61 protein-coding genes and 1 tRNA gene (2 of these 62 running past the window's edge) are annotated in these 56,765 nt (G+C 45.0%); 47 read left to right on the top strand and 15 right to left on the bottom strand.

From position 1 onward, the window contains the following. The 10 genes from ACUJFK_RS13390 to ACUJFK_RS13345 form a co-directional block, all read left to right on the top strand. Positions 1-831: the 3' portion of a phage portal protein gene (locus ACUJFK_RS13390; protein WP_445425182.1), read on the top strand. It extends 624 nt beyond the left edge of the window; 831 of the gene's 1,455 nt are visible here — the last part of the coding sequence; its start codon lies off the left edge, out of view; it ends in the stop codon at positions 829-831. Continuing rightward, positions 824-2,197, top strand: a complete 1,374-nt coding sequence (locus tag ACUJFK_RS13385; protein ID WP_445425181.1) for a S49 family peptidase — start codon at positions 824-826, stop codon at positions 2,195-2,197. The genes ACUJFK_RS13390 and ACUJFK_RS13385 overlap by 8 nt, the downstream gene beginning before the upstream one ends. Positions 2,198-2,269: 72 nt before the next feature. Next, on the top strand, positions 2,270-2,629 hold the full coding sequence (locus ACUJFK_RS13380; protein WP_306178032.1) for a head decoration protein: 360 nt from the start codon (positions 2,270-2,272) through the stop codon (positions 2,627-2,629). Between the two features lie 78 nt (positions 2,630-2,707). Next, positions 2,708-3,715, top strand: a complete 1,008-nt coding sequence (locus ACUJFK_RS13375; protein WP_445425180.1) for a major capsid protein — start codon at positions 2,708-2,710, stop codon at positions 3,713-3,715. 9 nt (positions 3,716-3,724) lie between these two features. Then, positions 3,725-4,060, top strand: a complete 336-nt coding sequence (locus ACUJFK_RS13370) for a hypothetical protein (RefSeq protein ID WP_445425179.1) — start codon at positions 3,725-3,727, stop codon at positions 4,058-4,060. Next, positions 4,057-4,605 carry a hypothetical protein gene (locus ACUJFK_RS13365; protein ID WP_445425178.1) on the top strand — a complete coding sequence of 183 codons (549 nt, stop codon included), beginning with the start codon at positions 4,057-4,059 and terminating at the stop codon, positions 4,603-4,605. The genes ACUJFK_RS13370 and ACUJFK_RS13365 overlap by 4 nt, the downstream gene beginning before the upstream one ends. Next, complete coding sequence (locus ACUJFK_RS13360; RefSeq protein ID WP_445425177.1) at positions 4,602-5,045, top strand: hypothetical protein; 444 nt, start codon at positions 4,602-4,604, stop codon at positions 5,043-5,045. The genes ACUJFK_RS13365 and ACUJFK_RS13360 overlap by 4 nt, the downstream gene beginning before the upstream one ends. Before the next feature lie 5 nt (positions 5,046-5,050). Then, the gene (locus ACUJFK_RS13355) at positions 5,051-5,785 is read left to right on the top strand and encodes a phage tail tube protein (RefSeq protein ID WP_445425176.1); all 735 of its coding nucleotides are present in this window, start codon (positions 5,051-5,053) and stop codon (positions 5,783-5,785) included. 105 nt (positions 5,786-5,890) lie between these two features. Continuing rightward, complete coding sequence (locus ACUJFK_RS13350; protein WP_445425175.1) at positions 5,891-6,355, top strand: hypothetical protein; 465 nt, start codon at positions 5,891-5,893, stop codon at positions 6,353-6,355. Between the two features lie 71 nt (positions 6,356-6,426). Then, entirely contained in the window at positions 6,427-6,852 is a 426-nt protein-coding gene (locus tag ACUJFK_RS13345) for a PH domain-containing protein (protein ID WP_445425174.1), read from the top strand. Positions 6,853-6,894: 42 nt separating this feature from the next. On the opposite strand, the gene ACUJFK_RS13340 is transcribed toward ACUJFK_RS13345, so the two are convergent. Then, on the bottom strand, positions 6,895-7,170 hold the full coding sequence (locus tag ACUJFK_RS13340) for an Arc family DNA-binding protein (protein WP_445425173.1): 276 nt from the start codon (positions 7,168-7,170) through the stop codon (positions 6,895-6,897). A 65-nt stretch (positions 7,171-7,235) separates the two neighbouring features. On the opposite strand from ACUJFK_RS13340, the gene ACUJFK_RS13335 reads away from it, so the two are divergent. From ACUJFK_RS13335 to ACUJFK_RS13265, 15 genes are all read left to right on the top strand, one after another. After that, complete coding sequence (locus ACUJFK_RS13335) at positions 7,236-7,400, top strand: Arc family DNA-binding protein (RefSeq protein WP_445425172.1); 165 nt, start codon at positions 7,236-7,238, stop codon at positions 7,398-7,400. A gap of 70 nt (positions 7,401-7,470) precedes the next feature. Continuing rightward, entirely contained in the window at positions 7,471-7,722 is a 252-nt protein-coding gene (locus tag ACUJFK_RS13330; protein ID WP_445425171.1) for a hypothetical protein, read from the top strand. Next, entirely contained in the window at positions 7,719-8,489 is a 771-nt protein-coding gene (locus ACUJFK_RS13325) for a phage antirepressor KilAC domain-containing protein (protein ID WP_445425170.1), read from the top strand. Before ACUJFK_RS13330 ends, ACUJFK_RS13325 begins: the two co-directional genes overlap by 4 nt. 55 nt (positions 8,490-8,544) lie before the next feature. Then, entirely contained in the window at positions 8,545-11,928 is a 3,384-nt protein-coding gene (locus ACUJFK_RS13320) for a tape measure protein (RefSeq protein ID WP_445425169.1), read from the top strand. After that, on the top strand, positions 11,925-12,299 hold the full coding sequence (locus ACUJFK_RS13315) for a hypothetical protein (RefSeq protein WP_445425168.1): 375 nt from the start codon (positions 11,925-11,927) through the stop codon (positions 12,297-12,299). The genes ACUJFK_RS13320 and ACUJFK_RS13315 overlap by 4 nt, the downstream gene beginning before the upstream one ends. A 12-nt stretch (positions 12,300-12,311) precedes the next feature. After that, complete coding sequence (locus tag ACUJFK_RS13310; protein ID WP_445425167.1) at positions 12,312-14,729, top strand: hypothetical protein; 2,418 nt, start codon at positions 12,312-12,314, stop codon at positions 14,727-14,729. Between the two features lie 10 nt (positions 14,730-14,739). Continuing rightward, complete coding sequence (locus ACUJFK_RS13305) at positions 14,740-15,759, top strand: hypothetical protein (RefSeq protein WP_445425166.1); 1,020 nt, start codon at positions 14,740-14,742, stop codon at positions 15,757-15,759. Further along, the gene (locus tag ACUJFK_RS13300; RefSeq protein WP_445425165.1) at positions 15,743-16,051 is read left to right on the top strand and encodes a hypothetical protein; all 309 of its coding nucleotides are present in this window, start codon (positions 15,743-15,745) and stop codon (positions 16,049-16,051) included. Before ACUJFK_RS13305 ends, ACUJFK_RS13300 begins: the two co-directional genes overlap by 17 nt. A gap of 115 nt (positions 16,052-16,166) precedes the next feature. Further along, positions 16,167-17,840: a hypothetical protein gene (locus ACUJFK_RS13295; RefSeq protein WP_445425164.1), complete on the top strand. Its 1,674-nt coding sequence runs from the start codon at positions 16,167-16,169 to the stop codon at positions 17,838-17,840. After that, positions 17,833-18,060 (top strand): hypothetical protein, encoded by a 228-nt coding sequence (locus ACUJFK_RS13290; protein ID WP_445425163.1) that lies wholly within the window; start codon positions 17,833-17,835, stop codon positions 18,058-18,060. The genes ACUJFK_RS13295 and ACUJFK_RS13290 overlap by 8 nt, the downstream gene beginning before the upstream one ends. 82 nt (positions 18,061-18,142) lie before the next feature. Continuing rightward, positions 18,143-18,517 carry a hypothetical protein gene (locus tag ACUJFK_RS13285; RefSeq protein WP_445425162.1) on the top strand — a complete coding sequence of 125 codons (375 nt, stop codon included), beginning with the start codon at positions 18,143-18,145 and terminating at the stop codon, positions 18,515-18,517. A gap of 68 nt (positions 18,518-18,585) precedes the next feature. Next, positions 18,586-19,017 (top strand): hypothetical protein, encoded by a 432-nt coding sequence (locus ACUJFK_RS13280; RefSeq protein WP_445425161.1) that lies wholly within the window; start codon positions 18,586-18,588, stop codon positions 19,015-19,017. Continuing rightward, positions 19,001-19,666 (top strand): hypothetical protein, encoded by a 666-nt coding sequence (locus ACUJFK_RS13275; RefSeq protein WP_445425160.1) that lies wholly within the window; start codon positions 19,001-19,003, stop codon positions 19,664-19,666. The genes ACUJFK_RS13280 and ACUJFK_RS13275 overlap by 17 nt, the downstream gene beginning before the upstream one ends. A gap of 443 nt (positions 19,667-20,109) precedes the next feature. Further along, a complete protein-coding gene (locus tag ACUJFK_RS13270) occupies positions 20,110-21,189 on the top strand; it encodes a hypothetical protein (RefSeq protein WP_445425159.1) in 1,080 nt (359 codons plus the stop codon). Positions 21,190-21,198: 9 nt separating this feature from the next. Continuing rightward, entirely contained in the window at positions 21,199-21,504 is a 306-nt protein-coding gene (locus ACUJFK_RS13265) for a hypothetical protein (RefSeq protein WP_445425158.1), read from the top strand. A gap of 136 nt (positions 21,505-21,640) precedes the next feature. Here ACUJFK_RS13265 and ACUJFK_RS13260 read toward each other — a convergent pair whose 3' ends face one another. From ACUJFK_RS13260 to ACUJFK_RS13240, 5 genes are all read right to left on the bottom strand, one after another. Continuing rightward, on the bottom strand, positions 21,641-21,910 hold the full coding sequence (locus tag ACUJFK_RS13260; RefSeq protein WP_445425157.1) for a hypothetical protein: 270 nt from the start codon (positions 21,908-21,910) through the stop codon (positions 21,641-21,643). Between the two features lie 326 nt (positions 21,911-22,236). Beyond that, on the bottom strand, positions 22,237-22,827 hold the full coding sequence (locus ACUJFK_RS13255) for a hypothetical protein (RefSeq protein WP_445425156.1): 591 nt from the start codon (positions 22,825-22,827) through the stop codon (positions 22,237-22,239). Positions 22,828-22,844: 17 nt separating this feature from the next. After that, positions 22,845-24,083 (bottom strand): integrase domain-containing protein, encoded by a 1,239-nt coding sequence (locus ACUJFK_RS13250; RefSeq protein ID WP_445425155.1) that lies wholly within the window; start codon positions 24,081-24,083, stop codon positions 22,845-22,847. 186 nt (positions 24,084-24,269) lie between these two features. Further along, positions 24,270-24,344, bottom strand: a tRNA-Arg gene (locus ACUJFK_RS13245). A gap of 100 nt (positions 24,345-24,444) precedes the next feature. Further along, complete coding sequence (locus ACUJFK_RS13240; protein WP_445425154.1) at positions 24,445-25,581, bottom strand: flagellar assembly protein T N-terminal domain-containing protein; 1,137 nt, start codon at positions 25,579-25,581, stop codon at positions 24,445-24,447. 212 nt (positions 25,582-25,793) lie between these two features. Between ACUJFK_RS13240 and ACUJFK_RS13235 the strand changes: the two genes are divergently transcribed. Then, positions 25,794-26,255 carry an LPP20 family lipoprotein gene (locus ACUJFK_RS13235; RefSeq protein WP_226751789.1) on the top strand — a complete coding sequence of 154 codons (462 nt, stop codon included), beginning with the start codon at positions 25,794-25,796 and terminating at the stop codon, positions 26,253-26,255. Between the two features lie 48 nt (positions 26,256-26,303). Here the strand turns inward: ACUJFK_RS13235 and flgN are convergent, their stop codons facing one another. From flgN to flgA, 3 genes are all read right to left on the bottom strand, one after another. Further along, complete coding sequence (gene flgN, locus ACUJFK_RS13230) at positions 26,304-26,738, bottom strand: flagellar export chaperone FlgN (protein ID WP_306019865.1); 435 nt, start codon at positions 26,736-26,738, stop codon at positions 26,304-26,306. Continuing rightward, positions 26,738-27,055 (bottom strand): flagellar biosynthesis anti-sigma factor FlgM, encoded by a 318-nt coding sequence (gene flgM, locus ACUJFK_RS13225; RefSeq protein WP_306019864.1) that lies wholly within the window; start codon positions 27,053-27,055, stop codon positions 26,738-26,740. Before flgM ends, flgN begins: the two co-directional genes overlap by 1 nt. 78 nt (positions 27,056-27,133) lie before the next feature. Further along, the gene (gene flgA / locus ACUJFK_RS13220) at positions 27,134-27,859 is read right to left on the bottom strand and encodes a flagellar basal body P-ring formation chaperone FlgA (RefSeq protein ID WP_306019862.1); all 726 of its coding nucleotides are present in this window, start codon (positions 27,857-27,859) and stop codon (positions 27,134-27,136) included. Positions 27,860-27,985: 126 nt separating this feature from the next. Here flgA and ACUJFK_RS13215 point away from each other — a divergent pair, with 126 nt between their 5' ends. The 21 genes from ACUJFK_RS13215 to ACUJFK_RS13115 all read left to right on the top strand — a co-directional run bounded on the left by ACUJFK_RS13215 (position 27,986) and on the right by ACUJFK_RS13115 (position 48,368). Further along, positions 27,986-28,915 (top strand): chemotaxis protein, encoded by a 930-nt coding sequence (locus tag ACUJFK_RS13215; protein WP_226751793.1) that lies wholly within the window; start codon positions 27,986-27,988, stop codon positions 28,913-28,915. 16 nt (positions 28,916-28,931) lie between these two features. Beyond that, positions 28,932-29,765, top strand: a complete 834-nt coding sequence (locus ACUJFK_RS13210) for a CheR family methyltransferase (protein WP_306019859.1) — start codon at positions 28,932-28,934, stop codon at positions 29,763-29,765. Between the two features lie 63 nt (positions 29,766-29,828). Further along, positions 29,829-30,230, top strand: a complete 402-nt coding sequence (gene flgB, locus ACUJFK_RS13205; protein WP_306178057.1) for a flagellar basal body rod protein FlgB — start codon at positions 29,829-29,831, stop codon at positions 30,228-30,230. Positions 30,231-30,232: 2 nt separating this feature from the next. Then, positions 30,233-30,652 carry a flagellar basal body rod protein FlgC gene (flgC, locus tag ACUJFK_RS13200; RefSeq protein ID WP_226751796.1) on the top strand — a complete coding sequence of 140 codons (420 nt, stop codon included), beginning with the start codon at positions 30,233-30,235 and terminating at the stop codon, positions 30,650-30,652. Between the two features lie 10 nt (positions 30,653-30,662). Continuing rightward, positions 30,663-31,289, top strand: a complete 627-nt coding sequence (locus ACUJFK_RS13195) for a flagellar hook assembly protein FlgD (protein ID WP_445425153.1) — start codon at positions 30,663-30,665, stop codon at positions 31,287-31,289. Continuing rightward, on the top strand, positions 31,259-31,348 hold the full coding sequence (locus ACUJFK_RS13190; RefSeq protein WP_445425152.1) for a hypothetical protein: 90 nt from the start codon (positions 31,259-31,261) through the stop codon (positions 31,346-31,348). The genes ACUJFK_RS13195 and ACUJFK_RS13190 overlap by 31 nt, the downstream gene beginning before the upstream one ends. A gap of 26 nt (positions 31,349-31,374) precedes the next feature. Then, positions 31,375-32,667, top strand: coding sequence for a flagellar hook protein FlgE (gene flgE / locus ACUJFK_RS13185; RefSeq protein WP_306019854.1), 1,293 nt, complete (start codon positions 31,375-31,377; stop codon positions 32,665-32,667). 151 nt (positions 32,668-32,818) lie between these two features. Next, positions 32,819-33,565 carry a flagellar basal body rod protein FlgF gene (locus ACUJFK_RS13180; protein ID WP_226751799.1) on the top strand — a complete coding sequence of 249 codons (747 nt, stop codon included), beginning with the start codon at positions 32,819-32,821 and terminating at the stop codon, positions 33,563-33,565. 85 nt (positions 33,566-33,650) lie between these two features. Next, positions 33,651-34,439, top strand: coding sequence for a flagellar basal-body rod protein FlgG (gene flgG, locus ACUJFK_RS13175; RefSeq protein ID WP_226751800.1), 789 nt, complete (start codon positions 33,651-33,653; stop codon positions 34,437-34,439). 14 nt (positions 34,440-34,453) lie between these two features. Next, a complete protein-coding gene (gene flgH, locus ACUJFK_RS13170) occupies positions 34,454-35,125 on the top strand; it encodes a flagellar basal body L-ring protein FlgH (RefSeq protein WP_226751801.1) in 672 nt (223 codons plus the stop codon). Positions 35,126-35,134: 9 nt separating this feature from the next. Next, complete coding sequence (locus ACUJFK_RS13165; RefSeq protein WP_445425151.1) at positions 35,135-36,229, top strand: flagellar basal body P-ring protein FlgI; 1,095 nt, start codon at positions 35,135-35,137, stop codon at positions 36,227-36,229. Continuing rightward, entirely contained in the window at positions 36,230-37,375 is a 1,146-nt protein-coding gene (flgJ, locus tag ACUJFK_RS13160; protein WP_306178060.1) for a flagellar assembly peptidoglycan hydrolase FlgJ, read from the top strand. A 33-nt stretch (positions 37,376-37,408) separates the two neighbouring features. Further along, positions 37,409-39,472 carry a flagellar hook-associated protein FlgK gene (gene flgK / locus ACUJFK_RS13155; RefSeq protein WP_445425150.1) on the top strand — a complete coding sequence of 688 codons (2,064 nt, stop codon included), beginning with the start codon at positions 37,409-37,411 and terminating at the stop codon, positions 39,470-39,472. A 3-nt stretch (positions 39,473-39,475) separates the two neighbouring features. Further along, the gene (gene flgL / locus ACUJFK_RS13150) at positions 39,476-40,696 is read left to right on the top strand and encodes a flagellar hook-associated protein FlgL (RefSeq protein ID WP_445425149.1); all 1,221 of its coding nucleotides are present in this window, start codon (positions 39,476-39,478) and stop codon (positions 40,694-40,696) included. A gap of 173 nt (positions 40,697-40,869) precedes the next feature. Continuing rightward, complete coding sequence (locus tag ACUJFK_RS13145) at positions 40,870-41,709, top strand: flagellin N-terminal helical domain-containing protein (RefSeq protein ID WP_226751804.1); 840 nt, start codon at positions 40,870-40,872, stop codon at positions 41,707-41,709. A gap of 282 nt (positions 41,710-41,991) precedes the next feature. Beyond that, positions 41,992-42,822 (top strand): flagellin N-terminal helical domain-containing protein, encoded by an 831-nt coding sequence (locus tag ACUJFK_RS13140; protein ID WP_306019850.1) that lies wholly within the window; start codon positions 41,992-41,994, stop codon positions 42,820-42,822. A 65-nt stretch (positions 42,823-42,887) separates the two neighbouring features. Continuing rightward, positions 42,888-43,271 carry a flagellar protein FlaG gene (locus tag ACUJFK_RS13135; protein WP_306019849.1) on the top strand — a complete coding sequence of 128 codons (384 nt, stop codon included), beginning with the start codon at positions 42,888-42,890 and terminating at the stop codon, positions 43,269-43,271. Positions 43,272-43,310: 39 nt separating this feature from the next. Further along, positions 43,311-44,771 (top strand): flagellar filament capping protein FliD, encoded by a 1,461-nt coding sequence (fliD, locus tag ACUJFK_RS13130; protein ID WP_445425148.1) that lies wholly within the window; start codon positions 43,311-43,313, stop codon positions 44,769-44,771. 9 nt (positions 44,772-44,780) lie between these two features. Next, entirely contained in the window at positions 44,781-45,218 is a 438-nt protein-coding gene (gene fliS / locus ACUJFK_RS13125; protein WP_445425147.1) for a flagellar export chaperone FliS, read from the top strand. Next, the gene (locus ACUJFK_RS13120; protein WP_226751809.1) at positions 45,218-45,523 is read left to right on the top strand and encodes a hypothetical protein; all 306 of its coding nucleotides are present in this window, start codon (positions 45,218-45,220) and stop codon (positions 45,521-45,523) included. Before fliS ends, ACUJFK_RS13120 begins: the two co-directional genes overlap by 1 nt. 13 nt (positions 45,524-45,536) lie before the next feature. Then, complete coding sequence (locus tag ACUJFK_RS13115) at positions 45,537-48,368, top strand: motility associated factor glycosyltransferase family protein (RefSeq protein ID WP_445425146.1); 2,832 nt, start codon at positions 45,537-45,539, stop codon at positions 48,366-48,368. Between the two features lie 36 nt (positions 48,369-48,404). On the opposite strand, the gene ACUJFK_RS13110 is transcribed toward ACUJFK_RS13115, so the two are convergent. The 6 genes in view from ACUJFK_RS13110 to ACUJFK_RS13085 are tightly spaced (at most 14 nt apart) and all read right to left on the bottom strand, a layout consistent with a single transcriptional unit that may run on beyond the window. Further along, positions 48,405-50,972 carry a motility associated factor glycosyltransferase family protein gene (locus ACUJFK_RS13110; RefSeq protein ID WP_445425145.1) on the bottom strand — a complete coding sequence of 856 codons (2,568 nt, stop codon included), beginning with the start codon at positions 50,970-50,972 and terminating at the stop codon, positions 48,405-48,407. A 10-nt stretch (positions 50,973-50,982) separates the two neighbouring features. Next, positions 50,983-52,950 (bottom strand): hypothetical protein, encoded by a 1,968-nt coding sequence (locus tag ACUJFK_RS13105; protein ID WP_445425144.1) that lies wholly within the window; start codon positions 52,948-52,950, stop codon positions 50,983-50,985. Beyond that, on the bottom strand, positions 52,947-53,954 hold the full coding sequence (locus tag ACUJFK_RS13100) for a hypothetical protein (RefSeq protein ID WP_445425143.1): 1,008 nt from the start codon (positions 53,952-53,954) through the stop codon (positions 52,947-52,949). Before ACUJFK_RS13100 ends, ACUJFK_RS13105 begins: the two co-directional genes overlap by 4 nt. Further along, positions 53,947-54,813 (bottom strand): N-acetylneuraminate synthase family protein, encoded by an 867-nt coding sequence (locus ACUJFK_RS13095; RefSeq protein ID WP_306178066.1) that lies wholly within the window; start codon positions 54,811-54,813, stop codon positions 53,947-53,949. Before ACUJFK_RS13095 ends, ACUJFK_RS13100 begins: the two co-directional genes overlap by 8 nt. 14 nt (positions 54,814-54,827) lie before the next feature. Next, the gene (locus ACUJFK_RS13090; protein WP_306178067.1) at positions 54,828-56,048 is read right to left on the bottom strand and encodes an ATP-grasp domain-containing protein; all 1,221 of its coding nucleotides are present in this window, start codon (positions 56,046-56,048) and stop codon (positions 54,828-54,830) included. 5 nt (positions 56,049-56,053) lie between these two features. Then, positions 56,054-56,765 carry the 3' portion of a class I SAM-dependent methyltransferase gene (locus tag ACUJFK_RS13085; protein ID WP_445425142.1) on the bottom strand. It continues 128 nt past the right edge of the window, so the window shows 712 of its 840 coding nt (coding positions 129-840); its start codon lies off the right edge, out of view; it ends in the stop codon at positions 56,054-56,056.

Raw genomic sequence — 56,765 nt, 5'->3', positions numbered from 1 at the left:
AACTTGGTGCGTGTTCCGGCCAACGAAGTGGCCCACCACTTTAACCCGTTACACCCTGGGCAAATTCGTGGCGAACCCGACAGTGCCGCCAGTTTAGTAAAAGCACAAACGTTTGACAGTTACGACGATGCCGAACTGGTACGCAAACAAACCCGCGCACCGTATACCGGTGCCATCTATCGCGAAAACATATCCGAAGAAGATTATTTGTTTGACCCGATCACCGGCGAGCCATTAGACGACAACAGCGTAATGAAAGCGGGCCAAGTAGAAGCAGGCACCATGCTCGAACTGCTACCCGGTGAACGTATCGACTTATTCAAAGGCGACGACACCGGCCAAGGCTATGGCGACTTTATGCGCTGGCAATCACTAATGCAAGCCGCTGGCATGGATATGCCTTATGAACTCTTAACCGGCGACTGGGAAAAAGTCAACGATCGCCTAGTGCGCGCCGTGTTAAATGAATTTAGGCGCCGCATCCAAATGGACCAGTGGCACCTAATGATCCCGCAAGTTATGCGCTGGATGCGTTGGCACTGGCTCAACCGCGCCGTATTAGCTGGCCGCATTAACATGCCGGGCTACGCTACACAAATGAACGAATACCACCAACACACCTGGTGCCCGCATGGCTGGCCATACATTAACCCGAATATCGATGTGGAAGCGAAGATCAACGCCATCGATGCCGACTTAGTGGCACATGAGGACGTGGTAGCAGAAAGCGGCGACGACCTCACCGACATTCAAGAACGCAACAAAGTGGCCCGCAATAATCGCGGCGACCGCAGCCAGCAGCAACGGCAAAAGGATAACAACGATGAGTAAATTGCAATTACTAGCGGCCAGCATGATTAATCAGCCGCTGCTGATGGAGATCAGCCACGCCAAAAGCTTTATTGCCGATCTGCGTCAACGCATTATCAGTGGCGACAACGAACCGCAACTGCACGAAAAAGCCAAACAGGTTGCCGACAGCAGCCGTTATCACCCAGTAACGGGCGCTTATCGCTTTTACGAAATTAGCAATGGCGTGGCCGCGCTCAGTGTTCGTGGCGCACTAGCGCATAAGCAAGGTTGGTACAGCTGGATGATGGGTTATAACGTGATCAGCTATGCCATCGAGCAAGCCATTAGCGATCCAGACGTAAAAGGCATTTATTTAGATATGCACACCCCGGGCGGCAGCGTTATGGGTGCCTTTGATTGTGCAGACCTTATTCACCGTGCCAGCAAAATTAAACCCGTGTGGGCCATTGCCAACGACATGAACTGCAGCGCAGGCCAGTTACTGGCGTCAGCCGCCAGCCGTCGCTTAGTAACCCAAACCGGCATTGTTGGCAGCATTGGCGTAGTAGTCGCGCACACCAGTTACGAACAATATTTAAAAGACGCCGGCTTAGAAATCACCCTATTACACGCAGGTGATCGCAAAGTCGATGGCAACCCCTATCAAAACTTACCCAAAGACGTTGCCGACCGTTGGCAAGCAGACTTAAACGACACCCGCAATAAATTTGCCAACAAAGTGGCGAGCTATACCGGCATGCCACTGCAAAGCATTCTCGACACCGAAGCAGCCACCTACGAGGGGCAAAAAGCGGTAGATATTGGATTAGCCGACGAGTTAGTTCACAGCGCCGATGGCGTTGCCATGCTCGCCGAACATTGCAAAACATTCACTCGCACCTTAACTACAGGAACAACCACCATGTCAGTAGCTCAACCAGCAGCAGCAGCTGCAACCCAAAGCGCTGCCCCGGCAGCCACTGCACCAAACCCTGCGGCCACTTCCGAATCGGCCACGCAAGAATCAGCCGTTACCACGCCAGAAGTTGCCGCAATTGCCGCAACTGCCAGTGCCGACATGGTAATTGAGCTGTGCGAACAGGCCAACATGAGCGATCAAATTGGCCGCTTAGTAAAAGCTAAGCTAACCGAAGAAGGTGTAAAAGCCCGATTAACGGCGCTTAGTGGTGTTCGCGATACCTTAGCCGCCGCCAACTTAAGCCACATGTTTGCAGACGTATCAGCCAAGCTCGACGACCCAGCCGCCATGCTGCAAGTCGCGTTAACTGCTGCCACCGCACACGGTGAAGATCGTGAAGTAAACAGCAGCAAGCAAGTGGTTACCGAAGCCGCAGTAAAACAACCGAATGCCAAAACCGCCTACGCTGATCCAGCACGGCTATAAGCAACCCACTTTTTTTAAACCTGCCCATTGGGGCGTTACTAACATGCCCGCAGGGGCGAAGAGGACAACATTATGTCACAAGTTACAACAGAACTGCCCCGCGCCGGGCAGTACATCAAATCAGAAGTCGGTTCAATCAGCCGCGATACCATTTTATTCACTGGCGGTAAATTTTTACCAGGTGAAGCATTTGGCATTGTAGCGTCTAAAGCCGTTAAGCTTGACTTTGCCGCAAACAGCGGCGCAGAACTGGCTAAAGGCATTACCTACGCTTACGTTGATGCCACAGCAGCAGACGTAAAAGGCGTTTACAGCTCACGTTTAACCGAAGTCAACATGAACGGTTTAATCTGGCCTGCTACCGCAACTGCTGGCCAAGTGCTCGGTGCCGTGGCGGAGCTAGCCAAAAATCATATTGTCGTTCGCGGCTAACGTTTAACCCTACCAACTGAACAACCCGCTCTAGCGGGTTTTTTTATTGCAAAAATCCGCTAATTAAGGAAACACAGTATGAACTTACAACAGTTTATGGCCGATCCACACTTTCAGGTATCAAGCCTGACAGCCGGCATTAACGAAGCGCAATCTGCGCCAACCCTGCTGGCCAGCTTAGGCCTGTTTGCCGAATCAGGCATTAACACCACCACGTTTCAACTGGAATACGACGGCGAAGTATTAACGCTGGTTATGCCAGGCGAACGTGGCGAATCAGTGCAAGGTCAGCGTAAAGCCAACCGCAAAAAAATCACGTTAAGCACCGTTCACTTACCCGTACCGCTTAACATTAAAGCCGACGAGATCACCAATACTCGCGCTTTTGGTACGCAAACCGAAGTCGAAGCGGTGCAAACCGTGGTTAACAAGCACTTATTGCATGCCCGTAACCGCTTAGTCGCTACCCGCGAATTAATGCGCGCAGGTGCTGTAACAGGCAAGGTGTTAGACGGTAACGGCGATCTGCTGGTCGACCTAGATGCCGCCTTTGGCATCACCAACACAGCGGTTGAGTACAACCCTGCCACCAAAAACGCCAAAGCGTTATTAACCGCAGGTAAAACCGCCGCGCGCAAAAACCTTGGCCAAGGCATGGTGCAGCGTTGGTTATTAATGTGTGGCCCTGAGTTCTTCGACGCATTCAGCCAAGCAGACGACGTAACCAAAGCGCTGGCCAACAAAAACGGCAACAGCAACGACTTAGTAGACGACATGACAGATGGCTTAAACTTCCACAATGTCACCGTGTTTGCGTATGACGCTGCAGTAAACAACGAAGCTGGCGAAGAAGTGCCCTTTATCGAACCCGATATGGCGTACTTAATCCCCATGTCACCGGGTTTATTCATGGGCCACAACGCCCCAGCCGATTACGTAGAAACTGTGGGCACACTGGGCTTGCCATTCTACGCCAAAACCGAGCTGGCCGACTTGGGCAAAGGCATCCGTGGCGAAGCGCAAAGTAACCCGTTTTACTTCTGCACACGCCCATCAGCCATTCGCCGTTTCAAGTTACCGGCGTAAGGTTAGGCCATGTCGCGCTTTAGCGCAGCCGCCGCCCTGGTAAAAGGGGCGGTGCTTAACCAGTTTGGCGAGCAGATGGAGCTGTACGCGGCTGATCGTGCCACCAAGTTGCGCAGCTTCAACGGTGTGTTTTTAGAACGCACCGAAGAAGCGGCCGACATGGATCTCATGAACATCGATTTAAAAGTGATCAAAATGGATAACACCATGCTGCCGCACTTACGCAGTGGCCTGTTTGTTAAACATAAAGGCAAGTTTTACCGCCTAGATCAGCCCGCCGATTTGCGCAAGTTTAGCCGTGCGGGAATCAACAACGATCACTTTATAAACTGGTATGTCGTATGAACAGCATCGATGATGCTGATCAGTTCTTACGCACACTGGCCGCCGACAGCCAACGCGCCATGGCCGAAACGCTCAACGCGGCCGCCAGCCAGTTACGGCTCGATGCCATAAACGCCATCAGTGGCCGCTATAAGCTAGAGCGCAGCTACGTAACCGAAAACCTAACCGTGCGCACCCGTGCGAACCCGAAAAACCTCGAATCAATCATCAGCGCCCGCATGCGCGGCACTATGTTGGCGCGCTTTGGTGCCACTCAGCAATACAAAGCAGGCAAAACCGTTCCGCAACGCACAGCCGGTGTTAGCGTTAACGTAGTACGCAGCAATCCTAGCAAAACCATCGAACAAGCGTTTTTTATCCGCTTAAAACGAGGCGACAGCGAGGGCGGCAATATGGGCATCGCCATACGTAACAGCAAAAACCGTGATGATTACCGCATTTTGTACGGTATGTCAGTGCATCAGGCATTTAGCTGGTACCGCGACGAGCTAGAACCCAGCGCCGATGAACTATTCGATGATTTCGTAAGCAGGCTAAACCTATGAACAAAGCGCACCAAGTGCTGCAAACCGCCACCGCCAAACTGCAGCAGGCGTTCCCTAATGCCACTGTTAAAAGCGGCTGGGCCAGCAGTTACTTGCGCAGTGTTGAACACTGGCCACTGATCACCATTGCACCCATCTTTACCAACGCCAACTATTCAGGCAAAGCGGTTAAAGACGATATGCAATTGCACATTCAAGTGGTCGAGCACGAAAACGGCGAGCCCGAAACACTACCCGAACGGTTGTTAACCTATTTAAGCACATTACGCAGCACGCTATTTAGTCAGCAACTGGATGATCGGCACAACAACTGGCACGGCCTATTAAACGGCCAGCCAAACGAGGGCGCAGAAACGCGCTTTATCGAACCGAGCGCAGGCCAACCCTTTGCCGGTTTATCCCTAATTTTAACCACCAGCTATAGCCAAACTATGGAGTAACAACCATGTCACAACCAGTTCAGGTGTCGTTTATCGGCTCCGGCGTTATTTATTACAAAGGCCGTGATATCGGCAACTGCTCTGCCGCTGATATCACTTATGACGTAGACAAACAAACCCTGCCCAACTACCGGGGCGGTGGCGGCAACGCCGACGTATACGAGCGCATCAGCGCAGTAAACTTGGCACTGGGCATTACCAGCTTAAACGCCGCCAACTTAGCGCTGTTAAACAACGCCTCAGTAACCACACTTACCGGGCAAGACGTAACAGACGAAGAAATCGTAGTAAGCGACCTAGACCGCCTGATCCGTGTCGACCACATGATCGACACCACCCAAGCGGTATCGGTAAAAGACGCGCTAGACGCAGCCGTGCCAGCATTGCACAGCGTAAACGGCACACCCAACTACACCGTAACGTCAGCCGGTATTATCGTGCCAACAGGCTCAGAAATTGAAGCCCTAGACGAAATCAAAGTAACGTACAAAGTGCCAGCAGGTTACTTGCTGCAAGCGTTATTAACGTTCGGTGAAGAAGGCGATGTAGTCATTGACGGCCTAAACGACATCAACGGCAAACGCCACGTTATCGACTGTTGGCGCTGGAAGCCAAGCCCAACTGGTATTAGCGCGATCACCACCGAGTTCGCCACCGCAACCGTAACCGGTGAACTGTTATCAGACGAGAACAAACCGGCTGGTACTAGTAAGTTCTTCCGCATCACCGCAGCCAGCTAACCCTGGGCCATTCCCGGCACGTAAAACTGCCGGGCTTTTTCACGTTTACCTAACATTAATAATTGGCTATATTTAAGGTACATTATTCATGTTAAGGAAAACGATATGCTAACAACAACCCTGTTTGTGCTGTTACTAAGCAGCACCAGCCAAGTGTACAAGTGCGACTTTAACGGCTCAGCTATATACAGCCAGCAGCCGTGCGGTGATGATGCCGAACTGGTAGAAATTAAAACCACCAGCGTAGGCGGCAACACCATCAGCACTTTGGCGCCAAGCAAGCCAGCAATGAGCGAGTACGATCAAATATCGCTCAACATTGATAAGCGCAATTTAAACATTGAGCTGGTAAAGCTTAACGCCCAAAAAGAGCGCACCATTAAACGGCGCAATGCCGAACTGGCCGCGTTAAGAGCAAAGCAAAGCCGCGCTAGAAACAATTTAGCGGGAGCAACATTTTTAGAAAGCATTTCAACAGAAATGAATGCCGTAGTTAGCCGTTACGATGCCGACATAGCCGAGCTTAACAGGCAAATCGATCAGCTAACGGCAAGGATAAGAAAGCTTTAAATAAATCTGTATTAAAATTGTTCAATGATTTAAATTACTTGTTCAAATTAATAAGTTAAGGATAACAAAAAATGCCAAGTTATTTAGAAAGCACAATAAGCCAAGGTGAACAAATAATATTTCAAGGCCAAGTTAGCTTGTGGTCTTTGTTTATCCCTATGTTCTTTGGGTTTTTCTTTCTATTCAACCCTGAGACACTGCTTATTTCAATTTTATGTTTTATTTACGTTTTTGTAATTTACAAGACAACCGAGATGGCTTTTACAAACAAGCGTCTTGTAGCCAAAACAGGTTTTATAAGTAGAAAAACAATAGAAATAAATCTGAATAGAATTGAAAGCTTACAGGTTGAACAAGGGATTTTCGGTCGCATTTTTAATTTTGGGTCTTTAGTCCTCAGTGGTGCTGGTGCACCACAAGCGCCAATAAAAGGCATTAAGAACCCATTAGGTTTTCGTAATGAGTTTTTTAAATACTTAGACAGCCAAAAAAGTTAATTAAATTACTTTAACAACCAACCCGCTTCGGCGGGTTTTTTATTAAATGCCATTTGCATTAAGTAGTTCAACAATCTTGTTTATAAGTTCTTCATGAGTTAACTGGCCAGTAGCATTTTTTAGCTTTATGGGTTTTACGTGTTCGCTTCGGCTATGCAGTTCAACGGCATGCTCTATGGCAGCAACCACTTCAGCATTAACAGAGCGTTTGTTTTCGGAAGCCAATCTGTGAATTTTATCTTTTAATTCAGCTGGTAACCGAATGTTTATTTGCGGGTCTCGAATAGTCATAAATAAATTCCAAATATTTATTGACATGATAGCCCATGGCTACCATACTGCAATGGTAGCCACTGGCTACCATTGTTAATAAGGAGCTTAATATGCCACGCAAAATCACTACAGACATGATGTTACGTATGCCGCCAGAAATGCACAAAGTTATTAAAAGTATAGCGAAAGAACAAGGTCGCTCATTAAATGCAGAATTACTGTATCGGTTACGCCAAGCCTATGCGGCTGAAGGCGTAATCATTGAGGCGGCATGAGCCGAAAAAAGAAAGCCCCAACTGCGCGAACAGTTGAGGCCGGATTTACCAACTCAGAAGGAAAGTAAACATGACCAGTATAGCTGAAAATAGTGTTGACGCAACACGTGAAATGAACCACCGCTTTAACATGATTGATAACGTAGACAACTTGTCAAAATTGGTGGTGCAGTCTCGGGCATTAATAACGTCAATGCTTATGCCAGATAATTTGCAATGCATGCACCCTGAAACAATCGCTAACCTGCTGTGGTTATTAGCAGACAGGCTAGATGAAATGGAAAACGTTATCCCTAACTTTAATAGTGGGGTGCTGCAATGAACAAATTACCCGTAATTGCAGGTGTCGAGATCACCACAGACGAGCAAGGCCGCTTTAACTTAAATGCGCTCCATAAAGCTAGTTGTGCAGAAAAGCATAAAGCTCCAAATAAGTGGCTTGAAAATAAATCAGCGCAAGAATTGATATCTGAGCTTGAAAGTCAAACCCCGAATTCGGGGTTAGCTGAAAAAGCAATCAATTCTGTAAAAGGTGGTTCAACCCCCGGCACCTTTGCCCACGAACTGTTAGCGGTGTCTTACGCAGGCTGGATCAGCCCCGCGTTTCAGCTAAAGGTTAACCAGGTGTTTTTAGATTACCGCAATGGCCGCTTACAGCCAGTGCCGCAATTTGATCCCGCCGCCGCCCTTAGCGATCCAGCCACCATGCGCAGTTTGCTGCTGGGTTATACCGAAAAAGTGCTAGCGCTAGAGGATCAGATCAAAGAGATCAAGCCAAAAGCCGAAGCGCTGGATCGGATCGCAACATCAGACGGCAGCATGTGCATTACCGATGTGGCAAAGCTGCTGCAAATAACCAAGCCAAAAGAGTTGTTTGGCATATTGCAACAAAAGCAGTGGATATTTCGCCGCCCAGGTACAACTTGCTGGCTGGGTTACCAAGACAAGGTGCAAAGAGGCTTGCTAGAGCACAAGGTTACAGAGGTTAGCCGCAGCGACGGATCAAACAAAGTGGCGCAGCAAGTTAGAGTTACCCCAAAAGGTATTGCCTTGTTGTCGCAACTGATAAACCAGTCAGCCACTGGTTAAACAAATACAGCCCGCCACGGCGGGTTTTTTTATGCCTGTATTTTAAGGACATCACATGTCAGTTAAACAAAAGTTCATCGACTTAGTATTGCGCGGCAAGGACTTATTCAGCCCAACCGCCAGCAATGCCGCCGCTGAATTAAAGAAGCTACAGGCTGAAAGCAAAGAAACCTCTGATCAATTACGCGCACTTGAAAAAGCGCAAGCAGAACTGTTAAGGGCGCAAGGTATTGAGCTTTACGCCAAAGAGGCAGAACAAAGCCTTGCTTTAGCGCGTGCCGAAGTTACCCGCCTAGCCCGTGAAATGGATGCGGCAGACCGACCAACTAAAGAACAAAGTGAAGCATTAAAGTTAGCCAGCCGTTCGGCCAGCCAACTACAAACCGAATACAACAAGCTGCAAACGCAGTTATCCAGATCAAAAGCTGAATTAAAAGGTGCGGGTGTTGATACCGACAGCCTAGCAGACGAACAAAACCGCTTACAAAATGAAATAAAGCAAACATCTAACGCATTAAGCGAAAACCGGAGCAAACTGCGTGATACCCGCACCGCCCTAAAAGAAACCGAAGTTGCTACAGAAAGCTTTGGCAGCAAAATTGGCGGCGCAACTAAAGCGTTAATTGGTTTTTTTGGGGCTTACATTGGGCTTGGAAAGCTAAAAGATAGCCTAGTTGGCATTTTAAGCACCGCCGACGAATTAGAATCTTACAGTTTTCAGTTTGCTGGTTTGTTTGGCGGTATCGCACAAGGCGAACAAGCCACGGCTTGGGTTGAAGAGTTTGCCAAGAACACTGGTACACGCCTTAGTGGTGTGCGCGATGCGTTCGTACAATTAAAAACGTTCGGCATCGACCCCATGAACGGCAGCCTAGAAGCGCTGGTTGATTACAACGCCAAAATGGGCGGCAGCCAAGAAAAGCTTGAAGGTATTATCCTAGCGGTAGGGCAAGCATGGGGTAAGCAAAAGCTGCAAGGTGAAGAAATCTTGCAGTTAGTTGAGCGTGGTGTGCCTGTTTGGGATTTGTTAGCAGAAGCAACAGGCAAATCAACTGCTGAATTGCAAAAGCTAAGTACCGCTGGCCAGTTAGGCCGCGATGCTATTTCTGGTTTAGTTACCGCAATGGGCAATGCCGCTGAGGGCATGGCAGAGGCTGGGCTTGATCGGCTTGGCGGGCAAATAAATGTTGTATCTAACAACTGGGAAAACTTCCAAAAGCTTATTTCAGATAGCGGCCTTTATCAAGTTGCTGTGCAGTTCCTTAAAGACTTAAACGCCCAGTTTGACGAAATGGCCAATAACGGCCAGCTGCAAAAAGCCGCGCAAGATATTAGTAACTTTTTCTCTGGCCTTATTAAAGGCAGTGGCGAATCAGTTAAAGCCTTTACCGAATCAGTAAGTGGCCTAATTACATTTATTAATATTGTAACTGGTTCGGTTCGAATTTTTGTTAACGGTTTATCTTCTGCGTTATTTCTCACCGCCGCGGCCTTTACAGGCACTGTTTCGCAAATGATTGCAACGCTGGGCAATTTAGCTGATGCGGTGGGCGCTAATGACATTGCAGCAAGGCTAGAAGAACAAGCTGCAGCAATATGGGCAGTGCGTAACGCTTACTGGGAGCAGTTTAACCAAGACAGCGAAGATATATCCGCTGGCTGGGCGCAAATCACCAACGCCATAACAACATCAAGCACCACGGCCACGCAAACCATTGTTAACAATGCGGCCGAACAAAAAGAAGCCATCGAAGAAGTACAAACAGCAGAGCAGCAAAGGGCAAGTAAATCTGCTGAGCTTGCGCAGTTAATGGCAAAGGCCAACATCACTACATTAAGTAGTTTGCAAGAGCTAGAAGCGGCAGCAAAAGCAACTTATGATGCCGTGGCGTTGGGTGCAGAGCAGGGCATAGTTTCAACTTTTGAAGTTGAGCAAGCTTACCAGGCATGGGCAGAATCATCTTTAAAAGTAGCCGCTGCTACTAAAACCATGGTGCCAGAAGCGTTGCGCTTAGAAGCGGCCACGCTTGGTTTAACCGATCAGCTTGAAGAGTTAGCCAAAAAACAGGGTGTATCAGATGAACTAACCCGCCGCCAAGGTAAGAGCTTTGCCGCTATTCAATCAGAAATTAACAAAACCAAAGAATCAATCGACTTTTATAAGCGAGTATTAAAAGACACAACCACATCAACTGAAGAAAAAGCCAAAGCGACCAATAAACTCATTGAGGCTGAAGCGCTTTTAAAAGGGCAGTATCAAACACTAGCAAAGCTTGAGCAGTTACGCAAAGGCAGTTATGCGCAGCTTCGGCGCGAATATGAGTTAGCGACACAGCAGGTTGATGAATTAAACAGGAACTACACTAACGGTTCAATTACAACCGAAGATTACAACAATAAACTAGAACAACAGATTATTTTAATTCAAATACTAAAAGGCTTGATGCCTGAAGTTAATGAAGAAACTGACGATCAAAAAGACGTACAGGAAGATGCTGGCGAGCAAATAGAGCAAACGAACGTTGTTGTTGAAGAACAAGTTGAGGTGCTTGAAGAGCTTAAGAACACCACACAGGGCGCAACTAAGTACACCAGCCTATTAGCCAGCGCCCAAGAAGCATTACGTACAGAATTTGATTTTACTGAAACCACTACAGAAGATCTCAATAAGCGGCTAAACGAGTTAACAGGCTTTATTGTACAAAACAACCGCGTTACCAATATCTGGTGGCGAGATTTAGCGCAGGCCAGCAACGAAGCGTTTGAACGTGAAAAACTGATCATTCGCGAAACAATGGCGATGCGCGGTTACATTGAGCAGCTTGGCAACGCTGCACTCAGCATGAATGACTTAGCGCAAATCAGCCGTGCGGTAGATCGCGGTTTCACTGAACTGGGTGAAAACGACATGGCCGTGCTACGCCAAGCCATTACCGATGCCGAAGCGCGCTTATTGTCGTTCCGCGACGAGTTACAAGGCACCGTTAGCAGTTTGCAAGACGAACTAGACCGCCTAAACAACAACCAAGCCGCCATTGAAAAACGCGCTTACGAGCAAAAAACCGCAGAACTGCGCGCCAAGCTCGAAGCCGCACAGGCCACTGGCGATGCCGCCACCATAACCGCCGCCAAAGAAGCGCTAAAACTGAACGAGCAAATTTACAAAATTAAGCAGCAACAAGCCGCCGACGACATCAAAGCCGCCAGCAGCACCCGCAGCACAACCAGCCCAAGTGCTAGCAGCGCCTTACCCACAGTAAGCCAACTGCCGCAAACCATTGTGCCAGTAACCAGCACCGCGCCAAGCACAAGCAGCGTTACCCGCACCGTGCGGCTGGTGCTAGAGCTACAAGGCCAAAGCTATAACGCCGACATGAGCATCAGCGCCGCCGATCAGTTATTAGCGCAAATCGAACGCGCCCGGAGTACCTCATTATGATTATCGACAGCATTGTGCTTGATGATGACTTTGTGCGCACAGACGCCTACTGGCCAGCCCATCGTAGCAGCAGCCAGTATGCCAGCAGTGGCGCGCTAATTATCGAGCTAGCCGCTATGCAAGCCGGTGAACCTATCACGCTGAACAGTGGCGATCACTGGATCCGAAAAAGCAAAGTAGATGCACTTTTGGCCCACATTAAACAAGGCCTCACCAGTTTTAACGTAACCCTGCCCGACGGCAGCACACACAACTGCATGTGGGATTACAGCAACCAGCCATTAACCGCCGAGCCACTGCGCCGCGAAACCTACCCAACTGCCAACAGTTGGCTGGTAAACGTGCAGCTGCGCTTGATCAAACTAGACTAAAAAGGGCGCCCGATGCTACGCACCGACTTAAAGATATTTAAAAGCCAGCGCATGACGCAAAACGCCAACGCCGGCGGCCAACGCACAAGTAACGAAGTTACCAGCGGCCAGCTAAACGAAGTGTTTGGCAACATCAGCGCCATAGACCACGCCCAAAGCGCGGTAGACATTGTAAAAGTGTACCCGGCAGTAAGCACCGCTAACACCGCACTGCTGCAAGATGGCCACGTGCTGATTAACGAACCGCCCGTGGATCCGCTTGTTGATGTGATCATGGTTGAATCTGCCGCCATTACCGACAGCAGCACCCGCGCTGATATTATTAACGTTATTGAATCAGGCGTAACAGCGGGTTTGTTATTGCGTAGCGGCTTGTCAGAAATGGTGCCCGGGCAAAACCTTATTAATGCGCTAGATCTTAGCAGCGGTAATGCAGGCACCAACGAGCAGTTAGTGGTATCACTCACCCCTGGCACTATCATTGCTATCAGTGTGGAGTATACGGGCACCGAAAGCACAACGTATCCGCGCTTTACGCATTACGCTAAAGTGGTCAGCAGTGGTACGGGTTCAAACGTAGTGTTTTCGCCAGGTATCCCGTTTATTACACCTGGGCGCGACACTCCCGTTAATAGCCAAACCCGTTGCACTAAGTTGCGGGCCACCACGCAAAACGATGCGGTTACTTATCACGGCAGCACCGAACTTACCTCGCCTGTTAGCGCGGGTGGCCAAACGTTGGCCGTAGCCCATACTAATGGCCAGTTACTACCCAAGCTAACCCAAGCGGTTATCCGTTCAGACAATACGCCGTTTGAAAGCACCGATGGCCTAAACCGATCCGAGTTAATCATTCCTGCAACTGGGGTTAACTATGTTGTCGAAATTCCGAGTGTGGCGGATCTCGACGGTAACAACACGGGCAGCACACCCGCGTTTAAAGTAAATTATGTTGTGGGTGGCACACCTAAAAGCCGTAGTTATAGCATTAGTAATTACAGCAATGGCCAGTTTTCGTTTAACTTGTCTGAATTGCCCGACGCCGGATCCGAGGTGTTCATTTATTACTTTGATGGCACTACGTATGAAATGTGGAGCAATCAAAACACCATACCGGTTGGTTATACGGTTGTAAGCACAACCCTGCGCGGCACCATTTCAAACGGCAGTTCGTTGCTTACAGCGCAATGGCGCAATGATGGCGTTTATGCCCAAACGGGCCAATTCACCTGGATGTTAGCCGCATTAATTGATAGCAGCGGGGCCGTAGCGCAGTATGTAAATGGTTACAACAACTTAAGCTACACGGCGGTGATCATCAATGGCGCCGCCTCAGGCCAAACCACCACAACCGTAGATTTTGTATTAGATTACAGCAGCATTCTTACTGACACACTGTACATAACAGCACAGTTGGCAGCAGGTGGCACAGTAAGCGCATCAGCCGATAGCAGCGGCGTGATCTCCGGCGTAGGCGTTACCGGTACTATCAGCAATAGTGTGGTATCACTCACCTTTACTAACGCCATTATTCGTAGCAGTATTAATTACACCGTAACCGAATTACAGCTGCTCACCCCGCCCGCCGCACTGTTTGGCATTAACCAGTTACGTTTAATAAATAATGGCAACGTGCCACTGTTCCGGCAGTACGGTGTGCTGAGCATTAGCCACACCGAATACCAAACGGCAGACTTACCCAATGGCACCGTATTGCAAAAACGGCCAGATGCGTTTGTTGATATAGTAGATAGCACCGGTGCCAGTTTATGGCACCCGTTAGATCAGCATTTCAGTTACGACAAAACAACCGGTGAAATCACCATTATCGACAGCAGCAGCTTTACTGGCCCGTTTGAAATTACCGACACCATCAGCGAGTTGGCACAAGTATCTTCTGTAAATAGCAACACCATTGCACTTACCACGCCACTGGCGGGCAGCTATCCAGCTGGCAGCGTTATTAGCAGCGTACAAGTGCTGGGCAATATGCAAGCCGCCGCCAACGTACTGTTCGACATGACCACCTGGGCCAACGAATGGAGCGATGTTATAACCGGCACTGCTGCCAATGGTAATTACAACGAGCTGAATTACCCGGTAGAAGTAGAGAACCGCAGCGCCATTAACGAGCGCTGGGTAATTATTTTTACCAGCGGCACCGCCTTTCGTTGCATAGGCGAGGGGGTAGGGCAAATCGCCACCGGCGACACGCTAAACGACTTTGCCCCCATCAACCCCAATACCAACCAACCCTATTTTGTTATTCGGCAACAAGGCTGGGGTGGCGGCTGGAACGCAGGCGAATGTGTACGTTTTAACACCGAAGCCGCCGCCAAACCGCTAGTGCTACTGCGCGCCGTAAGCGCCGGCCATAGCCAAATAGAGCAAGATTCAATCAGATTACACTTCCGCGGCAACGCGGATTAACGGAGTAAAAATGGCTTCTTATCCAGTTACAGTTTACCGGTGGGATGATCCGGGCGCGCCGCAATTATCAAATGGTAATATTTCATCGTTCTTTGAAGTATTGCAAAAATGCCTAGTAGATGGATATGGCACAAAAACCCCTTTAGGTTGGACGCGCTCTTATTATGACCCCATAACATTTAAATCAGCATGGCGCAATAATGTAAGTGCTGGTGGTAGTGGTGGCTCAGTGTATTTTTACAGCAATACAGAAACAAATAATAATACAACGGTTATTCGAGCAACTAATTGCAAAAATATTGATGAAACAGGCGCTATATTTGGTCGTGGCAAATTAAGTGCAATGAGCTACGCCACAGGCGTAACCCGCTGGGTAATAATTGGCACTGCTATTGGTTTTTACTTTTATAACTTTGGCACAGACAACTTTACTAATAATGTAGTTTCAATGTCAGCTGGCGGGTTTTCTGGCCAGAGAATTTCATTTTACGCCGGTGATTTATTTTCTACAGTGCCAAATGATGCTGGCAGATTTTTGTTAGTAATGGATCTTTTAAATGCAGGTGATAACGCGACAGGTGGTGGTGCCCAGAACATTGGTCAAATGTCACATTTTCAATTTGATAGCTCTCGGATTTTAGTTTGGGATGCAGATAATAACCAAAGCTCAGTAAGTTATGGTTTCGCTGCAGGCTTAAACACAGGAACAACTAACCCAAGCATTACTAGCACTGTTGCTTTTCAAAGAGTTTTCCCACTTTTATTAACACCTGTCTTAATTAGTTTAAGTACGGCAGCTAATTTAGATAGAAATGGTGATTTTGTAAACGTTAGCCTTTCTCGACCTTATATTAGAGGTATTGTGCCAGGTATATTTTGTGCCCAATTTTATGTGGCAAACACTCAAGAGCTACCATATGTAATTAGTGAAAACACCGATCAATATCATGCCTTACAAACAGCAGGTGTTAACTTGGCATCAAACATGGTAATTAAATCAAGTGGTGATTGGCATGATCCATTTATTTAATGTTATTAATAAAACTACTGCTCAGCTTTTTATTGGTTTTTTAGAGTTAGATTTAGATCCACTTGCTGAGCGTTATTGCGTCGCCAACAGAAAAAATTTAGAGCCAGTTTGGTTAGGGCCTTTGCCAAATACAAGCCCTGTTAAACTTGTTGTGCCTATCGAATATACAAACAAAAACGATTTAATGGTGATCATCTTCGACGATGCTGGCACACCAAGCTACAACATGGCCGGCAACGACAAAGTACAAGCCCAGCTGGTCGACGCCAGAACGGTAACACTGAACCCATGAGCCAAGTGCAGCTGCGTTTTGAATATTTAAACAGCGGCACCCAAAGCCCGATCCAACTGCGCTTTGGCGGCACCCCCCGCCACCCCCATTACCCGAGGGGCTGCCAAACACCATTATGGCACTGGCGGCGCGGTATCGGCGGGCAGCGATAAAACAACAACTGGTTACGGCCAACTGGCAAAGCGGTAACGATATAACCGCCCAAGTGCGCATGCGCTTTAGTAGCGCCCCGGCCATTATATTAAACACCACGGCCAACTGGGCCATAACACCGGTTAAGCAGCAACACTGGCAACTGGGCTGGCAAGTTATCCCACTGCAGCAACAGCAAGTTAAACTGCGCTGGCGGCAACTGCCACTGCAACAGCAACACACGCTAACGCACTGGCGCATGGCAGCACTTAAGCAACAACAAAACGTGGCCACCTGGGGCGTGTCAGCACTGCACACCCAGCAGCTACAAACCGGTTATATTTACCCAGGCATCACCGCCAAACGCTTTGATCTGCTCTGGCGCACCGATGGCGAAGTAACCCGTTATTACCGGCTGCCCTATGGCCCACGGCCACCCAGTTACATTTGCACACAAAACTATGTACCGCCAAGCGGCAAAGTTACCCTGCGCTTTATAGACCCTGCCCAACCACAGCAGGGCAACGTAACACTGCGCTTTAGTAACGCCAACAACCCCATCGTGTGCGTGCTAGATAACGGCGGTGGCCTTATGCCGCCATCGCCAGAAGTGCCAACCATAGACACTAGCCGCCCAATACGGCCAGCGCGCCGCAGGAGCTACATTATGCAGCCACAGCTTCGCTGCTATCGCGTAAGCGACAACTTAGAGATCAACATAATCAGCGCAAGCTGGGCCATTAATCGCAGCAGCTGGGCCGCCAACATTACGCTAAATTGTGGCAGCCGCATCGACCGTGATCGCCTGCTTACCGGCGGCCCCCAACTGTTTAAATTAGTGGTGAACGGTTACGAACTGTTCGGTCTGGCCGAAAACGGCAGCATGAGCCACAGTTTCGGCCAAAGCAGTTGGACTATCACCGGCCGCAGCAGCATAGCCGAACTGGCCAGCCCAAACGCCGCTGCAAGGTCATACACCAACACCACCAGCAAAAGTGTGGCGGCATTAATCACCGACGAACTAGACAACACCGGCTGGTCGCTTAACTTTGACATGCTGCCCTTTAACGTACCGGCTGGCGCCTTTAGCTATCAAAACAAAACACCCATTGAAGCCATCGCGCAAATAGTGGCAGGCATTGGCGGCATGCTGTACCCCGACGGCAGCACCAACACCCTACACGTAAAACCGCAATGGCCAGTCGTGCCGTGGGGCATCACCATCGCCACCGCCGATGTAGCAGTGCACGACGATGTTATTTTAAATTACAGCGAAAGCCCCGCCAGCACCCCAGCTTGTAACGCCGTATTTGTAAGGGGCGAGCAACAAGGCGTAGAGTGCAAAGTAAGGCGCAGCGGTACCGCAGGCGATGTACTGGCCAACGACATAGTGGATCCCATCATTACCGATCAACTGGCCGCCCGCCAACGTGGCACCGCCGAACTGGCCGAGTGTGGCCGTAAAACACAAATCAGCATCACACTGCCCGTAATGCAAGATCTGCCCTTATGCCTACCGGGTACCCTGCTGGGCGTAGCCTGGCAAACCGACATTTACAAAGGCATGGTAGACAGCGTAAACCTAACCGCCAGCCGCAACAACGACGGCAGCATGACAGTACGCCAAACGGTGGGAGTGATCCGCAGCTATGAGTAACCAATACCAGCGCCTGCGCGGCCTAACCCAAAGCCAGCCGCGCACCATTGGCACCGTAGTAAGCCACAACGCAGACGGCACCAGCACCGTGCAGCTGTTATCCAATGCCTTTGTTACCGTACTGGGGCAGGGTGTAGCCGTAAACAGCCGTGCCTACATCGAGGGCGGCCGCATTATCGGCCAAGCCGCCGATTTACCGTTTTTTACTATCGACATATAACGCCGCGCCACCAAGCAACGCGCACCCACAACCACAAGCCCCTTTTTAGGGGCTTTTTTATTGCCAAAAAAAGGATCGAACTATGTTTAACTTAGCCGGCCATGCCGCCACTTTAAATGCTGCAACCCAATTATCGCTGCACTCAAGCAACCCCGGCTTAGGCGTAAGCCCAGCTGCTAGTGAATTGTCTGATGCGCCTTACAGCCGCAAAGCCTGTACTTTTGCCGCACCTGTCATGAACGGCGCAGTAGCCGAATCGGTGTTAAGCGCTAACGTAACCTTTGATTTAAGCCTCACCATTGATCAAACCGTTAACTTCATTGGCCTGTGGGCGGGTTCAACTTATTTGGGCTACATCGTGCCCAATAACACGGGCACTTACAGCGGCAGCAACATTACCACCCGCCAGTTCGTGGTTAATGCCAGCACCACTAAGCTCACTCGCACCAACGTTTAACCCAGCACCACGCAACAAGCGCCCGGCAATAGCCGGTTTTTTTGTGCCTAATTTCCACCGAGGCCACTATGCAAACACTACCAGTTATCTTCGGGCGCAGTTACAAGCCAATCAGCTTAGCCATACAAGTACGCACCAACTGCCGCTGGTCACACGTGGGCGCCATTATGCCCGATGGCCGCATTGTCGAAGCCGTAGGCGGGCAGGGCGTAGTGATTACCAGCATGCGCGATTTTAAAAAGCGCTATCGCGAAACCCTAACGCGCCACGCCAACTGCAAAAACACCGAGCTGGCCTATGCGCTGCTCGATTTGCAAATAGGCAAACCGTATGACAACGACGCATTTTGGGGCGTAGCGTTTGGCACGGGCTGGGATGATCTCTGCGCCTACCAATGCGCCGAGCTTATTGGCTCAGCATTAGGCATTTTTGACACGGCACTACTCGCAACGCTAGTGCCCAAAGACATTATAAAGGTGAGCCATGCAGTTAACATTTAGCGAATTTTTAGCAACGATACCCGAGCTAACGCACGATCAAGCGCGCACCGCCGCACGCGACTACGCCCCGCTGCCATACTTGCACCGAATAGAGGGGCCAGTGCGTAAAACGCAGGTAGAAACCGGCTTTATTATCAACGGCACCGAAGAACGCTTAAAAGCCATGCTGGACGATCCAACGGCCAGCGAAACGCAAAAAATGCTTGCAGCCAAAATACTCAAAGCTATGAGCAAGCTGTACCAAGTTGAATTTTACATTAACCTAGCCGATCCCGAAGTAGCGCAAATGTTTAGCCTGGCGCACACGCTTAACGTGCTAAACAACGACGAAGCCACCCGCATTACCGAAGCAGCCATGTACATACCCGCCAAGCCGTGGCCGAATACCACTTTGTACGAAGTGCGTTACAGCCGTGGTGATATGCCAACTAAAGAGTTAATACCTGATGGGCGCTTTGTAACGGTCACCACCAACGCAGACTGCGAAAAGCACAATGCTAGCATTTATGGTTTTAATCCACGCACCCAGCAATGGCAAAGTATCCAAGCGTTTCGGAATGTCGAAAAAGCAGGGACGTATGATGCGGAGATACCTAGCTTTGCGTTTGGGTGGCAGCTAAGAGTTGATGATGCTTATGGGGTGATGTGATGGCGTACAGGCTAAGATTCACTAACAACACTTATGCAGAGTTCCCAAATGCGTTTACTATTAACGGGGGCATTGAAACTTACGTTATAGAGTTCAAGGGTATAGTAAATGAGTTAATGGCTGGCTCTCTATATCCAATAATGGGCAGGAACGGAACACCATCTGGATTTTATTTAACTCCAACTGGTAGGTTTGCGTTTTACACAACCAACTCACTCAGATATGGTACGCCAGACGGATTTATTATAGTCGGTGAAAGGCACAAGTATCGTTTAGAGCATGATTCTAGTGGCGCTTGGCGTGCTTATCGGGATGATGCGCTTTTAAGTAGCGGTACATTCACCTTTTCTACAATAGCATCACCATTAACCCGTATCGGCTCCCCAACAACCGCCCGTGATTTATTAGCTGATATTGAATATATAGAGCTAACACATGCTGGATTGACAACTAAGTGGGATGCTGATTTATCTAACGGCTCAGGTAATACACTATTTACTATAGGCGGCACTAATAACGCCAACATGTTCAACTTCTCAGCAGTAGACGCTGATAAGTGGATTTTTTACAGCGATGCGGGCGGTGTTGAACAAATCACCACCTCTGGCGGCACGGTTGCTGCCACAGCAAGCGCAGTAGCCAGCAGCAGTTTAACTAACAGCCAGCAACTTACCAGCAGTGGAGAAGCCGCCGCAGCGGCCAGTGCGTTAGCCACTAGCACCATCAGCCAATCCCAAAGTATAACCGCAAGTGGTGAGGTTTTAGTGCAAGCCGCTGCGCAGGCCATTAGCAGTGCGGTGAATGAGCAAACCGTTACCGCAAGCGGCACGGCAGCAGCCCAAGCCAGTGCGGTGGCTAGCTCAACCATGGTTAACACCGCTGGCGCGGAGCAAATAGTAAGTACTGGCGGCATTGTGGCAGCGTTGGCCAGTAGCGATGCGCAAAGCAGTTTTGTTAATGATCAGCAGTTAACCACGGGCGGCAATGCTGCAGCCTTAGCCGGTGCAGTAGCAAGCAGCACGGTTATAAACCAAGGCGGTACCGAGCAGGTAATTAGCTCGGGCGGGGTAACCCAAACCGCGGCCACGGGCATTGCCAGCAGCACACTTAGCCAAGAACAGCAGGTGGTAAGCAGCGGCACCGCTACCGCCAGCAGCAGCGCTTTTGCCACCAGCCAACAGGTTAACGAGCAAATCATTGTAACAGGCGCACTGGCCAGCGCAGTAGCCAATGCCATTGCCAGCAGTTCATTAATTAATGAATCGAACAGCGAGCAAGTGATCAGCAGCGGCGGTACCACTGCAGCACAAGCCACTGCACTGTGCGGCACTGCCATAATCAACGAGCAGCACATTAGCAGCAGCGGCGAACTGCTCAGCTATGCGTATGCGTTTGCTGATACGCGCATGGTTAACGGCAATATCATTAAACTAAACCCGTGCGCGATCACGGCAGTGCATTTACAGCCAAGGATCACAGCCACTCATTTAAAACCCAACATCACAGCCACTAAGTGCAACTAAAGGTGCAGCATGGAATTATCAGCATATCGCGGGAAAGATAACATTGAAAAGGTGGCATTTAGCCAAGACGCAGCGCCACTTAATTTTGACATGGCAGGCGTAACCGCCATTAAACTACTGGTAAACGGCGAGCAAGTACCGGGCGACATCACCGGCGATGATCGCAACGTGGTAGCCATTAAAACAGGCCAACTCACACTGCGCCCCGGCTCATACGATGGTTTTATAATCGCCATCAGCCAAGAAGAACCCAGCGGTGTAGTAATAGCCGGCCCAGGGCAAACGGTAGAACTTACCGTTCGGGTTTTGTTGTAGTTACTTGGGGCAAATTTGGGGCAATAGTAAGGCCGCTTCTGTCCGTTTTAGGCCAAGCACCCAACCAAAAGCCCCAGCCAGCAAAGGCCTAGCGCGGCCTGCAAAACCATGTGAGAGGGTTCGAATCCCTCTACTTTTAATTTTTTGTTGTGTTACAAATCTGCTGGTATTGAGCAAATTCTTTTAAAGCAAAATTAATGTAAGCTATAAACGCTTTGGCAGCCATCGTTTCAACATTATTGCCACTGCTTATGGTGAGCATGAGCTTCATTAACACCTGGTTATTATGCAGCTCATCAGTATTAGCTAAAGATGCCATAACCTGTTCAGCAACCACTATCCCAGCTTTAGATGTATTTAATTCTTCCTCTTCAACAATCCATTTAACCATATCAAAGTTAGCCATTTCTCATTCTCCAAAGCTTGCAGTTGCAGCCAAATTAATGGTTAAAAATTGGTTTTGCAAACAGTGAGAACGCAAAAATCAGATGTTTACACTAGGTTTCTTTCTATAATTTCGAAAGTTTTAAGCCGATTGTATAAACAATAAGATATGTTTTGATTTTTGTATTTTATAAATCTTCATATTCCACGTTGCGCACTTTACCCACAGTGCGCCAACTGATGAAAAAAATAAATTTGAAATTTTTTTAAATTTGCTGGATAAATTTATATCAGATGAGTTTTTTTATAAATGGAAATAGGGGCTTTACGTATAACTTAGAAAAGCTATTAATGTGAATCTGGTGATTTAAATTTTATTGTGTAATAGTTACCGTTCAATTTTGCTTTGTGGTGATACTCTAGGGCATCAACTATGAAAAATTCATTTTTATAAATTTCATCTAAACTTTTACCAGCTTTATCAGATTGAAGATCTCTGGTAAAAAATTCGCCAGGTTGTAATGTTACTTTTTTTGATTTGTCATTTTCTCTGACTAAAATATTCTCGTATTCGTAACCTTTGTTTGGCGATCGAATACAAACTGATTCAAGCGTTATTGGTCTTCTGCCAACATTTACTACCCTGATGGTAACTTTAGGTATATTTGAAACACTCTCTGACATTTGCATTCCTTGCAAAGATATTGACTTCGGTTTTTCATTAACTTTACCTGTAACAGTTAATTTGTAAGTATCTCTTCTGTGATTCTCATCAACTGCCCAAAGCGCAACTACTACGGCACCAATTGTGCCTATCGATGTAAGCAAATCAGTTATTTTCAAGTCAATAATTAGACCTGATGAAATTCCAAAAATGTATCCGACTAGAATAAGTAATAAACATACTAGCAATATTACAGGATCTATTAATTTTCTCATTTACCATCCTTGTTTAATTAAACTGCCTTTAATCCTTTCTTGCCGCTCAGCAACATTTTACCCGTTGCTGCTTCCTCAATATGATTACTCCACCACGCCATTAATACGCGCCGACGATCCAAATACGTAGCGCGGTTGTACGCTGCTCGCACTTGGTTTTTTTCTTGGTGTGCTAATGCTGCCTCAATCACATCATGATCAAAGCCCTGTTCGTTTAGCGTGGTACTGGCCAGTGCACGTAAGCCGTGTGATACCAATATGCCTTTATAACCCATGCGCTGCAATGCTCGGTTCGCGGTTTCTGAATGCGTGGCTTTGCCGGGGTTTCTATCGCTTGGAAATATATATTCAGACCGGCCACTGATCGGCTGCATAAAATCAAGCAGCGCCAAAGTTTGATCGGTAAGTGGCACTTTGTGTTCGCGCTTTTGCTTCATGCGTTCAGCCGGTATGCACCACAGCATTTCACTGCGATCTATTTCATCCCAGCGCGCACCGGCTGCTTCGCTTGGCCGCACCATGGTATGCAGTTGCCACTCTATTAAACAGCGCGTTTGTATACGTATTTGCGCAAAGCTAAGGGTTTTCATTAGCTCTGGCAATTGCTCGGGCTTTATGGTGGGCATGTTTGTCGTTTGCGGCGAAGCGAACGCAGCTTTAATACCGGCCAGCGGGTTATGCTGCAAAATGCCGGTGTTAACGCACCAAGTCATTAATTCATTCAGGCGCTGGCAAATGCGCGAAAGGGTTTCGCTTTTGTCGGCCGCTTCAAGCGGTTTCAGTGCATCGATAACAGCAGGGGCAGTCAGTTCGTTAACTGGCCAGTGGCCCAGCTCGTCAAAAACGTGGGAAACAAACGAATTACGAATATTCTGCGCGTGCCGCTCGCTTACCTTAGTAAACTTTACACTGAACCATTTTTCGGCAATGTCTTTTAGCGTGTTGCGCATTTCACGCTGGCGCTTTTCGTTTTGCAGATCCAACCAATTTTGCGGATCGATGTTCTTCGCTAACAGCTCCCGAAATTCAGTACGCATCTTACGCGCTTGATACAAAGAGGTTTCAGGGTAGGTGCCAAGCTTAATCATGTTCGGTTTTTTTAAGTGTGGCCGCTTGTAACGAAACAACCACGACTTACCCCCAGCGGGCGTAATACGCAGCTCTAAACCATCGCCATCATACAGCGAAAAAACCTTGTCTTTTGGCTTCGCTGAGCGTGTTTCTGTATCGCTTAAAGGCCTTGTTTTTATTGCCATTTCACCCCCGAATGATACTACAGCTTTTTCGCCAATTTGGCTGTATTATCATCTGTAGTATCAAAACTGTTTGTTCTTACCGATTTATAATGAACTAAATTGAACGCTAAAATCAAGTAAAAGCCTTATTTTATTGGGGTTTATCGAGCTTTAACGAGACTTCGCGATCTTCCGTGAACGCTGAAATGGCTGCCCCAGCAGGAATCGAACCTGCAACTGCCCCTTAGGAGGGGGCCGTTATATCCATTTAACTATGAGGCAACAGGGCGCAGAGTCTAGCAGAATAAGACCTTGAAGTGAATATTACCTTGCGACCGCTTACGCTGTTGTTTCATAACTCAGAAAGCGGCCTTGATAAAGGCTATCGGCTTTGAAAGCTAACAATATCACCCGGTTGAATATGATTGAGCAATTGTTGGCTCGGCGAGGCGGCCCATGCGCCTTCTGGGGTAATATCGGTAATCGTGAGTTGCACGGGGCTATCAAGTAAACGCCGCAGTTCGGCTTGCTGCGGATCGCGCTGAACTTGAATTAAATTAACCTGATCACCCACTTTTAAACCATGGCTGCTGCCTAAGCCGATCTGAATATGCTGTTGTTTTACTTGGCGGATTTGTGCAAGCAACGGCTGGCATTGGGTTTGTTCTTGAATATCTTGCGCCACGGTACGAAGCACTTGATCAATTTTTTGGCCATAGGGCATGCGCCAAAATGCCACACTGTGGCTATTGGGTGTGGTGTTATCTTGAACTGGCCAAAAACTACTGGTGCGGTATTCTTGTTGGTAATGCACTCGTCGCTCATAGGTATCAAACAAGGTCACTTCTAAAGTAAAGAAGCGTTCTCGTTGGCTGCTTTGCCAAAATTTACTGGTTTTAGCGCCAAGTGATAAATCCTGAATAGTAGCGAATAAAATAAATTGTTGGCCCTCTGCAAAAAACTGATCGGCAACATTGGCGGTTAATTGAGATTGCGCGATGGGTTCGTCACGCACTTGTAATGCTAGGCTTGGGCCAAAGTCACGCAAGTGGCGCGACAGTTGTCGTGTACTGTGTTCACCTAGTTCAAACAACTGGCCATAAATGGCGTCTTGCCGCGCATCTAAATGCACTTGGGTAACCAATAATGGGTTTCGAAAATTAGCCGAACAGCTTTTGGCCATCGGCAAGATATGGGCTTTTAGCGTAATAAACACCTGTTGTTGGCTGTGCGTTTCTGACAGTAGCTGTACTTGTCGCAGCTCCGCGCTAGTGCTAAGCGTAACCGAGTGATGTTGCAAGATCCCTTGCACTACCTGTTGGTGGCTTTCTAATTTTGCCCCTGCAAATAAGGTGGCGCGTTGCAGTGCATCTTCAATGGCCGCTCGACGCGCGCTATCTAAATCGCCACGTTCAATACTGGCTTGCCCGGTGGCTTCATACCAGTTGGCGTAGAGTGAATTACTTTGGCTTAAAGCGGCAAGCCCGAACAAGAGGGTGGATAGAATGCGTATTCTCATAGTCTGCCATCGTCTGAATGTATTGATTAGGTGTAAACGCCTATCGGGTAGTTTGCTTAGCACCGGCGTTACAACGTATCTATTGCTACTGTACAAGCAAATAATGTGCCGAGCTGGTTTTTTGTGATGACTGGCGTGAATTTTGCTTAAGTTTTGATATCAGAAAAGCGTTGGCTTAGGCAGCGCCCGCTGCCGTGACAGGATGGGTTATTATGATTAAGAGCTTAAGCGTAGTTGTGATCCTTACAACATTAACAGCAGCTTGTGGCCAATTGGCTGATAGACATATTGAATATCAACAAGAAACGCCACTGGCTTTCCCGGTGATAACGGCGCTGGGTGCTGCGCCAATATCAGCACAACCGGGTGCGAGTGACAGCCAGCGTATGTTAATGGCGATGCGTGCTTCCAAATTAGAAGCTTATCGAGAATTAGCTGAGCGGGTTTATGGTCAAAGAATTGACAGCAAAAACACCTTAAGTGCCATGGTCGCGCAAAACGATGTGCTAGAAGCGTCAGTGCAAGGTGTGATCCGCGGTGCGCGGGTAGTGAAAACCTATGCGGTTGAAGATACCTATATTACCGAGCTATCGCTGGATTTTGCCGAAGTATATGCAACCTTGCAGCATACCGAGCCGAAGCAAAGTATTCGCAGTGTGCGTTATTTGTGGTGATGGCTAGGCCTATTAAGCGCGGATAATTGCTTAATACGTAAGGTTGGATCAGGCTTTTACGCCACTGCCTTTACTATCTACAGCCGGTTTGCCTTTGTTGGTGTAGGTTAAGCCGGTCTTACCATTCGCCGATAAAATCTCATGCTTTAATCGACCTAGCGTTAACTGGCTGTGTTCTAAAACCTGCTGGTTAACGGCAGTTTGTTGTTTGCACTGCGCCAATAAATCATCCAAAACAGCAATACGCTCATCAAACCAAGATTGTTTGCGTTGCTCAGCCAGGTCTTCAGATTGGCTAAGTGCCTTATCGGTTTGTTCAATTTGTAGCAATAAGGTATTTTTTTGTTCGATGATGTTGTTTAAACGCGGTACATCACGTTCAGTAACCGCTTTAAGTTCATGTTCTAGCAACAACAAAAGCGCAGATAAATGCGCTTGTTGTTGGTTCAGGCAGGTGAGGGTGGCGCTTTGTGCTGTATTCATTAGCGGTCGAATAAATCGCCCTCAAATTGCATGATACGCTTAGCTAACTGCTCAACGTTAATTTTGTATTTGCCTTCAGCAATAGCCTGTTTAATCTTATCGACTTTCTCTTGATCGATACCGCTACTGTTACTGGCCTTTTCTTGCAATTTAGAAAATTGCTGAGCTTGCGGTGTAATAGAAACCGAATCTTGCTTTTGCATTGCCTGACTACCGGCATTTTGCTGCACAGTAGTTTGTTGGCGCTGCACCAGTTGATCGTTTTTATCTGTTTTAACCTGCGGAGTATTTTGCAAGTTATTAATATTAATCGCCATAATAGAACCTCTTCACCTAAACTTTAGTCCTTATGCTTAGGTTAACGGCCGCTACAAAGAAAACTTTAGGTTTATTTTCTAAAATTTCACTTGAACTTGATTAACCCCAACAACCTCTGCTTGAATACTGCGCCCAGATTGCTGGTTTCTCACGGTAACTATAGCACCTAGGGTACCGTCTTGCTGAACCACGCCAGTGGCAGTAACAGATAAACCGCTGTTATTAATTTCTATTGTAACAATATCACCCCGGCATACAAGACAAAGATCTTGAAGGTTGATAATTTGACCAACACTCAGACTGCGTTTATTTTTACTACCAATAATCTCAGCCGGTTGCTGCACAATATTACCCCGAACTAAGCGTCGCTCCCGGCGCTCAATTTCGAGCATATCGGCCGTGATAACCGTTCCTGGAGAAATATTTTGCCGCATCACCACTAAATCAAGATACTCGGTGATCTTAGCTGATATAAACAACTGCCAAGCGACAGGGCTGTCACAGCTTAATTGCACGGTGGTTTGGCGTGGATTGTAGTTTGCCGGTAAACTAAATTGCAGGGCATTAGCACATTCTTTATCACCAATCCGAGTATCCAAAGGGGTCACGCTTATCTCAGTATCTGTTGACAGTTCGCTGGCTAAGGTGTCTTTTAACCAATTTTCTGTCAGGGTCGTTAATTGTTCAGGGTTATAGCTTGCTGAGGTATTTTGCTCGGCAAAAGCCGAAGCATTAAGCGTTAAACTTAAGCACAGTAAGGTAATTAAAGCAGTAATATGACGAAAATTTTCATACTTTTTCATAGGGTTTGTCTATGCTTAACTAACAAAGGGCTATAACATACCTGAATCATGTATTGACGCCGATTTTCTGACAGTTGAACTAGTCATGCAAATATCACGCCTAAAGGCTGAAGTAAGGAAACCCAGATGTCCAGTATTCTAGATTCCGTCAACCAGCGCACCCAACTTGTGGGTCAGAATCGATTAGAGTTGCTGCTGTTTAAGCTTGCTGGACGCCAGCGTTATGGTATTAACGTGTTTAAAGTGCGTGAGGTATTGCAATGTCCGCGTTTAACCAGCATGCCCAAACGCAACAAGTTTGTGCGTGGTATTGCGCACATTCGTGGCCAAACCATATCGGTCATTGATTTAAGCTTGGCTATCGGCGGGCGAGAAATTCAAGATCTTTCCACTGCGTTCATTATTATTTCTGAGTATAACCGCTCGGTGCAGGGCTTTTTAGTTAGTTCAGTTGAGCGCATAGTTAATACCAACTGGGAAACCATCATGCCTCCGCCAAAAGGCACTGGTGGTAAGCAAAGCTATTTAACGGCTGTTACCGAGCTGGATAAAGAATTAATTGAGATCTTGGATGTTGAAAAAATTCTCGAAGAGATTTCACCCTCACCGACAATGATCCACGATGAAACGGTGTCGAAAAGCATTGCAACTGATTTAGGCGATCGAGTCATTTTAATTGCTGATGATTCTACTGTGGCCCGTAATCAGGTGAAACGGGCGCTAGAACCTTTGGGTGTAAAAATGCACTTGGTCAAAAATGGCCGCGAAGCGCTGACCTACCTACAACAATTAAGTGAACAATGCCAACATTCGATCACAGAAAAAGTGGGTTTACTGATCTCTGATATCGAAATGCCGGATATGGATGGCTATACCCTAACAGCGGCGGTGAAAGCTGATGTGAAACTGCGACAGTTACATGTGATTTTACATACCTCGTTAAGTGGCGTGTTTAATCAGCAAATGGTACAAAAAGTGGGGGCTGAGGATTTTATTGCAAAGTTTAATCCCGACGAGTTAGCACAAGCAGTGCAAAAATGGCTCCACGTTGAATAATTGGTAAGGGTTATGCGTGCAGAATAAGCAGTTACAAGAATCGGAATATCGGCAATTTCGGGATTTTCTCGAGCAACAGTGCGGCATCGTGCTGGGTGACAATAAGCAATATTTGGTTAAAAGCCGTTTAACCCCCTTAATGCAACGTTTTAGCCATGGCAGTTTATCTGAACTGGTTGCCAAAACCATGAGTCCGTTTGAACGGCAGTTACGCTCAGCCGTGATTGACGCTATGACCACCAATGAAACCTTATGGTTTCGTGACAACTACCCATACGAGCTACTAAAGAATCAATTATTGCCGGAGCTGGAAAAAACTTGCCGCAGCGTCAAAATTTGGTCAGCGGCTAGCTCATCGGGTCAAGAGCCATATTCTATTTCAATGACCGCGCTAGAGTTTCAGCAAAGTCGGCCAAATGCCTTTCCTGGTGGGGTGAATATTTTAGGTACTGATATATCCAATACAATGCTGGAGCATTGCGCCAGAGCCGAGTACGACGGCTTAGCTTTAGCGCGTGGTTTATCACCTGAGCGACGCACGCGGTTTTTTGAAGATACCTCTAATGGCATGATGCGCGTTAAAGATAACGTGCGTAAAAAAGTGACTTTTCGGCATCTTAACCTGCTAGACAGTTATACTCTGCTAGGGAAATTCGACATCATATTCTGTCGCAACGTATTGATTTACTTTTCTCCTGAAGTGAAAGCGAAAATAATCAAACAGTTTGCTCAGTCATTAAATAGTAAAGGTTACTTAATCCTCGGGGCCTCAGAGTCATTGTCAACCATGAATGAAGACTTTGACATGCTGCGTTGTAATCCGGGCATTATTTACCGCAAGAAATCTTAACTCTGCATCTTGGCCTGCTTTTTGCTTCCTCAAACTAAGGTTACAACATGAGGTGGCAAAAAAATGGCAATCAGTTTAGACAAAGCCTTTGGCATGCACGAACAAGCGTTGCTGGTTCGAGATCGTCGTGCGCAAGTGCTGTCAGAAAACGTCGCTAACGCTGACACTCCTGGCTATAAAGCTAAAGACATCGATTTTCAGCAAGCGCTGGTGAACGCCCAATCTCGGCAAAGCCGTTCCATGCAGCGGACGCATGATGGGCATTTCGCCATTTCTACTGCAACCCGGCACGAAGTGAAGTTTCGTAATCCAGAACAAACTGATACCGGTGATGGTAACAGCGTGGACATGAACCGCGAACGTAATGCCATGATGCAAAATGCCATCGAATACCAGACCAGCCTACAATTTTTGAATAGTCGGATCAGTGGCTTGAAAAAAGCCCTTACAGGCACAGGACAGTAATTATGAGCTTATTTAAAGTGTTTGATATTGCTGGCTCTGGCATGACCGCCCAGTCAGTAAGAATGAATACCACAGCCAGTAACATTGCCAATGCGAACAGCGTGAGCAGTAGTATCGATCAGGTTTACCGTGGTCGTCACCCGGTGTTTGCCACCGAGTTTGCGCAAGCGCAGCGGCAACAAGATGCCGGCTCTGGCGTTAAAGTGCTGGGAATTGTCGAGTCTGACGCACCACCGAATGTGGAATATGCGCCCAATCATCCGTTGGCGGATGAAAATGGCTATGTTTACAAGCCTAATGTCAACATTATGGAAGAAATGGCGAATATGATTTCAGCGTCTCGAGCCTATGAAACCAATGTACAAACCGCAGATGCCGCAAAACAAATGTTAATGCGCACCTTACGGTTAGGTCAGGGTTAAGGAGTAACGCATGACAACCATTAATACAAATTCTGCGCTAGAAGGGATGTACTGGGATACTGAGAAAAAAGTTGCCGATAAAAACAATGGCGCTTTAACGCAGTCAGATTTTTTTGCTTTGTTAACTCAGCAGTTAGCTTATCAAGACCCGACCAAGCCGGTAGAAAATGATCAAATGATCGCACAGATGACTAACTTTACCATGGCCGATGGTATCACCAAGCTTAATGATAATTTCAGTAGCTTGGCGCAAAGCATGTCGTCCAATCAAGCCTTGCAAGCCTCATCACTAGTAGGGCGTAGCGTGCTGACACAATCTGAACAATTGGTTTTCACCGGTGAGTCGCTCTCGCGTGGCCAAATAAACCTTGAACAACCAGCTGATAACATGAAAGTGATTATCACTAAACCCAACGGTGAGTTAGTTTCTACATTTAACGTTGATCAACCGCAATTGGGTAAAAATGAGTTTGCTTGGGATGGTACGAACCAAGCGGGTGAAACCGTTGCCGCTGGGCTTTATAACATCAGTGTTGAAGTTAGCGCCAGAGGCAAAACGGAAAATGCCCCAGTACAAGTGTATATACCCCTGTATCCAGTGTCAGTATGGGCAACAACGGTAACGGCATTACACTGAATTTATTAGGCATCGGGGCAGTGAAATTGGCCGATGTGTTAGAAGTTTCTTATGGTTAATACGACCGCTTAAGGTGAGGTAACATATGAGTTTTAATATTGCATTAAGCGGTATCGCCGCTGCACAAAAAGATTTAGATACCACAGCAAATAACATCGCTAACGTTAATACTACAGGTTTTAAAGAGTCTCGAGCTGAATTTGCCGATGTTTATGCATCTTCGGTATTTCAAGCCGGTAGAACTAAAGTGGGTGATGGGGTCAGAACATCATCAGTTGCACAGCAGTTTCAACAAGGGTCGTTATTGTTCACTAATAACTCATTAGATTTAGCGGTGACGGGAGACGGTTTTTTTGTGACTGCCTCTGAAGTGGGCTCTCGAGATTATGCTTACACCCGGTCCGGTGCGTTTAAGCTCGATGCAAATAACTTTTTAGTGAACAACAATGGTGCCTTTTTGCAAGGTTACCCTGTGGATTCCGATTCAGGTACAACTAGCTCTGTCAGTTTAAGTACAACTGGGCCAATTCAGATCCCCACTACTGCAGGTGCGCCCAGTGCCACACGTGATGTGTTTGTTAGTATGAACTTAGACGCACGTTCATTGCCACCAACCATTACAACGTTTGAGCCAACTGACCGAGCCAGTTATAACAGCACCACCTCAACAACGATTTATGATAGCTTAGGTCAGGCACATATACTCAGTGTGTATTTTGTAAGAACAGCACCTTTGGCGAATAATACCTGGGATGTGTATACCACATTCAATGGAACTCTTGTTCCCTCGGCTACCTCACAATTAGTTTTTAAGTCAGATGGAACACCAGGTGAAAATCCAGGTGACTTTGAAGATATTACCATTTCGCCTCTTGATTTAAATGGCTTGTTAAATAATGGTGCTAATTTTGGAACCGTGGGTGATTTTGGTATCCGTTTTCGCGATGAAGCAGGTACCCGAACGCCAACTCAATATGCATCAGCTTTTGAAGTGGGCTCACTAAGTCAGAATGGTACTACAGTCGGTCGTTTAACTGGGCTGGATATTGATGTTGGCGGCAGAATTATGGCATCTTATTCTAATGGCGATCAACAATTTTTATCGCAAGTATCGATGGTGCGTTTTGCCAATCCGCAAGGCTTAAGCCAAGCGGGAGCAACGTCTTGGAAAGCCAGTTTAGCGTCTGGCGAGCCGTTAGCTGGTGAACCTAACACCGGTACCTTTGGTAGTATTCAAAGCTCCGCGTTAGAGCAGTCAAACGTAAACCTTACAACGGAGCTAGTTGATCTAATCAGCGCGCAGCGTAACTTTCAGGCCAATTCTAGAGCGTTGGAAGTTAACAGCACGCTTCAACAGACCATCTTACAGATCCGGTAAACGCTTTGTCATTCAAATCAAGCCACCTACGGGTGGCTTTTTTTTAATCAAAAAATCCTGTTTTATCAAGCTGGCACTCTTATTGCTTAAATATAATAAGTTGATTAAAAGTTTCGTTAAGTAAAAACAGCAAGTCCCTGCGAGGTTTACTATGGATCGTCTGTTATATATCGCCATGAGCGGTGCCAAAGAGAACATGAATGGCATCAGCGTACGAGCAAATAACTTGGCAAATGCCGGCACAGTGGGTTTTAAAGCCGATTTTGAACAAGCCCGTGCCATGCAGGCCTTCGGTGAGGGGTTGCCTACCCGAGTGTTTTCGTTAACAGAGAGCCCAGGTCAAAACTTTGACAGTGGCGCGATGATTATTACTGAACGTGAATTAGACGTTGCTATTCAAGGTAACGGTTGGTTTGCTGTGCAAGATAAAGAGGGTAAAGAAGCCTACACCCGAGCGGGTAATTTACAGATTAGTGCCAGTGGCATGCTAATGACTGCCAGCGGTTTACCCGTGATGGGGGATGCGGGGCCGCTGCAACTCCCTGTGCCGTTAGCGAAGATGGAAATCGGCGCTGACGGCACCGTGATTGCGAGAGCGCAAGGCGCCCCGGCGAATGCGCTAGAAGAAGTAGGGCGAATTAAGCTAGTACAACCGGAATATGCCGATATTGTGAAAGGTAACGATGGCTTGTTTCGACGTAAAGATGGTCAGGATGCCGAGGCTAGTGCGAATGTCAATTTGCTTAGCGGTGCCTATGAGGGCAGTAATGTCAATGCGGTTGGCGAAATGACCACGATGATCAGCTTACAGCGCCAGTTTGAATTACAAGTGAAAATGATGAAGCAAGCTGAGCAAATGGATCAACAGCAAAATCAATTGCTGCGAATTGTAGGTTAAGGCTTTTTTCTTTTTACCGTTTTACTTCAGCCAGCAGCAGCTTGCTTGGCACTTAGTTAATAGGGCGTAAGCCCAGGAGGTACAAATGCATCCAGCATTGTGGATCAGCAAAACAGGGTTAGACGCGAAACAGCGTGATATCTCGGTTATTTCTAATAACTTGGCGAACGCCAGTACTGTAGGCTTTAAGAAAAGCCGCGCCGTATTTGAAGATTTGCTGTATCAAAACATTAATCAGCCAGGCGGGCGTTCTTCACAAAATTCTGAATTACCTAACGGTTTAATGATAGGTGCCGGTACCAAGGTAGTTGCGACGCAAAAAAGCTTTACTCAAGGCAATATGATCACTACAGAGAACAGTTTGGATCTGATGATCCAAGGCCATGGTTTTTTTGAAGTGTTAATGCCTGATGGCACTATTTCTTATAGTCGTAATGGCCAATTCACGGTTGATGGTGACGGTAATGTTGTGACCTCTGGTGCCGGGTATCAGGTGCAGCCCAATATTGTGGTGCCGCCAGATGCCACTAATATCATGGTGTCTCAAGATGGCGAGATCTCCGCTCGTTTAGCCGGGCAGGTTGAGAATGCGGTATTAGGTCAGTTAACTGTCACTAACTTTATTAATCCGGCCGGTTTAGAGCCGATTGGCCAAAACTTATTCAGCCAAACGCCAGCCAGCGGCGATCCGGTGCAAGGCATTCCAGGATTAGAAGGACTGGGGATTATTGTGCAGGGAGCGCTAGAAACCTCTAATGTCAATGTCACAGAAGAGTTGGTTAGCTTAATTGAAAGTCAACGCGTGTATGAAATGAACTCTAAAGTCATTTCTACCGTGGATCAGATGCTTGGTTTTGTTATTCAACAGTTATAAGGCAGGTACAGCTCATGCGTAATGTCCTATTGATACTGATGGTCAGCAGTTTAACCGCCTGTTCTTCTATGCAAGAAGCGCAGCCAAACGATCCGTATTTTGCTCCCTTGCCGCCAGAGTCGGCGCCGCGGCCAGTGGTAAAAAACGGTTCGTTGTTTATGCAAAGCCATTCTAATAGCTTGTATTCCGATAACAAAGCACGGCATGAAGGTGACATTATTACGGTTGTGCTTCGTGAGAAAACCCAAGCGTCGAAAAAAGCCAAAACAGAAACGGCTAAAGACAGCAACATTGCTTTTGACCCGATTAATTTTGCCGGAAGCAATGTGTCGGTTGGCGGTAATGTGTTGCAGTTTGGCGCGGGCAGTAGCCAAGACTTTAAAGGCGACGCCAAAGCCGATCAGAGCAATAGCTTAGTCGGCGATATCTCGGTCAATGTGTTGCAGGTCATGTCGAACGGTAACTTAGTGATCCGCGGTGAAAAATGGCTGACATTAAATACCGGTAAAGAATATATCCGTTTAACTGGTGTTATTCGGCCACAAGATGTCGATGTGAATAACACGGTAGAGTCGACCAAGATTGCCAATGCACGTATCGAATACAGCGGCACGGGTGCACATCATGGCGGGCAATCACCAGGCTGGTTAACCCAGTTTTTTAATGGTCCATTCTGGCCATTCTAGGAGCAGTATATGCGGTTTCTGATCATGCTCGGCTTATTATCTACGCTAGTTTGTAGCAATCTTGTTCAGGCTGCGCGTATTAAAGATGTCACCGATATTGAAGGGGTGCGTAGTAACCAATTGGTTGGTTATGGGTTGGTGGTCGGCTTACCCGGTACTGGCGAGCAAAGCCCTTTTACCGAACAAAGCTTCCGCACCATGCTGGCTAATTTTGGGATTAACCTACCAGCGGGTTCGCGCACACAAATAAAAAATGTGGCAGCAGTGGCCATTCATGCCGAGTTACCGGCGTTTGCCAAGCCCGGGCAAACTATTGATATTACGGTATCATCCGTAGGTAGCGCGAAAAGTTTGCGTGGCGGTACTTTATTACAAACCTTTTTAACCGGCTTAGATGGCAATGTTTACGCAGTAGCGCAGGGCAGTTTAATTGTCAGTGGCTTAGGTGCTGAAGGTTTAGATGGTTCGCGTATTTTAGTGAACACACCCACCGTGGGCCGCATTCCAAACGGTGCTGTAGTAGAGCGTGAAGTAGAGTCTCCTTTTGCTAAAGGCGATTTTATTACGTTTAACTTAAAGCGCCCAGACTTTACTACTGCAAAAAGATTGGCTGAAGTGATTAATGGTTTTATGGGCCCAGAAACTGCCTTTTCATTAGATGCCTCTTCGGTACAGGTTAGAGCGCCGCGAGATATTAGCCAGCGCGTAAGTTACTTGTCGGTATTAGAAAACTTGACCTTTCAACCTGCAGATCAATCTGCCAAAATTATTATCAATTCTCGCACTGGCACCATCGTCATTGGTAAAGATGTGCGTTTGTTTCCTGCTGCTGTCACTCATGGCGGTCTAACGGTTACCATCGCTGAAAACCCACAGGTGGTTCAACCTAATACGTTAGCCGGTGGTGAAACGGCCGTGGTACAAAACAGCATTATTGATGTGAACCCAGAAAACTCCAGAATGTTTAAATTTGACCCTGGTGTCACACTTGATGATTTGGTGCGCACAGTGAATGCAGTTGGCGCGGCGCCAGGTGATTTAATGGCCATTTTAGAAGCATTAAAAGAGGCTGGCGCCATTCATGGTGAGTTGGTGGTGATCTAAATGGATACGGGTAAACTGCAACATTCTTATCATGATTTAAGCAGCCTGCAGCAAATTCGCAGTGCGGCTAAAGATGATAGCAAAGGTGCGCTGCGCCAAGCGGCTGAGCAGTTTGAAGGGATCTTTTTTAATATGCTGCTAAAAAGTATGCGCCAAGCGAATAAGGCGTTTGAAGCAGAAGGCTTAATGAATAGCCAAACTACAGAGTTTTATCGTGATATGCATGATAACCAGATGGCATCTGATTTAGCGCAAAAAGGTGCCTTGGGTTTAGCCGATTTGTTAGTACAGCAGTTAGACCCACAAGCCGTCAGCCAGCATAAACACTCAGCTTCCGCGTTGCGTTTACCTGGTGATACGCGTGCTGATGAGTTAAATATGCCACAAGTGCAACTGTTTAAAGATGCACCAGAGCTGGGGTTATTAAAAGCCCAATCTATGCAGCAGTTAGCGCAAGTGGAAATGGCTCAGCCGGGGCGGCGCGAATTATCACAACTGAGCCCATTATTAGACAAACTGCAACAACAGCGTGCACAAAAGCAAGAACAAGCTCAAGCCGCGGCAATTGCTGGTAGTAGCAATACCAGCAATGTTGAGCCACAAGCCGTAATAGGCGCGTCAGCGTTTCGAAATGATTCACCGGTGGAGTTTATTCGTAGCTTACTGCCCGCAGCACGCAAAGCTGCCGGTGCTTTAGGGTTAGATCCGTTAGCGCTAATTGCCCAAGCCGCACTTGAAACAGGTTGGGGTAAACGCGTTATTAAAACCGCCAGTGGTGACAATAGTTATAATTTATTTGGTATTAAAGCCAGTCGTAATTGGCAAGGTGAGACCGCCGTTGTTGATACGCTGGAATACCGACAAGGTGTGGCACGAAAAGAGCAAGCCAAGTTCCGGGCGTATGATTCTGCCGAACATAGCTTACAAGATTATGCGGGTTTTATTGCTAATAGCCTGCGCTATCAGCAAGCGGTGGCTGCAGCGCCTGAACCCGCAGCCTACTTTAGTGAATTACAAGCAGCAGGGTATGCCACCGATCCTAATTATGCCCAAAAAATTATGGCGGTATTTAAAAGTACAGCCTTTGAGCAAGTCAGAGCAGAATTAAATAACGCTCAAGATTTTCAAACAACAGCCGAAGAATAGCCTATACCCGTGATCGGGTGCGTGGAGCGATGAATGAGCTTACTTAACATTGGTAGAACAGCGGTATTATCCAGCAACACCTTGCTAAATACCACCGGTAACAATATTGCCAATATCAATACGCCTGGCTATGTGCGGCAACGCACGGAATTTGTGTCGCAGCAATTTGGCTTAGGTGTTGGTCAAGGCACGACTGAAAGGTTAGTAAGTGAGTTTAGTCAGAAGCAACTACGACGGGACACGACCAGTGCCGCTTATAGCTCACAGTATTTATCGGAAGCGAGTCGAGTTGATGCGTTGTTTTCTAATGCCGCCAACAGTATATCAACGGGCATGAATAATTTGTTTCAACAAATTCAAACAGCTAACAATGACCCCACCCAGTTATCAAATCGACAGTTAGTGTTGGGTACCAGTCAATCGCTTATTGATCAGTTTAGCAATATGTCCACGCTTCTTTCAGATCAAGAACAATTCTTAAATCAGCAACTAGATGTGTATGTAAAAGACGTAAATGACTTTGTGAGTCAGATTGCGGCTTATAATGTTGAAATTGTCAATTATGGTTCTAGTGCCGGTAGACCGGTTCCTCTAGATTTACTTGATAAGCGTGACGCGGCTATTTTAAAGTTAGCCGAATTTGTCGATATTCAAACAGTGGATGCTAAATCAGGTGAAAAACTGGTGTTTATGGGTACGGGGCAGTCGCTCGTGGTTGAACGTGGTCAGTTTAATTTACTTTCCATGCGAGGTGACCCCGATCCTAATGATCGTGAAATCTTGCTCACCTTACGTGAAAATGCTGATGCAAAAGTGGCACTGAGTGCCCAAGGCATTGGCGGTAAAATGGGCGCATTGACGGATTATCGGTTGCAGGTTTTAAACCCAACGCAACAACAACTTGGCCAATTAGGGTTAACACTGGCCGACAGTATGAACCAGCAGAATAAATTGGGTTTAACTCTTAACGGCACAATTGGCCAGAATTTATTTACTTTACCAAGCTCAAAAGGTTTAGCGTTTAAAAGCAATAGCGCTAACAGTAGTGTTATTGTAGAAATTGAACCCGGCAAAGCCAACCAACTGCCCCCGAATAATTTCCTTGTTAAGATAGTTGACGCTACTACCGCCACTGTAACGGCGTTAGATGAGATGGGACAGCCTTATCTAGACAGCAATGGCCAACCTGATCTAACGAAAGTGAAAACTTTAACCAGTGCTACGGGTTTTCCCTCAGTAACCCCCTTTACCGCAGATGATGCTAATGGTGATTTATTTGGTTTAAAGTTAACTATTAGTGGTGTTGCAGGTGATGAATTTATCTTAAAACCATTAAGTTCTGCGGCGCGTGAACTCCAAATGGCAACATCAAGGGCAGAAGATGTAGCACTTTCTGGACCAATACGTGGCGAGTACCTTATCAGTAACTTAGGAAATGGTCGAGTTGAAGGCGTGACGGTTTTCAATACCAATCCAGCAGACTCTGCTTTTTTGAGCAATGGCCTTCGGGATGGGCCTTATACTGTAACGTATCAAGGGTTTAATAGTGTTGCTGGTGAGCATATATTTGAGATTGCAGATAATACAGGCGTTATTGGTGAAAGCCGGTTTACTACAAATAATTTCAACAATATGTTTGAGAACAGTACTTCAGTACCAAATCTAAAAGAGCAACTAGGGTTTGACTTTAGTCTTACGGGCATTCCCAAACCCGGTGATATCTTTACTTTAGATTTTAATACCAACGGCTACAATGATAACCGTAATGGTTTAGCCATGTCAGCTTTACAAAATGAATCTTTGGTGCGGCGCAGCCCGGATGAACAAAGTAGTGCGGTGAATTTGTACAGTTTTAACCAAAGTTATGGGATCATGGTGGGCAACATTGGTGAACGTACACGCCAAGCACGCACTGCCGATGAAGCCAATACTGCTATTTTAGAGCAAACAACCCTTTGGTATGAGTCATTATCCGGTGTAAATTTAGATGAAGAAGCAGCCGATTTAATTCGTTTTCAGCAAAGCTATGCGGCAGCGGCTAAAATTATAGCCACTTCGCAAGAAATTTTTGACACTTTGTTACAGTCAGTGAGGTAAGTCATGCGTTTAACTTTTAATATGCAGTTTACACAAAGCTTGAATGGCATTCTTAACGCACAGCAACGTATGTCAAAAGCAGAAACGCAGTTGAGCAAACAAACACGTATTCTGTCTCCCGCCGACGATCCAGCAGGCGCGGCTAAGGTGTTAAGCCTGGATCAAAGTAAAGCGCAGATTGAACAATTTCAAACCAACAGTATTTTGTTGAAAAACAACTTAGCACTGCAAGAAACGGTGCTTACCAGCATGAGAGAATCTTACGATCGTGTTTCTACGCTGGCGCAAGCCAGTGGTAATGGAACCTACACAATTGAACAACGTAAAGCCATCGCGTTTGAATTAAAAAATATTCAAACCGAGTTATTTGATTTAATGAACACGCGTAGTTCAGAGGGCAGTTTTATTTTTGCTGGCTATCAAGATAAGACGGCTGCTTATGAATTCACGTCTGATGGTAAATATCAATTCAAGGGAGATGATGGTACGCGTAATTTGCAAGTTTCACAGTCAATCACCTTGCCAAGTAATGATAGTGGTAAAGCTATATTTGATAGCGTATTTGAACGTTTTAAACCACAAGTCACTAGTGCCCCAACTGGAGCATCTATAGATGTTGTAGATCAAACTGCGTTTGATAGTTTTTATTTAAGTAATTTTGATAATCTTACCGCAGCAAACAATCAGTATCAGCTGGATATTGATGCCACGGGTAACTATCAATTTTTACGTAATGGCAGCCCATTAAGCCCGGCTGTTACTGGTGTATATACCCCAGGTTCAGCTATTGTATTTAATGGTGCGAAATTTACATTTGATACGGCAACAACCCTACCAGCCCAAGTAGATTTTGAACTTTCTAGTCCTCAACAAACTAATATTCTAAATACACTACAAAAGTATATAGAGATTTTAAGTAATCCAATAGCAACGGATGCGGAACTCAATACTGGACTCGCTGACATTCTGCAGCAAACCACGGTTACCGCGAATAACGTTGATAGTGTTTTAGCTAATCTAGGTGGCCGATTAAATGTGGTCGACAGTGTGTTTAATACCAACGAGGATTTATTAATTAATAACCAGCAGTATAAGGCAGATATCTCTGAAGTGGATCTTGCCGCAGCGCTTACTGAAATTAAACGCCAAGAAGTGGCGTTACAAGCGGCATCACAGACTTTTTCTAAAGTTAATGCCACAACGTTATTTGATTATATTCGCTAAAAACCAGAGCAGGCAGCAATGCCTGCTCTAAAGTCATTGATTAATATTGATTTAAAATCCTCAAAAAAATTCTAAAGTTTCCTCGCACTGCGCCGATACATATTTAACACGGCAAGAAACAGGCAATACGCAGTTCAAATTGCCTTAAACAGTTAAAAAGCGAGGAATACATCATGGCTTTATTCGTAAACACCAATACTTCATCACTGAACGCACAGCGTCAGATGCAATCTTCAGGCAACGCTTTAGATACTGCATTTAAACGTTTATCTTCAGGTTTCCGGATTAACAGCGCAGCGGATGATGCGGCTGGCTTACAGATTTCTAACCGTTTAACTAGTCAGATTAATGGCTTGGATCAAGCATCACGAAATGCTAATGATGGTATCTCATTAGCCCAGGTTGCTGAAGGCGCAATGGATGAAATTACAAATTCACTGCAACGCATTAGAACTTTAGCGATTCAATCGCAAAACGGTATCAATGCAACAGCTGACCGCGGTGCTTTACAAAAAGAAATTTCAGCACTGAAAGTTGAAATTAGTCGGATTGCTGCCACAACTCGGTTCGGTGATCAATTACTACTCGATGGTACAGGAAATAAAGCATTCAACTTTTTAGTTGGCGCTAAAGGAACCACAAACGAATATATTTCTGTAAGTTTGTCTAGAACGAGTGGTTGGGGTTCAGTTGGTTTAGGTGTTAATACCGCCACGGTTGCTACATCAGCTAATGCGGGATCGGCAATTGCTGCAGTAGATTTAGCAATAGCGGCTGTGGATGGAAAACGCGCTGACTTAGGTGCTGTGCAAAACCGGTTTCAAGCAACAATTCGTAACTTAACGAATGTTTCTGAAAACGTGTCGGGTGCTCGTGCTCGGATCCGTGATACGGATTTCGCGAAAGAAACGGCAGAATTAACTCGGGCACAGATTTTACAGCAAACTAGCCAAACGGTTTTAGCTCAGGCCAATCAGCGGCCACAGGGCGCTCTAAGTTTACTACAAGGTTAATAGCGTAACGCGCTGAAGCATCGAGATTATTGCAGTAATCTTGCTTCTTGCCGGAAAGCTTCAGTGGAGTGACTCGCTTATTATAAAGCCGCCATATGGCGGCTTTATCCTTCCTAAACGCCGCAGTATTATTCTTATAAATAATTTAAAAAAAACCTAAAGTAAATTTAAAGCCCGCCGATACAAAGTTAAGCCAAGTTGCAGCTTGGCTCAGCTAAACGGATTATCCGTACTTTAAACTACAGTCAAAGGCGATATATGCCGATGACTAAGGAGTGACTCATGGCTTTATTTGTCAATACTAACACCTCATCGCTGAATGCTCAGCGTCAGTTGATGAACTCAGGCGGCGCCTTGGATACCGCGTTTAAGCGTTTATCTTCTGGTTTCCGGATTAACAGTGCTTCTGATGATGCGGCTGGTTTGCAGATTTCTAACCGATTGACCAGCCAGATTAATGGTTTGGATCAAGGTGCTCGAAATGCCAACGATGGTATCTCTTTAGCGCAAGTTGCTGAAGGTGCGATGGAAGAGATTACTACTTCATTGCAACGGATGCGTACACTGGCTGTTCAATCTCAAAATGGTATTAATGCCACTGCCGATAGAGCTGCACTGCAAAAAGAAGTGTCAGCACTAAAAGTAGAAATCAGCCGTATTGCCAGTACTACACGTTTTGGTGACCGTATTTTGTTAAGCGGCGGCGGTTCGTTTAACTTTTTAGTTGGTGCTAAAGGCACTACTAATGAATACATTTCGGTAAGTTTAAACCGGACAGGTGGTTGGGGTGCGGCAGGGTTATCGATTGCTGCGACCACGGTTGCAAACTCTGCTAACGCGGGTAGTGCAATCATTGCCATTGATAAAGCGATAGCTGCAGTAGATGGCAAACGAGCAGACTTAGGTGCGGTTCAAAACCGTTTCCAAGCAACGATTCGTAACTTAACTAACGTTTCTGAAAACGTGTCAGGTGCGCGTGCACGGATCCGTGATACCGATTTCGCCAAAGAAACAGCGGAATTGACTCGGGCTCAGATTCTGCAGCAAACAAGCCAAACCGTGCTTGCTCAGGCGAATCAGCGTCCACAAGCCGCGTTGTCGTTATTAGGATAATAACGTCTTAAGTGCTCAGATGAAGGCAAGCGCCTTCATCTAGCCTTATCAGTTGAGGTGATATTATGAATACAGTCACAAATGCTGCAGTATCCATTACTAACAAAACCGATTTTAGTAGTAAAGCTGCTAATGCCGAGCAGCTTAGGCCTTTGGCTAAGCAAGAAACTGCTGTAGAAGCTAAAGTTAATGCAGTTCTCCCAAGTGCTGCAGAGGTTGAAAATGCACTTAGTATTGTGAACAAAGCAGCAATATTTGAACAGCGTTCATTGAGTTTTATGGTGGATGAAGCTTCAGGTAGATCTATAATCAAGGTTATGGACAGAAGTAATGACCAGCTAATCAGACAAATTCCTTCTGAGGAGTTGATAAAGGTTGCTCAGGACATAAAAAAACTTCAGGAAGAAATGGGACAGTCATTGGGTGTATTGGTTGATAAGCAGGTATAGTATCATCAGAGTGAAAACGTTAAAGCATAGGGGGCGTTTATGTCATCAATAAACTTTTTGGGTGCAGCTTCAGGTTTACCGCTTGACGAATTAGTGTCAAGTTTCGTAAACGCCGAGCGCCAAACCAAGTTTTCACGAATTGAAAAAACAACTTCTACGCTTAACGCTTCACTTTCTGGTGTTGGTCAGCTCAAATCCGCTTTATCGGGTTTCTTGGATGCGGCAAAAAAACTTACAAGTGACAGTTTAAAAGCCAGAACAGTTAGTATTACTCAGCCAGAAGCGGACAAAACGTTTATTGAGGCAACGGCAAAAAACACCGCTGCGGCTTCAAGCTTCGAAATTAAAGTGAATCAGTTAGCCAAAGGGAGTCGTTTGGAAACGACTGACGGTTCTTTTGCCGATGCCAGTGCGGTTATATCTAATACGGCGGGTAATCTTACTTTAACGGCAGACGGCAAATCTTTTACTGTAGAAGTGACAGCTGGAATGACTTTAAACGAACTTCGTTTAAAAATTAATGATTCAGCGGAGAATTTTGGTGTTAACGCTAATATTTTGAATGTTGGCGGTACTACCGGCGCAAAACTCGTATTAAATTCTAATATTACAGGAACAAATAATGACCTGGTTATTAGTAATGACAACGCTGAGCTTGATGCCTTATCTACTATACCCAGTGGTGCTGTGGCGGGGCTGAATTTAACCTCTGCCGCTAGAGATGCACAAATCGAGGTAGATGGTACCGTTTTTAATAGTAGCAGCAATGTATTTACAGATGTTGTGCAGGATATTTCCTTAACAGTCAAAAATGTTACGCCAACCGGCAATAATGCAAAGCTTGATATTGCTACTGATAAAACGGCAGCTGAAACAAACATTAATAGCTTTATTAGCAGTTTCAATGCACTTGTTGCTCAAGTCAGTGATTTGACACGTAATCGTATTTTAGGTGCCGATGGCTCTATTACGCTTGAAAGCGGTGCCCTTGCGGGAGACTCCTTACCCAGAAACGTATTAAACCAGCTGCGTGGTATTTTAGGTTCGACTGTTCCTGATAGTTCTCAGGGTTTAAATAGCTTATATGCCTTGGGTATTACTCTTAATAAAGATGGTAATTTAGAAATTTCGACCAGTACTGAATTTAATGCCGAGACGGGGAAAAATCGGTTTGATAATGCGCTAGACCAAAAATATGATGAAATAGCAAAGCTATTTGGCGGTGAAGCAGGTTTAGTGAGTCAACTTGACTCCTTGTTAAGTGAATACACCAAAACGGGTGGTATTTTATCTAATCGTCAGGATACTTTGCAGTCACAATTAAAAGAAAATACTAAAGCTTCTGAAGCCGCCAGCCGATACATAGCTAGTTATGAAGATTCACTTAGGAAACGTTACGCTGCACTAGACTCTCTTTTAGGTCAAATGCAACGCCAGCAGGCGAGTGTGACTGCTGCATTGTCTAGCCTTCCTAAGTTTTCATCGAATAGTTCGAGCTAAGGAGTCACTATGAGTTATGGTATTAAAGCTTACAGGTCAGTTGGTGTAAAAGATGATTTAGCTGTGGCTGATCCGCATCGTGTAATTCAATTATTGATGCAAGGTGCTTTAGAAAATATGGCAAAAGCCAAAGGGGCTATTGAGCGAAAGGATTTTTCAGGTAAAGCACAAACGCTTGCCAAGGCAATTGCGATTATTAGTTCTCTTCAAGGTTCACTTGATATGGATGCGGGTGGAGAGTTATCAGATAATTTGTTTTCATTGTATGATTTCATGCTAAATCATTTAACGATTGCTAGTAGAGACCTTGATATTGAGAAAATTGACGATGTCATTTCTTTAATGGTGACGATTAAATCAGCTTGGGATCAAATTTCAGTGGCTGACCGCGAAAAGGGCTATAGTTTGCAAGCACAGCGAGACCAACAAATGGTTGTAGGGATCTGATGTTAAGTCAGCTGCCGCCGGTCAATATTGATCTCATTGTCTCAGAGATAGAAGCATTATTGTCTGCTGAACATTTTGACCCGCAAGAAATCAGTTGTTTGCTTTCAAATTTAGACAGCACTATTGCAGACTTAGCTGTTGCAGCTAAGTCTGACCCTCTGGCGGTAGAGCAGTTACAGACGTTAAATCATTGGTTTGATAAAACAAGACAACATATTCTGTCAGAACACACCAAAGTTGTTACAAATTTGAAAGAACTTCACACAGGTCGAAAAGCCAGCCATAATTACCGCCAGAATACCTAACTGAGTTTTTTGCATGTTAAATTTGATGAGCGATTTTCTTGATGAAGATGCCGATCTTCAATTTATTAATGATCAACAAGCAGCAATTAAACTTAATCGTGAACTGCAAAAAAACTTACTGTTTTTTAAACACTTCAATAATGACATTCATAGTAAAATTAATGCATATTCTGCTCAACGATATTGTGTTTTTTCAACTAAAAATCAGCAGCTTAATATTGTTGAAATTGCCAGCGGTCGTGTTTTATATAGTCAAAATCCAGAAGCAGAGATTAAGGATGAGGTGGCCAGTTTTTGTCAAACGGCTCCAATTGTTAGTTTAACCTCTTCGTTGCAGCCCCAGTCTCATTCAGCTGTGTCTAAAAATGCAGTTATCTTAAGTTTTGGTATTGGTTTGGGTTTGCATCTTTTACCATTAATTAAGCAAGTAAGACCCAGTGTTTTAGTCATTTATGAAGCCGACATGGACTTGTTTATCACTTCATTGCATACCACTGATTGGGCAATGATTTATGAGACTGCCGCAGCTTTAAATACGCAGATTTCACTTCAACTAGGTAACAGCGGTGCGACGATAACCGCTGATTTACAAGAGTTGCAGCAGTTACTTCCTAATCTCGATAAATGCTACTTATATCGACATTTAGCGCATCCCGTTTCAGATGAAATATTTAATTATTTGATTGCTTTTAGTGGTCAACCAGAGAAATTGTTACGTCAAAGACCACAATTCCTTGGTTATGTTGATGATCACGTTTATATCTCGGAGCGTTTCTCGGGAATTCTGGCTAATCTACAATATAAAGATGCTCCTAAAACTGCTCTATTCGAAAAGAATTTAGTCGCCTTAAAGCAATATTATCCGATTTTATATCATGTGTTTGTTGATTATATACCCAAAGATTGGCGGGTAGTTGACATACAGGGGCAGTTTAATCTCTGGTGTGATACTCGAAAAGGGTTATTTTATGACGATGTGACTGAGCAATCAGCACATATGGTTGAACGTTTTTTGCAAAGTCCATTAGACAACCAAGTCATTCTTAATCAAGGCGGCTTGGAAAAAATGAGTAACTACGTTCATTTCAAAGCGGTTAAAAAGTTACAGCCCGTATTTAAAAATTTAAAACCTCGTGTATTTGATGAGAATACGGATGTTGATAATTTAATCGTTTTGGGTGTTGGGTTAGGGCTGCATATTGATATATTGCTATCTAAACGTGAAGTCAAAAATCTGTTTGTATTTGAACCGAATCTTGATTTTTTCTATGCAAGTTTATTCGTGACAGATTGGGCTACACTTTTTACAAAAATTGCAGAGTCTAAACAGCGGATTTATTTTAATATTGGTGGCTCTGGTGAAGAATATTTCCAAGATATCATGGGCCAATACTATCAAACCGGCGCTTACGGTATTGCCAAGAGTCAAATTTTTCCAGCGTTTCTTACTCCAGGTATGCGAAATGCTTTGGAGAAACTCTACTCCCAATTGAAAATTATAGTGGCGATGGGGGAGACCTTTGATCATGTGCGCTTTAGTTTGGCTCATACTTTTCATAGTATGAAAAGTGGTCATTATTTTTTAAAGCAGCAACGACAAAAATTAGGTATGGAAAACTTACAAGATATCCCCATATTTATTGTAGGAAACGGGCCAAGCCTTGATGAAAGTTATACTTACATAAAGGAACATCGTGAAAAGATTATTGTTGTAAGCTGTGGTACTGCTTTACGTTCATTATATCGATTAGGAATTACCCCTGATTTTCATGCTGAAATTGAACAGAATAGAGCCACTTTTAATTGGATCAGCCAAGTAGATGATCCTCAGTGGCTTAAGAAAATTGCGCTGTTGTCAGTTAATGGGATTCATCCAGACACAGCGGGTTTATTTAAGGCTGTGTATTTGGCGTATAAAGACGGTGAGTCTTCTACCAATTTTTTCAGATCGTATTTAGAGCAGCAAGGTATACATATTAGCGCTTTAAGTCATGCTTACCCTACAGTGTCGAACTTTTCAGTTGATTTTTTTACCAGCCTAGGTTTTAGACATCTCTATCTTTTTGGCATCGATTTAGGGTATTTGAGCGTTGAGCAACATCACTCTAAACACTCAGCTTATTATCATAATGATGGTGCTGGCGTGATGGATGCAGATAAAATTTTTAATGCAGGTATACAAATTAAAGGCAATTTTAGAGATTGTGTGCAAACAAAAGCTGAATTTGATTTTTCTCGCAGCATTTTAGAAATGACGATTGCTAACTTAAATAAAAATACGGCTATTTATAATTGCAGTGATGGTGCTTATATCCAAGGAGCAATGCCATTAAGACCCCAAAATATATTAGTGTCGTTAGAACAGTCAGCAGCTTTAAAGAACTTTGAAGAACTATTTACATCGTGTTTTTACTCGGCTGAATTACAATCTCACACTGCAGTATTTGCTGATTTGATGCAGCATAGTGGTTTGTCAGGCGTGGTTGATGAAATGCTTATGCTTTTGGTTGATGTGGACAATTACCAGGACGCGAAAAAGCTTATTGATACTCAATGGCAAACTTTTATTGAGGCTTATTATTCTGATAACAAACTGGGTTTTTATTTACTTTGTGGTAGTGTTATTTATATGTTGAGTGTTATGACTCGCATCTTGCCAGTTAGCAATGAACCGCTTGAACAGCTCGAAGAACTAAAAGTGTTTAATAACGTGTTAGAAATCTGGCGAGAGTACTTACTGCAAGCCAATGTTGACTTTACTAACGCGCCATTTAAACACTGTACTGTGGATGTAAGTTTCTTGTTTAATAAAGAGTCATCTATTTCTAAAAATACCCAGGGTTGAGTTTTATCGAAATACCTAACTTTTAGGTTAATAACCCTACAAACTCAAGCGAAATAAACAATGTTGCAGATAAGTGCGCCAAAACTGACAAAGAGCTAAGTTAGTTCGTGCTTCAGCTTGGCATCGATAAAACCTGCTACTGACCATTTCAAAATAACGTAGCGAACCATCAAAGAGTGTATAACTGTGATCTATTTTATTCGATATTGTTGAATTGAGAATTTGGCGTTGCAGTGAGGCAATATATATAGGCGCCGCATTTATATTTTCATCTAAACAACTCAGAAGCTGTTTCACACAATATTGTCCCTTTTCCTTAAATTGTTGAGTCAGTTCTTCAAATTTAGTCGTAAGATTAGCCTCTACGAATAATGTTAAAAAATCTTGTTTGAAAGCATTTGTGGTTGACAATGTGCAAGTAATGTTAGGTATGCGAAGTGGGATGCTTGAAGTGATTGCTGCTCCGTCATTACAATTAAACACCTGCTGAGCAGGTGATAATGCAATACGTTCTCCCATTAATTTTCTCGCCATATCAAAGCTGGAAATAGTTAAACATTCTCCTCCAAAATTTGCGTTAATAACGTAAGCAGAACCATGTGTTTGTTCATAATCATATAGTTGAGAACCGTCTTGCTGAAAATAAACAGAATCTCGTGCATGATGAGAATTTTGATTTTTAAAACCGAAATCGACGCCTATTAAATAGAGTTTTTGAACTCCTATACTTAAAAACAAATCAACAGCAAAGTTGGTTACGGTATAGTAAGAATAGTTTAATTGCAGCAAGCTAAAATGAGTGAAATTCGATGTAAACTCCTGATGTACATCTGTGTTTTCAACCGATACTAAGAGATTTTTTTGAAAAACCGCCAGTATTGCTGGGTGTATATCAGCTGGACCGATTAAGGTCAGATGTTTAAGATACGAAGCGGGTAGTTTATTTAGATAAAATAGCGTGTCAGCACCACGCTCTAATTCCATGTGATAATCGGGTGTAAGGCCATTACGATGTAGGGTTATTAATGCCGTACCACAGCTAATCAAAATAAGATTTTTTCGATGCTTTACCACATAATCAATATGTAGGTCTAAACTGGGACCATTACCGACGATGAATATAGGGGCTTGTTCTGAAACTTGTTTATTTGTTAGGTAAGTGGCGTTGGATATATTTTGGTAATAATGGTTTAAACTGGCAAACTGTTTTTCAAAATAATGGCTTTTACCATTACAAGACTGCACTATTTCTAATAACAGGTGATAAGCAGAGAATAGCGTTTTTTCATAATATGGTTGATCGATAAAGATATCTGTTAGCTGGAGTTGTCCACTTTGATACTGAGCTGTAATGCGTTGCTCAACCTCTGCAGTCTGCTGGCAAAAATACAAGTCTCCTTTAAATTGGTACCAGGCTACAGTAAAAAGTGACGCGTAAAGAAAGTCTGTATCTGGCTCTAGAACCAAAAGATACTCTGAATTTTCTAGTGCTTTGCCACAGGCTTCATAGTCAGCACTACCCAGTAAAATCCGCTCAGTAACAAAGTGAGCATTCTGCTCAGACGCAGTTTGTATGGTCAATTGTAATTGTTTAACGTTTTTAAATAACGTTGCAAACGCAGTGTTAAGTAATTTTTCCGGTAAGCTAAAGTCAAACACAACCGGATCTTGTGTTAATGAGGACTGTTTTATTGTGCCTCGATGCGCTTTGTTTGCACTGACTGAGAAGACTTTTCCACATTTATCTTGCATTGCATAATGCTGCTGCCATATTACAAGTTGCCAGTTTTGCCATTGATATGAGTGCAATTTTTGATAAAGCGAAGATTGATTTTTGGCAAGCCATGCAAGGTTTTTTCTAAAACATTCTTGTTCATTATGGCTTAATGATAGTGAAATGGTCCTAGGGTTAACCTGGGAGATGGCACTGGCTAAAAACTGTGGTGTTAGCGCACAATACTTAGAATTGTCACTGTGTTCTTGCTGATATAACTCTGAAGCTAAATGTGGGTAATGCAAATGTTCAAAATAATACACAGGTCCTGCATCAGAGTATGCTTGTTTCAGCTCATCTAAATCAGCTTTAACGCTTTTTGCTGATGTTCCCAGTTGCACAAAAAGTTGAATACCCTGTGCTTGGCAAAATGTTAATAATTCAAACCAGGGAGCACTCTGTAACGATAACACTAAAATATCAGGTTCTGGTTCGTAGAAAATGACAAATCTTGGCAGCGTTTTTTGCAACAATGGCAGCAGGTGATAGCCTAATCCAATACCAATAATCACTAACACTAAGTTGGACTGAGGCAGTAATTTGCTATCTAAAAACTGTGCTACAGCATTGGCTGCTTCGGCTTCAGGGTTTTGCCCGTAAAGCATTGCGCCAGCTGTTTTTAAGCACAAGTTCAGAGTCTTGTTTCCGTTTGCAACTATTTCATATCGTTGGGGTTTTTGCTTTATTATCTCAGCTAACGATGGAATTTGCCGAGTGATTGCCCGTATGTTTTTTGTGCTTCGCTGAACTATCGCTACAGCTGCGGCGGCTTCGGCTTCTGCTTGGCATTCAGTGTCTAAGTCGACATGATAGTTAATTGATTCAAACATACTGCTCTGCTTATTGTTGTATCATGACGCTAGGTATTTGAAACTCTTCAGCACGACCTAAGCTACCTGGTGTTATGGCTAGTTCAAAATTGAGTAAATGACCGCCAGTTTTAAATGTATCGTCTAACTCACTTAACGAAAAAAATATCCTTGTTAGATGTTGTTGTTTGTAGCGGCGGTTTAATAATAAAGGCACTGCAGCACATAATGCGGGGTTCCAACTTAGTGTAATGGCTCGATGTTGGTCACCAATACTTATTTGACCCGTTGTTGCACCGAAGCTTGCGCTTGAAGAGACCAAGGTAGAAACATTATGAGTATGGTCGCATTCATCTGCCAATGAGAAATGCTCTGGCAAAGCCCCACCTTGCCAAACCTCAAGTGTTGCCGGCTGCTCTAGCTCTGTCATATTGATGGTCATAATCCCCAGACGAATAATAGCGTCATTACGAACAGGGGGATCCAGTTGATAGCTAACACGAAGTTCTTCGGTGGTTTTACTAATTTTGATAATCTTGGTTAAATTAAAATGAGCCAAGTCTAATTTTGCTGTGATGACATGAAAATTTAACTCATCAGTTAACTCAGGATTGACCCATTCTAAATCAGTTATTCTGCGCCGAAGTCCGGGCATTTCAATAATTAAACCACCTGAGTAAAAATCTGCCGCTAGTGCAATCGTATCAAAATAGCCTTGATGTTTGGTTACCAGTAATGGTTTGAATTGCCAGCTTTTGAATGCCAAGCTGTCAATACTCATACCGCGACGAAGGTTAAGTGTTAATTTAATTTGAGACGTCGCTAAGTGCCAATAAATTGCTTCATCATCAATCTTGAGCTCAAGCTTATTTTCAGTATCTGATGCTAAAGTTTGAACTGTTGATGGAGAGGTTACACGGTCAATCGTGGACAGTTTTTGTAAGCAAGATAGCCAACGCTCTTGGGTAATATGTGTGCGAAAATCACTTGCCCACAATTCGCATAGGGTTTGCCATTGATATGAATTAGCGTCATGGCTTAGCTGTTGGTATTGGGAGTGACATTGTGTATTTAACCATATATTGTCTCTGCCAGCAGCTGCCCAGCGATTAACATTATATTTTGCCTGTTTTTTAACTGGTATAGGCTGATTTAATGAAGAGAGCCTCATGGCATTTTCTGGTTGCAGCTTACTGAGTTTCAACGCGTCTGTTGGGCTAATAAATTCAATTCCAGTTTGTTCTTGTAATTGTTTTAGGATACGTTGCAGTCTAGTCCACTCCCCTTCAGGGTGGGTTTTACCTTCAGTACTGAATCTGCCTGGACGATAATTGAATACTTCAGCATCATTTGCGTAAATAGCTAACGGCAATTCTTCACTTGCCATTCGTTGCTGCACAAAATTCAGGTATTGAACTATCGGAATATCGCCATGAACAGCTCTTTGCAAACGCTGAAATAAGACCGAGTCTGACCAGAGCACAGGGAGTTTAGTTGTGGTTACTCCACAGGCATGCGTCGGCATGTCATGATGTTCATATTTTAGGGCAAGACGAATGTTATCTCTATCCATAATCAGACCGTGATAGCCTACTTGTTGATAGAGTTCAACAAGACTACTTGCAAACGCCATTTCATTCACTAGCACGAGAGTGGGACGATAGTTTAAAAGCGTTTGATAAAGCGCTAAAGCGAGTTTTTGATTCCACAGATTAACTTGAAAAGGAACTAGCGGGCCAATTAATTGGCTCCAACCGCTACCAATCAATTCACAGCGCTGCTGTGCTAACAACGTTTTAAATTTATTAACCCATACCGGATCCAGATGATTGATTTGTTGTAATGTCCATCCAGTCAATTCTATGCCAATGGGGATGTTGCTTTGTTCAATGAGTTCAAGTATAGGCCAGTAACATTGTTGAATCACTTCCGGTCGAGCTGATTCTGCTATTGAGGAAAAAGCTAAATTGAGATGAAATAAAAGATAACCGCGTTTCATTTCGCCTCCAATAACGTTGAGACGCAGTGACGTAATTTATCACCGTTTGCGCCAGCAAGACGTTTTTGGGCGTTTATCGCTAAACACCAACTCAGAGTTTTTGAACTAATGAGGCGTTGTAGTTGTGTAGTCGCATCAATTTCATTTTTTGCGACTAAGGCTAGCTGCTGTTTACTTATCTCATTAAGCTCTTGTTCGTCCTTGTTTCCGTATGGTGAGAAGACCACGCAGGGAACACCGTAATAGAGCAGTTCATAAAAACTGATGCCATACAGTGTGACTGCAAATGTGACAGTGTTCATGAGTTTGGCAAGGTTAGGCAAGTTACGATGAATATGTATCTCTCGCTGAGTATTTTCGGGTTTTGTAGGTGCGGTTGCAAAAGGTCCTTGCACCCAGTGAAAAGTTAAATTTTCAGGTAACAGTCGATCAAGCGTGATTAACCATTCTTTTCCTAAGTTGGTGGTATCCGCACCGCCTGTTAAAATCAATAATGAATAGGTTTTTTCAACAAGGGTTTCAGCCGATACTTTTAATAAAAATGCATCCCAACCGAATTGACATTTTTCTTGTTGCCAAGCAGATAAAGTGGGATTCACTTGAAAAGAAGGGGTGTATAACATAGTTAAAAGCTCTATATATTCAGCTAGTGCATCAATTGCTATGGTTTTGACTAGCTGAACATGCAGTGCTTTTAACAAAGTTGCGAATGTATCTGGTGTACTGTGATAATGAAAATCAAATATAACTAAACGACAGTTTAAACGAGTAACTTGTTTTAATATTGTTTCAGAAATATTCTGCTCAAAATCGATTTGCTGAACCGTTAAATAGTCTGGGAATGCTTGAGGGATATGCTGATCACTTTGTAATAATAAGTGCATTTCATACCCCAGCGGTTTTAAATGTTGCGCAGCAACACTAATACGGCTTAGATGCCCCAAGCCTATTTTACTGCCAGCATGGCAAGCTAATAAAATAGTATGATTTTCAAGCTTATGCATGTTTAGCTGGTTTTAAAGTTTGTCTTGTCGATACGAGAGGGCGTAAACCATCAGACGGATCGGCTCGCCAAGCACGATCAGCGAGTTCTGATGCTACTGGCTTTTTATCGCCATCGCCGTCAGCTTGCATCGCTTTTTTATAATCAGAAATGACTTGACCGATTTGCTCCGGTAACCAGCAATGGCCGGTTGCAAACTCTTCTCCTAAGCCATCGAGATCAAGATGAAATTCAATGGTCTGAACATCATAGTGATGAATGGCTCGCTGCAGCACTCCTGGCTCCACAGTGTGATCTGACCAGCCTACTTGGCAACCAGTTGCTTGTTTTAGCGTATTTATTGCAGCTAAGTTAGCTTGACTATAGGGTGTAGGATAAGCTGATGTGCAATGTAATAGGGTTAAATCAGAACATTTGTTAGCTTTTAGTACAGAAACCGCATGATTTATTTCATCTATCGTTGCCATACCAGTAGATAAAATCACAGGTTTACCCGTTAACGCGGTAGCAATCAGAAGGTCGTCCCATAAAAGTTCGTAAGAGGCAATTTTATAAAAATCCACATAAGGCTGCAGTTCTTTTACGGCGTCCAGGTAAAATGGCGTGCAACAAAATGCAATTTCTCTTTTACGACAGTGATTTGCTAACTCAGGCAGAAATTCTACAGGTAATTCCCATGCTTCTCTTTCTAGTAAGCTTGGTTTAAAAGCGAGTGCTTCAGTTGAGAAAAGTTCACGCAGTTTAAACAATTGAAACTTCACTGCACTACAACCAATGTCAGCAGCGGCATCAATAAATTTAAAACAACGCGCTAAATCTCGGGCGTGATTGCTCGATACTTCGGCAATAAACTGAACCATAATGGCTGCTCCTTTTAGGTGTCCTGTGCGATATCAAAATGAATAGTATTTGCCACCTCAGCGACGATTGCTTTTGCTTCATCGGCATTAGCCGCTAAGGTGATGACCCAGCAAAAGCGACAACCGTTATCAATAAAATCGGTTATATAATCACCTGCTGAACGAGTCAAAATTATCTCAGCAACACCCGGTATAGATCGCGCTTTTTCCAATCCATGAATAGCCTTTATTCTGCCTTTAGGGGGAAATAGACCGCTACAAACTGCTGTTTTATGCACACTATCCTGAAGCAGTTTTTCATCTAAAGGCCGGTTTAAGGCAAGTTCCATCACGGCTTTAATAGGATTTTTACCACTACTCAAGGGAGTGGTGTACTGGGAATGAAAGCCTCCACTTAAGCGAGCGGTCATTTCTAAGATCATTGGCCCTTGCGCTGTTAAAATCATATCTGCTTTAGCAGGCCCAAAAGTGATTCCAAGCGAGCGTGCTGCGGCATCAACAACGTCATATATCTGCTTTTGTCGAGTCTCATCTAGTACTGACGGATCAACATGTGCTGTCTCGATATGATAGGGATGAAAACCAAATTCACGATCAGCCATGCCGACATGATAATGTTTATTATTCCATATGATAGTTTCAACACTTTGCTCAGTGCCAATAACATATTGTTCAATAATTGCCGTACCTGTTTTAGATGCTTGTTTGGCATTATGCAGGGCCATCGCTAGTTGGCTTACAGAATCAATTTTCATACTGCCACGTGAGGCAGCATTATCAACGGCTTTTACAATAGCGGGGAAACCGATCTTTTCAAGGATCTTTAGTGCTTCTTCTTCACTGGATACTTCTGCACCATAGGGTGTGGGAATACCATCTTCAATCCAACGCTGCTTCATTAATACTTTATTGTTAGAACGTTGCGCAACATCCACTGATATGCCGGGCAAACCGAGTGCGCTGGTTACTGCCGCGACGGTAACGGCAATGTCTGAGCCAGCAAATACCGCTTTTAAGTTTAAACGTTGTTGATTATCTTGAGCAAATTTGACGTGCCCAGCAATGTCTTTTGAATCAATTACCACGGCCTCGTCACAAAATGCAAAGCCTTCTGCTTGAGGGTTACGATCGGTTGCTACTACATACAGCCCAAGCGATTTTGCCGTTTTTATGGCCGGAATTTGCATAATGCCGGCGCTAATGATGAGAATGGCTTCTTTATTTTGCATATTCATAATGGTTACTCTGCTAGCTGCTTAGGTTTTATTAACCACATGGCCAAGGTATCCCCTGAGCCAGTAGATTTGGCAAATCGGTCCATGGCCCCTTTGTTGGGTTGCGAAACAGTACCACTATCATTACCGCTACCAAATCGCGTAAAGCGTTGCAAGGCGAATCCGGCTTGATTTGCTAATTGCACTAGGGTATCAAATGGAAATAGGTGGAGATGTTCAATGGGCATCAAGTAACGCCAATCACTTCCAAATGCTGTTGATAATTCTCCTGTAACGGGAGTTTCTATCAATAGCCAACCGCCTGGAAGAAGAAGTTCATATGCTTTATGCAAATATGCGATGGGGTCCATAACATGTTCAATTAAATGCCACATTGAAATAACATGATATTGTTGTTGATGATCCAAAAATTCTTGATTCTGGCAATTTAGCCCTTTGCTTTTCGCAATATTTATACATTCAGCACTAGTATCTAACCCCATAACATTGGTTGCGCCGGCATCTTGCATCATCTGCAAAAATTGTCCAGTCGCACAGCCAACATCTAAAACTTTCTTATTGTTGAAATCGGTTAATGTTATGCCGAGATCAGCAAAGGTGAAGTTTTTATCGCGACAAAAAACCGAGTAGCCATCATCACTTAAATAGATGGAGCCCGCTGATTTTAGGCTTTGATAATGAGTATAAAACGCGCTTATTTGTTCATTAGATGGATAA

Source organism: Alishewanella sp. HL-SH06 (assembly GCF_052656265.1).
This window is presented reverse-complemented; position numbering and strand designations above follow the sequence as displayed.

Excerpts from the sequence above, each read along its gene's own strand:
- ACUJFK_RS13385 (WP_445425181.1), top strand. The coding sequence starts at position 824 with ATGAGTAAATTGCAATTACTAGCGGCCAGCATGATTAATCAGCCGCTG.
- ACUJFK_RS13380 (WP_306178032.1), top strand. The coding sequence starts at position 2,270 with ATGTCACAAGTTACAACAGAACTGCCCCGCGCCGGGCAGTACATCAAA.
- ACUJFK_RS13375 (WP_445425180.1), top strand. The coding sequence starts at position 2,708 with ATGAACTTACAACAGTTTATGGCCGATCCACACTTTCAGGTATCAAGC.
- ACUJFK_RS13370 (WP_445425179.1), top strand. The coding sequence starts at position 3,725 with ATGTCGCGCTTTAGCGCAGCCGCCGCCCTGGTAAAAGGGGCGGTGCTT.
- ACUJFK_RS13365 (WP_445425178.1), top strand. The coding sequence starts at position 4,057 with ATGAACAGCATCGATGATGCTGATCAGTTCTTACGCACACTGGCCGCC.
- ACUJFK_RS13360 (WP_445425177.1), top strand. The coding sequence starts at position 4,602 with ATGAACAAAGCGCACCAAGTGCTGCAAACCGCCACCGCCAAACTGCAG.
- ACUJFK_RS13355 (WP_445425176.1), top strand. The coding sequence starts at position 5,051 with ATGTCACAACCAGTTCAGGTGTCGTTTATCGGCTCCGGCGTTATTTAT.
- ACUJFK_RS13350 (WP_445425175.1), top strand. The coding sequence starts at position 5,891 with ATGCTAACAACAACCCTGTTTGTGCTGTTACTAAGCAGCACCAGCCAA.
- ACUJFK_RS13345 (WP_445425174.1), top strand. The coding sequence starts at position 6,427 with ATGCCAAGTTATTTAGAAAGCACAATAAGCCAAGGTGAACAAATAATA.
- ACUJFK_RS13340 (WP_445425173.1), bottom strand. The coding sequence starts at position 7,170 with ATGTCAATAAATATTTGGAATTTATTTATGACTATTCGAGACCCGCAA.
- ACUJFK_RS13335 (WP_445425172.1), top strand. The coding sequence starts at position 7,236 with ATGCCACGCAAAATCACTACAGACATGATGTTACGTATGCCGCCAGAA.
- ACUJFK_RS13330 (WP_445425171.1), top strand. The coding sequence starts at position 7,471 with ATGACCAGTATAGCTGAAAATAGTGTTGACGCAACACGTGAAATGAAC.
- ACUJFK_RS13325 (WP_445425170.1), top strand. The coding sequence starts at position 7,719 with ATGAACAAATTACCCGTAATTGCAGGTGTCGAGATCACCACAGACGAG.
- ACUJFK_RS13320 (WP_445425169.1), top strand. The coding sequence starts at position 8,545 with ATGTCAGTTAAACAAAAGTTCATCGACTTAGTATTGCGCGGCAAGGAC.
- ACUJFK_RS13315 (WP_445425168.1), top strand. The coding sequence starts at position 11,925 with ATGATTATCGACAGCATTGTGCTTGATGATGACTTTGTGCGCACAGAC.
- ACUJFK_RS13310 (WP_445425167.1), top strand. The coding sequence starts at position 12,312 with ATGCTACGCACCGACTTAAAGATATTTAAAAGCCAGCGCATGACGCAA.
- ACUJFK_RS13305 (WP_445425166.1), top strand. The coding sequence starts at position 14,740 with ATGGCTTCTTATCCAGTTACAGTTTACCGGTGGGATGATCCGGGCGCG.
- ACUJFK_RS13300 (WP_445425165.1), top strand. The coding sequence starts at position 15,743 with ATGATCCATTTATTTAATGTTATTAATAAAACTACTGCTCAGCTTTTT.
- ACUJFK_RS13295 (WP_445425164.1), top strand. The coding sequence starts at position 16,167 with ATGGCACTGGCGGCGCGGTATCGGCGGGCAGCGATAAAACAACAACTG.
- ACUJFK_RS13290 (WP_445425163.1), top strand. The coding sequence starts at position 17,833 with ATGAGTAACCAATACCAGCGCCTGCGCGGCCTAACCCAAAGCCAGCCG.
- ACUJFK_RS13285 (WP_445425162.1), top strand. The coding sequence starts at position 18,143 with ATGTTTAACTTAGCCGGCCATGCCGCCACTTTAAATGCTGCAACCCAA.
- ACUJFK_RS13280 (WP_445425161.1), top strand. The coding sequence starts at position 18,586 with ATGCAAACACTACCAGTTATCTTCGGGCGCAGTTACAAGCCAATCAGC.
- ACUJFK_RS13275 (WP_445425160.1), top strand. The coding sequence starts at position 19,001 with ATGCAGTTAACATTTAGCGAATTTTTAGCAACGATACCCGAGCTAACG.
- ACUJFK_RS13265 (WP_445425158.1), top strand. The coding sequence starts at position 21,199 with ATGGAATTATCAGCATATCGCGGGAAAGATAACATTGAAAAGGTGGCA.
- ACUJFK_RS13260 (WP_445425157.1), bottom strand. The coding sequence starts at position 21,910 with ATGGCTAACTTTGATATGGTTAAATGGATTGTTGAAGAGGAAGAATTA.
- ACUJFK_RS13255 (WP_445425156.1), bottom strand. The coding sequence starts at position 22,827 with ATGAGAAAATTAATAGATCCTGTAATATTGCTAGTATGTTTATTACTT.
- ACUJFK_RS13250 (WP_445425155.1), bottom strand. The coding sequence starts at position 24,083 with ATGGCAATAAAAACAAGGCCTTTAAGCGATACAGAAACACGCTCAGCG.
- ACUJFK_RS13240 (WP_445425154.1), bottom strand. The coding sequence starts at position 25,581 with ATGAGAATACGCATTCTATCCACCCTCTTGTTCGGGCTTGCCGCTTTA.
- ACUJFK_RS13235 (WP_226751789.1), top strand. The coding sequence starts at position 25,794 with ATGATTAAGAGCTTAAGCGTAGTTGTGATCCTTACAACATTAACAGCA.
- flgN (WP_306019865.1), bottom strand. The coding sequence starts at position 26,738 with ATGAATACAGCACAAAGCGCCACCCTCACCTGCCTGAACCAACAACAA.
- flgM (WP_306019864.1), bottom strand. The coding sequence starts at position 27,055 with ATGGCGATTAATATTAATAACTTGCAAAATACTCCGCAGGTTAAAACA.
- flgA (WP_306019862.1), bottom strand. The coding sequence starts at position 27,859 with ATGAAAAAGTATGAAAATTTTCGTCATATTACTGCTTTAATTACCTTA.
- ACUJFK_RS13215 (WP_226751793.1), top strand. The coding sequence starts at position 27,986 with ATGTCCAGTATTCTAGATTCCGTCAACCAGCGCACCCAACTTGTGGGT.
- flgB (WP_306178057.1), top strand. The coding sequence starts at position 29,829 with ATGGCAATCAGTTTAGACAAAGCCTTTGGCATGCACGAACAAGCGTTG.
- flgC (WP_226751796.1), top strand. The coding sequence starts at position 30,233 with ATGAGCTTATTTAAAGTGTTTGATATTGCTGGCTCTGGCATGACCGCC.
- ACUJFK_RS13195 (WP_445425153.1), top strand. The coding sequence starts at position 30,663 with ATGACAACCATTAATACAAATTCTGCGCTAGAAGGGATGTACTGGGAT.
- ACUJFK_RS13190 (WP_445425152.1), top strand. The coding sequence starts at position 31,259 with ATGGGCAACAACGGTAACGGCATTACACTGAATTTATTAGGCATCGGG.
- flgE (WP_306019854.1), top strand. The coding sequence starts at position 31,375 with ATGAGTTTTAATATTGCATTAAGCGGTATCGCCGCTGCACAAAAAGAT.
- ACUJFK_RS13180 (WP_226751799.1), top strand. The coding sequence starts at position 32,819 with ATGGATCGTCTGTTATATATCGCCATGAGCGGTGCCAAAGAGAACATG.
- flgG (WP_226751800.1), top strand. The coding sequence starts at position 33,651 with ATGCATCCAGCATTGTGGATCAGCAAAACAGGGTTAGACGCGAAACAG.
- flgH (WP_226751801.1), top strand. The coding sequence starts at position 34,454 with ATGCGTAATGTCCTATTGATACTGATGGTCAGCAGTTTAACCGCCTGT.
- ACUJFK_RS13165 (WP_445425151.1), top strand. The coding sequence starts at position 35,135 with ATGCGGTTTCTGATCATGCTCGGCTTATTATCTACGCTAGTTTGTAGC.
- flgJ (WP_306178060.1), top strand. The coding sequence starts at position 36,230 with ATGGATACGGGTAAACTGCAACATTCTTATCATGATTTAAGCAGCCTG.
- flgK (WP_445425150.1), top strand. The coding sequence starts at position 37,409 with ATGAGCTTACTTAACATTGGTAGAACAGCGGTATTATCCAGCAACACC.
- flgL (WP_445425149.1), top strand. The coding sequence starts at position 39,476 with ATGCGTTTAACTTTTAATATGCAGTTTACACAAAGCTTGAATGGCATT.
- ACUJFK_RS13145 (WP_226751804.1), top strand. The coding sequence starts at position 40,870 with ATGGCTTTATTCGTAAACACCAATACTTCATCACTGAACGCACAGCGT.
- ACUJFK_RS13140 (WP_306019850.1), top strand. The coding sequence starts at position 41,992 with ATGGCTTTATTTGTCAATACTAACACCTCATCGCTGAATGCTCAGCGT.
- ACUJFK_RS13135 (WP_306019849.1), top strand. The coding sequence starts at position 42,888 with ATGAATACAGTCACAAATGCTGCAGTATCCATTACTAACAAAACCGAT.
- fliD (WP_445425148.1), top strand. The coding sequence starts at position 43,311 with ATGTCATCAATAAACTTTTTGGGTGCAGCTTCAGGTTTACCGCTTGAC.
- fliS (WP_445425147.1), top strand. The coding sequence starts at position 44,781 with ATGAGTTATGGTATTAAAGCTTACAGGTCAGTTGGTGTAAAAGATGAT.
- ACUJFK_RS13120 (WP_226751809.1), top strand. The coding sequence starts at position 45,218 with ATGTTAAGTCAGCTGCCGCCGGTCAATATTGATCTCATTGTCTCAGAG.
- ACUJFK_RS13115 (WP_445425146.1), top strand. The coding sequence starts at position 45,537 with ATGTTAAATTTGATGAGCGATTTTCTTGATGAAGATGCCGATCTTCAA.
- ACUJFK_RS13110 (WP_445425145.1), bottom strand. The coding sequence starts at position 50,972 with ATGTTTGAATCAATTAACTATCATGTCGACTTAGACACTGAATGCCAA.
- ACUJFK_RS13105 (WP_445425144.1), bottom strand. The coding sequence starts at position 52,950 with ATGAAACGCGGTTATCTTTTATTTCATCTCAATTTAGCTTTTTCCTCA.
- ACUJFK_RS13100 (WP_445425143.1), bottom strand. The coding sequence starts at position 53,954 with ATGCATAAGCTTGAAAATCATACTATTTTATTAGCTTGCCATGCTGGC.
- ACUJFK_RS13095 (WP_306178066.1), bottom strand. The coding sequence starts at position 54,813 with ATGGTTCAGTTTATTGCCGAAGTATCGAGCAATCACGCCCGAGATTTA.
- ACUJFK_RS13090 (WP_306178067.1), bottom strand. The coding sequence starts at position 56,048 with ATGAATATGCAAAATAAAGAAGCCATTCTCATCATTAGCGCCGGCATT.